Annotated in this window: 53 protein-coding genes, 1 rRNA gene and 1 pseudogene (1 of these 55 running past the window's edge); 15 read left to right on the forward strand and 40 right to left on the reverse strand. The window is 43.8% G+C overall.

The annotated features are described in order from the left end of the window. Positions 1-76, reverse strand: a 16S ribosomal RNA gene (locus C2M32_RS02355); the annotation flags it as partial. Between the two features lie 614 nt (positions 77-690). Between C2M32_RS02355 and C2M32_RS02360 the strand changes: the two genes are divergently transcribed. After that, positions 691-1,161, forward strand: a complete 471-nt coding sequence (locus C2M32_RS02360; RefSeq protein ID WP_105166928.1) for an RNA recognition motif domain-containing protein — start codon at positions 691-693, stop codon at positions 1,159-1,161. Here the strand turns inward: C2M32_RS02360 and murI are convergent. Together murI and C2M32_RS02370 are read right to left on the reverse strand one after the other, a co-directional pair. After that, complete coding sequence (murI, locus tag C2M32_RS02365) at positions 1,151-1,927, reverse strand: glutamate racemase (RefSeq protein ID WP_234401199.1); 777 nt, start codon at positions 1,925-1,927, stop codon at positions 1,151-1,153. The two genes, C2M32_RS02360 and murI, sit on opposite strands and share 11 nt — an antisense overlap. A gap of 66 nt (positions 1,928-1,993) precedes the next feature. Further along, positions 1,994-3,091: a DUF5610 domain-containing protein gene (locus C2M32_RS02370; protein ID WP_105166929.1), complete on the reverse strand. Its 1,098-nt coding sequence runs from the start codon at positions 3,089-3,091 to the stop codon at positions 1,994-1,996. 187 nt (positions 3,092-3,278) lie between these two features. Between C2M32_RS02370 and trmA the strand changes: the two genes are divergently transcribed. After that, positions 3,279-4,376 carry a tRNA (uridine(54)-C5)-methyltransferase TrmA gene (gene trmA / locus C2M32_RS02375; protein ID WP_105166930.1) on the forward strand — a complete coding sequence of 366 codons (1,098 nt, stop codon included), beginning with the start codon at positions 3,279-3,281 and terminating at the stop codon, positions 4,374-4,376. Between the two features lie 68 nt (positions 4,377-4,444). Here trmA and C2M32_RS02380 read toward each other — a convergent pair whose 3' ends face one another. The 4 genes from C2M32_RS02380 to ccoG all read right to left on the reverse strand — a co-directional run bounded on the left by C2M32_RS02380 (position 4,445) and on the right by ccoG (position 8,209). After that, entirely contained in the window at positions 4,445-5,074 is a 630-nt protein-coding gene (locus C2M32_RS02380; protein ID WP_105166931.1) for a thiol:disulfide interchange protein DsbA/DsbL, read from the reverse strand. A gap of 15 nt (positions 5,075-5,089) precedes the next feature. Continuing rightward, a complete protein-coding gene (locus C2M32_RS02385) occupies positions 5,090-5,722 on the reverse strand; it encodes a thiol:disulfide interchange protein DsbA/DsbL (protein ID WP_105166932.1) in 633 nt (210 codons plus the stop codon). An 18-nt stretch (positions 5,723-5,740) separates the two neighbouring features. Further along, positions 5,741-6,715, reverse strand: a complete 975-nt coding sequence (locus C2M32_RS02390; protein WP_105166933.1) for a serine/threonine protein kinase — start codon at positions 6,713-6,715, stop codon at positions 5,741-5,743. A 66-nt stretch (positions 6,716-6,781) separates the two neighbouring features. Then, the gene (ccoG, locus tag C2M32_RS02395) at positions 6,782-8,209 is read right to left on the reverse strand and encodes a cytochrome c oxidase accessory protein CcoG (protein ID WP_105166934.1); all 1,428 of its coding nucleotides are present in this window, start codon (positions 8,207-8,209) and stop codon (positions 6,782-6,784) included. Positions 8,210-8,469: 260 nt separating this feature from the next. Between ccoG and C2M32_RS02400 the strand changes: the two genes are divergently transcribed. Both C2M32_RS02400 and C2M32_RS02405 read left to right on the forward strand, forming a co-directional pair. Continuing rightward, positions 8,470-8,829: a hypothetical protein gene (locus tag C2M32_RS02400; RefSeq protein ID WP_158678080.1), complete on the forward strand. Its 360-nt coding sequence runs from the start codon at positions 8,470-8,472 to the stop codon at positions 8,827-8,829. After that, positions 8,829-9,032 carry a hypothetical protein gene (locus tag C2M32_RS02405; protein WP_105166936.1) on the forward strand — a complete coding sequence of 68 codons (204 nt, stop codon included), beginning with the start codon at positions 8,829-8,831 and terminating at the stop codon, positions 9,030-9,032. The genes C2M32_RS02400 and C2M32_RS02405 overlap by 1 nt, the downstream gene beginning before the upstream one ends. Here C2M32_RS02405 and C2M32_RS02410 read toward each other — a convergent pair. From C2M32_RS02410 to gspC, 13 genes are all read right to left on the reverse strand, one after another. Then, the gene (locus C2M32_RS02410; protein WP_105166937.1) at positions 9,029-9,616 is read right to left on the reverse strand and encodes a UPF0149 family protein; all 588 of its coding nucleotides are present in this window, start codon (positions 9,614-9,616) and stop codon (positions 9,029-9,031) included. The two genes, C2M32_RS02405 and C2M32_RS02410, sit on opposite strands and share 4 nt — an antisense overlap. A gap of 8 nt (positions 9,617-9,624) precedes the next feature. After that, positions 9,625-10,383, reverse strand: a complete 759-nt coding sequence (locus C2M32_RS02415) for a type II secretion system protein N (protein ID WP_105166938.1) — start codon at positions 10,381-10,383, stop codon at positions 9,625-9,627. A 2-nt stretch (positions 10,384-10,385) separates the two neighbouring features. Further along, complete coding sequence (gspM, locus tag C2M32_RS02420; protein ID WP_105166939.1) at positions 10,386-10,862, reverse strand: type II secretion system protein GspM; 477 nt, start codon at positions 10,860-10,862, stop codon at positions 10,386-10,388. Further along, the gene (gene gspL / locus C2M32_RS02425) at positions 10,859-12,067 is read right to left on the reverse strand and encodes a type II secretion system protein GspL (RefSeq protein ID WP_105166940.1); all 1,209 of its coding nucleotides are present in this window, start codon (positions 12,065-12,067) and stop codon (positions 10,859-10,861) included. The genes gspM and gspL overlap by 4 nt, the downstream gene beginning before the upstream one ends. Further along, positions 12,064-13,044, reverse strand: a complete 981-nt coding sequence (gene gspK / locus C2M32_RS02430; protein WP_105166941.1) for a type II secretion system minor pseudopilin GspK — start codon at positions 13,042-13,044, stop codon at positions 12,064-12,066. Before gspK ends, gspL begins: the two co-directional genes overlap by 4 nt. Then, positions 13,041-13,742 (reverse strand): type II secretion system minor pseudopilin GspJ, encoded by a 702-nt coding sequence (gene gspJ / locus C2M32_RS02435; RefSeq protein WP_105166981.1) that lies wholly within the window; start codon positions 13,740-13,742, stop codon positions 13,041-13,043. The genes gspK and gspJ overlap by 4 nt, the downstream gene beginning before the upstream one ends. Next, positions 13,742-14,134, reverse strand: a complete 393-nt coding sequence (gspI, locus tag C2M32_RS02440) for a type II secretion system minor pseudopilin GspI (protein ID WP_105166942.1) — start codon at positions 14,132-14,134, stop codon at positions 13,742-13,744. The genes gspJ and gspI overlap by 1 nt, the downstream gene beginning before the upstream one ends. Then, positions 14,134-14,727 (reverse strand): prepilin-type N-terminal cleavage/methylation domain-containing protein, encoded by a 594-nt coding sequence (locus C2M32_RS02445; RefSeq protein WP_234401200.1) that lies wholly within the window; start codon positions 14,725-14,727, stop codon positions 14,134-14,136. The genes gspI and C2M32_RS02445 overlap by 1 nt, the downstream gene beginning before the upstream one ends. Before the next feature lie 6 nt (positions 14,728-14,733). Beyond that, the gene (gene gspG, locus C2M32_RS02450; RefSeq protein WP_105166943.1) at positions 14,734-15,159 is read right to left on the reverse strand and encodes a type II secretion system major pseudopilin GspG; all 426 of its coding nucleotides are present in this window, start codon (positions 15,157-15,159) and stop codon (positions 14,734-14,736) included. A 68-nt stretch (positions 15,160-15,227) separates the two neighbouring features. Next, positions 15,228-16,457 carry a type II secretion system inner membrane protein GspF gene (gene gspF, locus C2M32_RS02455; RefSeq protein ID WP_105166944.1) on the reverse strand — a complete coding sequence of 410 codons (1,230 nt, stop codon included), beginning with the start codon at positions 16,455-16,457 and terminating at the stop codon, positions 15,228-15,230. A gap of 2 nt (positions 16,458-16,459) precedes the next feature. Next, positions 16,460-17,971 (reverse strand): type II secretion system ATPase GspE, encoded by a 1,512-nt coding sequence (gene gspE, locus C2M32_RS02460; RefSeq protein ID WP_199886102.1) that lies wholly within the window; start codon positions 17,969-17,971, stop codon positions 16,460-16,462. Between the two features lie 55 nt (positions 17,972-18,026). Then, a complete protein-coding gene (gene gspD / locus C2M32_RS02465; RefSeq protein ID WP_105166945.1) occupies positions 18,027-20,096 on the reverse strand; it encodes a type II secretion system secretin GspD in 2,070 nt (689 codons plus the stop codon). 27 nt (positions 20,097-20,123) lie between these two features. Further along, complete coding sequence (gspC, locus tag C2M32_RS02470) at positions 20,124-21,032, reverse strand: type II secretion system protein GspC (protein WP_105166946.1); 909 nt, start codon at positions 21,030-21,032, stop codon at positions 20,124-20,126. A gap of 210 nt (positions 21,033-21,242) precedes the next feature. On the opposite strand from gspC, the gene hslR reads away from it, so the two are divergent. From hslR to hemN, 5 genes are all read left to right on the forward strand, one after another. After that, positions 21,243-21,653 (forward strand): ribosome-associated heat shock protein Hsp15, encoded by a 411-nt coding sequence (gene hslR, locus C2M32_RS02475; protein WP_105166947.1) that lies wholly within the window; start codon positions 21,243-21,245, stop codon positions 21,651-21,653. A gap of 10 nt (positions 21,654-21,663) precedes the next feature. Beyond that, complete coding sequence (gene hslO / locus C2M32_RS02480) at positions 21,664-22,509, forward strand: Hsp33 family molecular chaperone HslO (protein ID WP_105166948.1); 846 nt, start codon at positions 21,664-21,666, stop codon at positions 22,507-22,509. Between the two features lie 252 nt (positions 22,510-22,761). Then, the gene (locus C2M32_RS02485) at positions 22,762-24,300 is read left to right on the forward strand and encodes a phosphoenolpyruvate carboxykinase (RefSeq protein ID WP_105166949.1); all 1,539 of its coding nucleotides are present in this window, start codon (positions 22,762-22,764) and stop codon (positions 24,298-24,300) included. A gap of 302 nt (positions 24,301-24,602) precedes the next feature. Next, on the forward strand, positions 24,603-26,633 hold the full coding sequence (locus C2M32_RS02490) for a methyl-accepting chemotaxis protein (protein WP_105166950.1): 2,031 nt from the start codon (positions 24,603-24,605) through the stop codon (positions 26,631-26,633). A 119-nt stretch (positions 26,634-26,752) separates the two neighbouring features. Continuing rightward, positions 26,753-28,123: an oxygen-independent coproporphyrinogen III oxidase gene (gene hemN, locus C2M32_RS02495; RefSeq protein WP_105166951.1), complete on the forward strand. Its 1,371-nt coding sequence runs from the start codon at positions 26,753-26,755 to the stop codon at positions 28,121-28,123. 47 nt (positions 28,124-28,170) lie between these two features. Here hemN and C2M32_RS02500 read toward each other — a convergent pair whose 3' ends face one another. Beyond that, complete coding sequence (locus C2M32_RS02500) at positions 28,171-28,623, reverse strand: tellurite resistance TerB family protein (protein WP_105166952.1); 453 nt, start codon at positions 28,621-28,623, stop codon at positions 28,171-28,173. A gap of 58 nt (positions 28,624-28,681) precedes the next feature. Here C2M32_RS02500 and C2M32_RS02505 point away from each other — a divergent pair, with 58 nt between their 5' ends. Then, complete coding sequence (locus tag C2M32_RS02505) at positions 28,682-29,062, forward strand: hypothetical protein (protein ID WP_105166953.1); 381 nt, start codon at positions 28,682-28,684, stop codon at positions 29,060-29,062. A 57-nt stretch (positions 29,063-29,119) separates the two neighbouring features. Here the strand turns inward: C2M32_RS02505 and C2M32_RS02510 are convergent, their stop codons facing one another. The 14 genes and pseudogenes from C2M32_RS02510 to fabR form a co-directional block, all read right to left on the reverse strand. Beyond that, complete coding sequence (locus C2M32_RS02510; RefSeq protein ID WP_105166954.1) at positions 29,120-29,536, reverse strand: globin family protein; 417 nt, start codon at positions 29,534-29,536, stop codon at positions 29,120-29,122. Positions 29,537-29,632: 96 nt separating this feature from the next. Further along, positions 29,633-30,229 (reverse strand): hypothetical protein, encoded by a 597-nt coding sequence (locus tag C2M32_RS02515; RefSeq protein ID WP_105166955.1) that lies wholly within the window; start codon positions 30,227-30,229, stop codon positions 29,633-29,635. Between the two features lie 94 nt (positions 30,230-30,323). Beyond that, entirely contained in the window at positions 30,324-30,923 is a 600-nt protein-coding gene (leuD, locus tag C2M32_RS02520; protein ID WP_105166956.1) for a 3-isopropylmalate dehydratase small subunit, read from the reverse strand. Beyond that, the gene (gene leuC, locus C2M32_RS02525; protein ID WP_105166957.1) at positions 30,923-32,323 is read right to left on the reverse strand and encodes a 3-isopropylmalate dehydratase large subunit; all 1,401 of its coding nucleotides are present in this window, start codon (positions 32,321-32,323) and stop codon (positions 30,923-30,925) included. Before leuC ends, leuD begins: the two co-directional genes overlap by 1 nt. A gap of 58 nt (positions 32,324-32,381) precedes the next feature. Then, positions 32,382-33,457 (reverse strand): annotated as a pseudogene (leuB, locus tag C2M32_RS02530) (3-isopropylmalate dehydrogenase). After that, a complete protein-coding gene (leuA, locus tag C2M32_RS02535) occupies positions 33,454-35,001 on the reverse strand; it encodes a 2-isopropylmalate synthase (RefSeq protein ID WP_105166958.1) in 1,548 nt (515 codons plus the stop codon). Before leuA ends, leuB begins: the two are co-directional and overlap by 4 nt. A gap of 337 nt (positions 35,002-35,338) precedes the next feature. Beyond that, the gene (locus C2M32_RS02540; RefSeq protein WP_158678081.1) at positions 35,339-35,986 is read right to left on the reverse strand and encodes a PKD domain-containing protein; all 648 of its coding nucleotides are present in this window, start codon (positions 35,984-35,986) and stop codon (positions 35,339-35,341) included. Between the two features lie 11 nt (positions 35,987-35,997). Beyond that, positions 35,998-37,059 (reverse strand): hypothetical protein, encoded by a 1,062-nt coding sequence (locus C2M32_RS02545; protein WP_105166984.1) that lies wholly within the window; start codon positions 37,057-37,059, stop codon positions 35,998-36,000. Positions 37,060-37,111: 52 nt separating this feature from the next. After that, positions 37,112-38,578, reverse strand: coding sequence for an internalin (locus C2M32_RS02550; protein ID WP_105166960.1), 1,467 nt, complete (start codon positions 38,576-38,578; stop codon positions 37,112-37,114). Positions 38,579-38,588: 10 nt separating this feature from the next. After that, positions 38,589-39,419, reverse strand: a complete 831-nt coding sequence (locus tag C2M32_RS02555) for a GEVED domain-containing protein (RefSeq protein ID WP_105166961.1) — start codon at positions 39,417-39,419, stop codon at positions 38,589-38,591. 10 nt (positions 39,420-39,429) lie between these two features. Further along, the gene (locus tag C2M32_RS02560) at positions 39,430-40,665 is read right to left on the reverse strand and encodes a hypothetical protein (RefSeq protein WP_234401201.1); all 1,236 of its coding nucleotides are present in this window, start codon (positions 40,663-40,665) and stop codon (positions 39,430-39,432) included. A gap of 67 nt (positions 40,666-40,732) precedes the next feature. Further along, complete coding sequence (locus C2M32_RS02565) at positions 40,733-42,751, reverse strand: Hint domain-containing protein (protein ID WP_105166963.1); 2,019 nt, start codon at positions 42,749-42,751, stop codon at positions 40,733-40,735. Positions 42,752-42,856: 105 nt separating this feature from the next. After that, positions 42,857-46,114: a M4 family metallopeptidase gene (locus C2M32_RS02570; protein WP_105166964.1), complete on the reverse strand. Its 3,258-nt coding sequence runs from the start codon at positions 46,112-46,114 to the stop codon at positions 42,857-42,859. A 292-nt stretch (positions 46,115-46,406) separates the two neighbouring features. After that, positions 46,407-47,012: an HTH-type transcriptional repressor FabR gene (gene fabR / locus C2M32_RS02575; protein WP_105166965.1), complete on the reverse strand. Its 606-nt coding sequence runs from the start codon at positions 47,010-47,012 to the stop codon at positions 46,407-46,409. A gap of 108 nt (positions 47,013-47,120) precedes the next feature. Here fabR and C2M32_RS02580 point away from each other — a divergent pair, with 108 nt between their 5' ends. Beyond that, positions 47,121-48,266: an acyl-CoA desaturase gene (locus C2M32_RS02580; protein WP_105166966.1), complete on the forward strand. Its 1,146-nt coding sequence runs from the start codon at positions 47,121-47,123 to the stop codon at positions 48,264-48,266. Between the two features lie 35 nt (positions 48,267-48,301). Further along, positions 48,302-49,747, forward strand: coding sequence for a Si-specific NAD(P)(+) transhydrogenase (gene sthA, locus C2M32_RS02585; protein ID WP_105166967.1), 1,446 nt, complete (start codon positions 48,302-48,304; stop codon positions 49,745-49,747). A gap of 33 nt (positions 49,748-49,780) precedes the next feature. Here the strand turns inward: sthA and C2M32_RS02590 are convergent, their stop codons facing one another. Beyond that, on the reverse strand, positions 49,781-51,028 hold the full coding sequence (locus C2M32_RS02590; RefSeq protein ID WP_158678082.1) for a hypothetical protein: 1,248 nt from the start codon (positions 51,026-51,028) through the stop codon (positions 49,781-49,783). Then, on the reverse strand, positions 51,006-51,644 hold the full coding sequence (locus tag C2M32_RS02595) for a methylamine utilization protein (RefSeq protein WP_105166969.1): 639 nt from the start codon (positions 51,642-51,644) through the stop codon (positions 51,006-51,008). The genes C2M32_RS02590 and C2M32_RS02595 overlap by 23 nt, the downstream gene beginning before the upstream one ends. 186 nt (positions 51,645-51,830) lie before the next feature. Here C2M32_RS02595 and C2M32_RS02600 point away from each other — a divergent pair, with 186 nt between their 5' ends. Together C2M32_RS02600 and C2M32_RS02605 are read left to right on the forward strand one after the other, a co-directional pair. Beyond that, positions 51,831-53,873 carry a glycoside hydrolase family 97 protein gene (locus C2M32_RS02600; RefSeq protein WP_105166970.1) on the forward strand — a complete coding sequence of 681 codons (2,043 nt, stop codon included), beginning with the start codon at positions 51,831-51,833 and terminating at the stop codon, positions 53,871-53,873. Positions 53,874-54,101: 228 nt separating this feature from the next. Beyond that, a complete protein-coding gene (locus C2M32_RS02605; RefSeq protein ID WP_105166971.1) occupies positions 54,102-54,773 on the forward strand; it encodes a DUF1707 SHOCT-like domain-containing protein in 672 nt (223 codons plus the stop codon). A 41-nt stretch (positions 54,774-54,814) separates the two neighbouring features. On the opposite strand, the gene C2M32_RS02610 is transcribed toward C2M32_RS02605, so the two are convergent. Beyond that, on the reverse strand, positions 54,815-55,339 hold the full coding sequence (locus tag C2M32_RS02610) for a GNAT family N-acetyltransferase (protein WP_105166972.1): 525 nt from the start codon (positions 55,337-55,339) through the stop codon (positions 54,815-54,817). Beyond that, positions 55,339-56,529: an MFS transporter gene (locus tag C2M32_RS02615; RefSeq protein ID WP_105166973.1), complete on the reverse strand. Its 1,191-nt coding sequence runs from the start codon at positions 56,527-56,529 to the stop codon at positions 55,339-55,341. The genes C2M32_RS02610 and C2M32_RS02615 overlap by 1 nt, the downstream gene beginning before the upstream one ends. Positions 56,530-56,630: 101 nt before the next feature. Here C2M32_RS02615 and C2M32_RS02620 point away from each other — a divergent pair, with 101 nt between their 5' ends. Further along, positions 56,631-57,521 carry a LysR family transcriptional regulator gene (locus C2M32_RS02620; protein WP_105166974.1) on the forward strand — a complete coding sequence of 297 codons (891 nt, stop codon included), beginning with the start codon at positions 56,631-56,633 and terminating at the stop codon, positions 57,519-57,521. A 27-nt stretch (positions 57,522-57,548) separates the two neighbouring features. Here C2M32_RS02620 and C2M32_RS02625 read toward each other — a convergent pair whose 3' ends face one another. Then, positions 57,549-57,671 carry the 3' portion of an MFS transporter gene (locus tag C2M32_RS02625; protein WP_105166975.1) on the reverse strand. Its footprint extends 1,062 nt past the window's final position, so only the last 123 of its 1,185 coding nucleotides appear in the window; the start codon falls outside the window, past its right edge; it ends in the stop codon at positions 57,549-57,551.

The following is a 57,671-nucleotide window of genomic DNA, read 5'->3' on the forward strand; positions in this document are numbered from 1 at the left end:
AATGTTACCGCTCGACTTGCATGTGTTAGGCCTGCCGCCAGCGTTCAATCTGAGCCATGATCAAACTCTTCAATTAAAAGTTTTTTTGTTCTCACTCAATAAAGAGTAAAGAACGGCGCTCATTGAATTCTGATTTTGATTTCCTAAGAAATCGAATTGACTGTGTTGCAACAAGTAAACTTGTCGCCGTTGGTCACTCAGTTCAATTGAGACTCTAAATTTGTTTGCGTCCCTACCGAGGTAGTTCTGCTGTTAGAACTCAATCTGTACGAGTGCCCACACAGATGATTGCTTCATATTTTTAAAGAACGTTTCGAAATGCTTTCGCGTTTCGAGGGATGTGCATTCTAAGCATTCCCTATTTTTTGTCAACACTTAATTTTAAGAAGTTTTAAAGTTAAGTTTTACTCAACCCTGACTCGTTGTTGCTTTGCTTATTCAGCGTAGCGCTCCGTGTCAGTGGGGTCGCATTATAGGGGGATCCTTTTTTTGATCAAGCTTTTTTTTAAAAACCCGAACCGTTTGGCGATTTTATAAGCAAAACCATCAAAAAGACGTTTTTTTGCTTATTTTTAATGCAATTTCCTGTGCTATATCTATTTTTATTATTGCGAAGTTTATTAATCTCGTTAAGATAGCTTCTTTATTTGTTAAATTAATGTATATCCTCTGTTTATTGGTAACTCTATTATGAAATCATCGTCCCAAAAGTCTTTTCTTATTACAGCAGTGTTCGCCGCTGTAGGGTTTGTCGTGATGCAATTTTTATTTTCTAGCATCCAGATCAACGCACCACTATTATTCGCTCTTGGTATTGTTATAGGTGGCTTAGCCGTTATCTTTACAAACCCAAAACAAATGCAAGATGACAAGCTCGAAGTAGCAACTAAAACGCTTTATGTTGGTAATTTGCCATATAAAGCAAATGAAGGCGTAGTCCGCGATCTTTTTGCAGAGCAAGGACAAGTTTTTAGCGTCAGACTATTAAAAGATAAAAATACAGGAAAGCGACGTGGCTTTGGCTTTGTCGAAATGGCAGAGAAAGATGCAGATCATGCCATTTCTCAGCTAAACGATAAGGAATTCCAACAACGTACTCTTAAAGTACGTGCCGCAAAGCAAAAACAGTTCGATAACGAAGAAGAAAGTACTAACAGCTAAGATCAATTGCGCTGGAGGCTATTCCCTCTTTGTTAGTTATGCCATTGGGTGCCGTTGCAAAAAATTGCAGCGGCATTTTTATGTCATTGCTATCGCCATTTTTGTCCTTGAGCAGATATTTAACTCGCTGGGCTATCGCATAACCCGAGTCAATCAACTCTACCTGCTGACCATAGTATTGTGCTAGATGTGTACTAAGAATTGGAAAATGGGTGCATCCTAAGACAATACAATCAACCTGTTTATCTATATTAATGTATTCCAGTTCATGGTTTAACTTTTCCAGATCCAATGTTTGCTGCCAATAATATTGCTCAGCCAAAGCGACCAGACGCGTCGATTGGTGTAAATCAACCCTGCATCCGTTAGCATGTTCTGCGATTAGTGCGTTGGTATAGGCGTTATTCGATGTAGCAGGCGTAGCAAGCAACGCTATATGTCTGTTCTTACTCTGTATCGCAGCGGGTTTGATCGCGGGAACCACACCAACGATCGGAATGGATGTCAATTTTCTCGTAGCAGCAAGCGCTTGGGTCGAAGCGGTGTTACATGCGATAACAATGAGATCAACCTTACGCTCAAAACCAGCTATCTTATTTATCAAGCATGCAAGGCGAGATTGAATCGTTTGTTCTGATTGCAAGCCATAAGGTAATAATGCGTTGTCCATGACATAGCTGTATTGAGCATTAGGAAGTAAAGACTGAATGTGGCCAAGTACACTTGTACCGCCTATCCCAGAATCAAAGACCAAAATGTGTGGCAAAACACCGCGACCCTTCTAGTTAATTTGAGTCGCAGTGTGCCATGGAGAATACGAAAAATAAATTACTTATTCGTTACCTTCATTACTATTTAGTTTGTTAAAGAATCCCTGAATATAATCCATAAACTCATTAAGACGGCTCTGACCTTCATTTATCCATGCCATAATGTCCGGTAACTGCTTCTCAATGCCCAGTTTTTTACCTTGCTCATGGATATTCTCCAACTGCTTATCTAATGGCTGTAGAGATTTTTCTAAATCTTTGAGAGGATTTGACTGTTGATATTGGCTAATCGCTGCCGACGTTTTTGTTTGACGCAAGTCCATCGTAAAATTAGCAATCTGGTCATTGTCTATATTTAGCTCTTTGGCTTTTTCAAAAGCATCATCATAAGCCCCGGCAAAGAAGTTATCACTTACATCGCGCACATCCTTCATCATTTCATTGATTGCTTGTTGCTCTTGTTGATTTAATTCACCATTTATAACAATAGAGAAGCTCACTTCATGCTGAGTGTGTTGACCTACAGCCAAGCCATGGTCATTGCCTTTTTGGCTGTAACTTGCCGCATTGGTTTGTGAACGAGCATCACTAAAGGTGATTTTCACTTCATCACCTTCTGCGGTCGTAAAGCTATATTCAGCCTGATTAGACAGGCTTGCAAACTGCGCTTCACTTACTTGAACTGATTCTGGTTTAGGATCAAACAGTGACTTTTCAAATTCGTCAAGCCCTTTGAAAATGCCTTCTTTGGCTTTTTCTATACCTTGCTCAATGTCATCATTGAAGGCATTTACACCTTTGAGTTCTTCAGTCGCCTCATCAATGCCCATTTGCACTCCCTTACGGGCAGCGCCGAGCATTTCACGCAAGGTATCATCATCCTTACCATTGACCTTAGCTTTGCTGACCGCGGCCGTAACGAAATCCAACACATTTTTAGTAATGGCCTCAAAATCAAACAGAGGTTTTTCCTTCTCCTGCTTTTTTTCTATCCCCAAAGCCTGTGCAAGTTTATCGTCAAGTACCATTGCAGCCAGCTTATTCTTGTCACCTGAGTAACTGTCTACATTAAATTTTGCACTTGGGAGTAACATCCCATGTTTATTCGCTTTGTTAATCAACCCTGGATTAAGTAGTTGATGTATCTGTCCAATTTTCATGATCTGGCTCCAAATATCGCGTTCAGCCGGCTGTCAATACAGCTATTCGTTCTTAGTTATCGGCTAAAATCCGCAAAGCTGTAGTATATGTAGTATAAAAAAGAAACAATTTTTATGCGATAAACTGGACAAATCCGCAACGCTCCCTAAAATAGCGCGTCTCTATTTTGTAAGGTACTTTCTAATTATGGCTGTCATTCAAATCGATACTTCCACTTATACACAGCAACTGAACGAAAAACAGCAACGCATCAGCGAGCAATTTGCCCGTTTTAATGCCCCTAAACTTGAAGTATATGATTCGCCAACCACACAGTACCGTCAAAGAGCTGAGTTTAGAGTATGGCATGAAGGGGAAGACCTCTTCCACATCATGTTTGATCAGCAAACCAAACAAAAGATCCGAGTTGACAGGTTTGATCCTGCCGCACCACTCATTTCAGAAATCATGCAAGTCATGATGGACAAATTACGCCATAACGAAGTATTACGTCGCAAACTATTCCAAATAGATTATCTCTCGACATTAAGCGGCGAGATTTTAGTAAGCCTGCTTTATCACAAAGCGCTTGACGATACTTGGCAAGAGGCTATGCAACAACTGCGCGCAGAATTACAACAGACATACAAAATAGATTTTATCGGCAGAGCACGTAAGCAAAAGGTCATTTTTGGTAATGACTTTGTCACAGAAGTCTTAAACGTCAATGGCAAAGAATACACCTATCAACAAGTGGAAAACAGTTTTACTCAGCCCAACGCGAAGGTTAATGAAAAAATGCTTGCTTGGGCACAATCAATTTGTGCACCGCTGAAAAATGACTTGCTTGAGCTTTATTGCGGTAATGGTAACTTCTCAATCGCTTTGGCTGGATCATTTGAGAAGGTGCTAGCGACTGAGATTTCAAAGTCGTCTGTACATTCTGCTCAATATAATATTGCCGCAAACAACATCAGTAATTTAGATATCATTCGCATGTCGAGCGAAGAGTTCACTCAGGCGATGAAAGGCGAGCGCAGTTTTTCAAGGCTCAACGGTATCAACTTACAAGATTACAACTGCCAAACTATTTTAGTCGACCCTCCCCGTGCAGGTATGGATGAGTTAACCTGTCGACTAGTCGCAAATTACGATAATGTAATCTATATCTCTTGTAACCCCGATACGCTAGAAAGAGACTTGGAATTACTATGTGAAACACACACCATTTCTCGCATCGCGATTTTCGATCAATTCCCATACACGCACCATGTCGAGTCTGGTGTGTTTTTACAGCGCAAGTAAATTAAGTATTGAGCAACAAAAAAGCCTCGACATATCGAGGCTTTTTTCATCTAGCGAAGTCTAAGTGATTACTTAGCTGCGAGATAATTAATTAACGCGCTGATCTGCTCAGGTGTTGTGGTATTCGATTCACGTAATAACAGTTGATATTTGCCATTGACGATAAATGTTGGCACCCCTGTTAATGCTCCCTTTTCTTGCATCTGTTCCTGCATACGCGACATTTTTGATGCTTTAGTACGTACAGAGAAGCTCTTATATAGCTTATCAAACTTTTCTGCATCCACACCTTGTGAAACAAAGATGTCTTTAACGTCAGCCAGTTCGTTGATTTTTCCACGTTTAGTGTGAATGTGCGTGAACAGCGCTGAAATGATCGCGTCTTTTTGTGGCAATACCTCAGCAGTTGCCAATGCATTGGCCATCATTTTTTGTATTTCAGGATCACGGGAACCCACGAAATCTACGTGGCTCTTTTTGAACTTAACCCCATCGTCTAACTTCGCTTTAAACTGCGCTATAAGCGGTTCAAACGCATTACATGCTGGGCAATAGAAAGAAAAGTACTCTGTCACCTCTGGCTTTTTAGTGCCTCTTTCAGATACCACTTTGTAATGAACACCTTCTTCAAACTGTGCCGCATTGGCAAGCATTGGCAACATCAAAGCAACCACTGCTGCCTTCACTAACTTCAACATAAAATTCTCCAATTCTTATTTTTGTAGCAGATACTTAACTAGCTCTTCCAGTTCAGCCTGGCTTTTGATTTCTTTCATATTCACTTTGTATTTGTCATTCACAATAAAAGTAGGAACACCTCTTAGTGCACCGAGATTGCTAAATAACTCTTGCTGGTCCTGCATTTCTTTTTCTCGTGCAATAACCAACATGCTGCTTAGGCTGTCATCAAACTGCTTCTCACTGATACCATTTAGTGCAAGCAACTGCTTTACATCTTTAATATCATGAAGATCAGCCTTTTTTATATGAATACTTTCAAAGATTTGTGCGGCAACTTCTTTTTCTTTGCCAGCTTGCTCAGCAATGATGTATGCATAGCTTAGATTACTTTGTACCTGTGCAGATGCACCACCTAAGAAATTTACGTGGCTTTTTTCAAACTCAGCGCCTTCTGGCAAGCTCTTTTCTAGAGACAATGCAACAGGCTCAAACTGGTAACAATGTGGACAGTAAAAAGAAAAGAATTCTGTGACTTTAGGTGTTTCACTTTTTTTGTTCTCTATCGTTTGATAGTGCTTACCATCAGAGAAATCTGCTGCATTGACAGCAAACGCCAGTAAAGGAAGACACATTATCAATAAAGATTGTTTTATCGTTTTAAACATGGATATCTCTCAATTTTTCTAAGGAATTAATCTAAGCGCAGGCTCATGTAATGTTGCGAACTGTTCTTTAAGTGCCAAAATCTGTTGTTCCCAGTATTTGTCAGTTGCAAACCACGAAAAGTTCCGTGGAAAAGCAGGATCTTGCCACCGCGTTGCTAACCAACCCATATAATGAACCATGCGCATCGCACGCAGCGGCTCAATTAAATTAAGCTGTCGCTGCTCGAACGAATTAAACTCTTCATAACCTGACAGTAAAGTATCAAGCTGTATCACCTGCTCCTGCCTATCGCCATTTAACATCATCCATAAGTCTTGGATCATAGGCCCTTGTCGACAATCATCTAAGTCAACAAGCATTAAGCTATCACCGGCCCACAGAATATTGCCAGCATGACAGTCTCCATGCAAACGGATCTGGTCAACTTGATGATATTCTTGCTCTGTTTTTGTTATCAGTTGCTCCAGAATCGTCATGAATGGAGTTTCCAGATGCATTGGCACCATTTCACTTTTTACCAATGCTGCTTTGGCATTATGCAGATAATCCTGACAATTAACACTTGGCCGATGGGTAAACGTGGTGGTACCAGCCACACGATGCATCCGACCAATATATCGCCCTAAAATTTCTAAGCTATCAAGGTTATCCATTTCAAACTGTCTTCCTCCTACACTTGGAAATAGTGCAAAACGGTAGCCTTGATAATGAAATAGACTTTCGCCATCTATCTTAATTGGTGCAACAACGGGCACTTCAGCTTCCTGCAAGCTAAATGCAAACTGATGCTCTTCAAGTATTTGCTCATCACTCCAACGCCCTGGACGATAAAATTTCACAACATATCGGCGATTGTCGTCAGCTATAAACTGATACACTCGATTTTCATAACTGTTCAAAGCCAATAAGCCTGACTCGGGGTATATCGAGATGCTCTCAATCGCATCCAAAATAAAGTCAGGCGTTAAATTAGCAAAACTGAATTCGCTCATAATTCTCTCTAGTTATAAAAAAAGCGGGAGAACCCGCTTTTAAGTAATGAACCTTAGTGTACTGGACTATTTGCCTTTAAAAAAGTTCGTCGTTTGTGTGATCCTAGATTGTGGCTGATCTATCGGATAAATCGCAAATTCAAACTCTGTGACCGGCTTTTTAAGGTCATATGGGTCAATGATTAAAGACAATGGCACATCTAATGAGTGGCCAGCCTCAACCGTGACTTGCTGCTTGCCTAAGTACTCAAAGCTGGTTAAACCAAGCACTTCAATATGAAATGTTTGTGCCTGTTGCGCCTTGTTAATCACCTTGAGGGTATAGGTATTCTCAACCAACCCTTCAAAGTTGACCCGATAAAGCTGATTTCTATCACGAATAATATCTAGCTCCATCGGTTTTCGCATCGCAACGTTTGCAACCAACGCGCCAGAGAGCACCAGTAAAATACACACATAGCCGACTAACTTACCGCGAATTGGCTTCGTTTTTTCAGCCGATGCTTCAAGATTGCGCTCCGTTGTATAAGAGATAAGGCCACGAGGATAATTCATTTTATCCATCACGCCATCACATGCATCGATACAAGCACCGCAGTTGATACATTCATATTGCAGGCCATTGCGAATATCAATACCTGTTGGGCAAACCTGTACACACAAATTACAGTCGATACAGTCACCCAATTCGAGTTCACTACGGTCCTGTTTGCGTGAACGTGGTCCACGCTCTTCGCCTCTTTTTGCATCGTAACTCACGGTAAACGTATCTTTATCGAACATGGCTGACTGAAAACGAGAATAAGGGCAAATATGCAAACACATGATTTCTCGCATCCACCCAGCATTTCCGTATGTACACACAGCGAAAACGAGAATACTCACCGTTGCATAACCACTGGCAGAAAAAGTGAATAGGTCGGGCAATAGTTCACGAATAGGGGTGAAATACCCCACAAAAGTGATGGCCGTATACAAAGAAAACAACATCCAGCTACTGTGTTTTGCTGTTTTTCGCCAGAACTTATCAAAGTCCATGGCGCGTTGATCTAGTTTCTTACGCTGATTTGCAGAGCCCTCAAACTTCTCTTCGAACCAGATAAAAATAAAAGTCCAAACCGTTTGTGGGCAGGTATATCCACACCAAACTCGGCCGTAGAAGGTGGTCACTAAGAATAGAGCGAAGGCGGCTATCATTAAAATAAACGCCAGAATCGTCAAGTCTTGCGGTAATAATGTTAATCCGAAAATATTGAATCGCTGCTCAAACAAGTCAAATAGTACCGCTTGTTGTCCATTAAAACTTAACCAAGGTAACAACATAAACGCCAGCATTCCGACGAAACCGATTCGCTTTCGCAACAATTGATGTAGCCCCTGAACCGCACGCACGTATATCCGATTACGCGGGTTAAACCTGTCCGGCTGTAGCTGATCAGGTGGTTGAATTTTTACCTCTGAAGGAATATTTTTGACTTTAATTTGTTTGTCCATCGAAGCTCCTTAGGCCGCTATGATCGACAGGTACTTGCTACAGTAACCTTAACCAGAATAGGGGTATTATACGCAAGCTTGCTAGTTGATTGATACCAACAAATGCCACATTTAGCTCATCAAACAACACGCTATTTTATAGATTTCTGACATTTGAAGTCGCTCACTACAGCAAAAAACCACCAAACTTGCATTTCACTGTGCTATTTTATTACACTCCAAGCGACATTGTATTTATTGAGATCAAAGTTGCTGCAATTATGAAAAAATTTCTAATTTTCGTGTTAGTTATTGTCGCACTATGCACAACAGACATTGAACTAATTAAACAGCCCAGAGAGCAGCTAATCAAAGACTTGATCTCAATGTTGAGTAAATCAACCAAGGTACAACGTCCAAGTGCTGCGTCCCTCGCTCGTGCAGATATAGATGCACAACTCACACTCAGCGAAGAACAAGCTGAGCATTTAAATGAAGAGTTAGCCGATGACACTGCGATGAGGAATTTTTTTAAACAATATTGTTTAGAAAGAGAAATGAGCTTATATTTTTTCACAGACAAGCTTGAAAATATTTGTGATATTGTAGAGAGTGCCATGCGCAAAACAGGAGCTTTGTAATGGACTTCAGCCAACTTAATAAGCAGCGCGCTGCTTCGTTTAACAAACAGAAACAGCTACTCAAAAAACTGAGTGCCGGACAAACTATTTTATGTGAGCAATGCCAAAAACCGCTAAAGCTCAATCTGGCTGTTGATGCAGCACAAAAAGGTCAAGTATGTTGTGATAAAGGTTGTACTCATATCGAACTAGAAATCGCTTAGAAAGCGTCCTCGTCATCGTACAACCCGCTCGCCACTGCAACCACTTCGATTAACTGCGCATAGCCTTTTGCAAACTCACATGCAAGATTGCTTTGCTGCGCAAGAAACTCACTTTCATCACGGTTAAGCTGATTACAATAATCATTCACCTGAGACTGTGACAACGAGAAAAAGGCAAGTTGCTCAGTTGCCACTTGCAACGCTTCTTTAAGTTCATTGCTCAGAGCATTCGCCATCAGGAGGGCTTCAAAATATGGCTGCGCGCCAGTGATAAAACCAATACTCCATTGATGACGCTGCTGATAGTCACTGAGCTCTGTCCAAGGTGGTTGATATTGACCAGCAAACACTTGCTCACTTATATGATGATGCAAAGCCATGAACGCAAATACCACTGACTCCTCTATCTTGTCATCACCAGCACTTATGTCATGCAGCCATTGCTCAACATCAACGGCATTTGGACCACAGATCAAGGCAAATAAATACCCTTGAGTCATCGCAAGCGACATGGCTTCGCTACGCGAAGCCAAATAGTCTGCTAATAATTTTTCATGTTCGGGGGTAAAACTAAAATCAAGCATAATTAACTTTATAAATTAACTGGGTAACGTCCATCCGCATCGGGACGACCAAGGAACTTGACCGCATCATGTACTTCTTTTGGTAATGACGCATCTGGTTTAATATTACCCGCGACACGGAACTGAAAGTTTTCAGCCAACACGGCATCCGCTTGCAAACCTAATCGGTTTTCAGGGTCAACTAGTACCGAAATATCACCTGACTTACAGCTCAAACCTCCAGCCAACTGACCGATATCAAACCACCCAGTCAGCCCTTCAACTGTGATGCTTGGACTGCGGATCTCCCCTTTCAAGGATTCACAATAAGGCATACCACTGTGATATTGGTCGATGTCGAGCAATACTCGCCCTTTCGCATTAACAGGTAATGGCAGAGTAACCTGCGATATCGCCTGCTCGACGCTAAAGCGAATAGACGCATCAGATAGACTCACAGTTTGATCAAATAATCCTAATGTGAAATCTCCTACGCCCGATATTTCTGATTTGTCGCGTGCATTACCAAACCGAACATTCCCTTGCATATCACCCATCAACAAAGCCGGAGCATCAATGCGCCAGCGTACATTATTCAATTGTACATTACTGACTCTAATTTCACTGACTTGACCCTGCCACAAGGTGCCCGCAACTGCACCTAACTGTATGCTTGGTGGGATTTGCTTATTCGCTAGTTGCAACGCAACTGAAGCCGGCATGTTATACACAGTAAATAGACCAAAAGCGACGACAAAAATGAGTATTAAACTAACTGTTCTTTTCATATTTAATTCTCCAACAACAAGCGGCTAACGCGCACATATCCTGGTGAACTATCTTGTGCCAAATCGATACCATCAATTTTCACGCCGTATTTATTGGTCAATTCATCTAACCAAGCGATTAGCTTATTAAACTCGACAGAATCGATAGTCAATCTTAGTGCCTGATCGCTCGGCTGCATTTTGCTGATATTAATCTGATATTGATTACGAGTACGATTCACTAACACGGATAGGTTGCCGGCGTGCATTGGTTTAGCACCGGACGCACTGCTTTTTAGCTTACCCACACTACTGCTCACCCACGCAGCAAGTTCTTGTTGGCGCAATTTATCACGTTCAGCTTGTTCAACTGCACCATTCAATGGCCTGAAAATCCCCATAACCAACACAAAAATAGCAAAGATAACCGCTGCAACAATCAGTAACTTCTGCTCTTGATCCTTAAGCGACTGCCAGTATTTTAATGCCTGTTGCTTCATGCATCACCTCTTAGTCGGATCTCGCCGATCACCACATCACCATCATTATTTAGGGAGCCTTGTTGTACATCCAAGCCTCTTTGTTCAAGAATTGCTTTCACTTGACCAAACACTTGGAAACCGTCAGCTCTTGCGCGGATCCTAAGTTCATTGCGGCGACGGTCATAACGCAGCGTTTCAGGCGTAAAGTTTTCCACCTCACTGTACACCGCCACAAGGTGGTTTGTTAGTTCCAAAAAGCCACCATGTTCGGAACCATTTAAGCTATCCAAGTCATTCTTAATTTGATTCCTCAACAGGTGTGGACGAACCACTTTTCCTGGGAATGCTTGTTGATAGGTTGCCACCGCTTGTGCTTTAAATTCATCAGCTTGTTTCTGTAGCATAATCAACTGAGTGCCCTTCACAATAACAAAGCAACCTACCGCAATACCCGCAGCAAGCAAGCCACTGCGCCAATCTTTCCACCACTGTGGCTGTTTCTTCTTCGCTGCAAACACGCCTTGCCGTAAGTTAAAAGAAACTTTATCTAGCTGTTTTGCAAACAGTGCCAACGGCAAATCATATTCTGCTTCTTTGGCCTCTTTTGGAGCGATTTCAGGTAACCCATCGGCAGGACTGTAATGGACGATTTTGCTCGGTTGCAAAGCATAGAGATAATCCGCGCCCCATGTTTTTTCAATGGCACTGATATGCCATTGCCCTAAACGACATAACCATTGCTGACCCAGTTCTATCATCGACAATGCTTGATCCTGTTGCTCTGGTAATAGCAGCGCATCTGGTAACACGCGGCTAGGTTCAATATCGTGCTCTTTGAACAAAGCAAGCCAGTCTTGCAGCCAGTCTTTATTACAGATAGCAACTTCAATACTGTGCTGTTCACCCTTTAATACTGGTTGGCCAATTGCGATAAACAACTCATCGATATCACAAGCGATTTGCTCTTCTAGCATAAAAGGCAAAGCTTGCTCCAGTTTACGATTCCATTTCGCTGGCAATGGCACACTCTTCAATTGCACTTGAGATGCACTCAGCAGAAGCGTCACTTCTCGATTCGCTGCCTTCTCAGATAACTGAGGCAGTTGCTCCGCGCTTTCTAATTCTCCACTAGCAATAATTTGCTCATCTATTGATGAGAAAATCAGCCAATGTATTGGGTTTTTATGTGACTGACCCACTCGGATCACTAATTTTTCTGTCACTGTACGCCTCCAAATTTTCGCGCCAGTATGGTTGCTTGACCTTGATTTATTTGAATAATTGAGGTCATTGAAAAGCGGCGTTCATCAAACACTGCTTTTGCGCGTAACTTAAAATAATTACTATCTATGGTAAATAATTCTTCACTTGCTTTATCTATTTGAGCACCTTGGTTTCTGGCCTCGGTGAAAAAATCTTCTACGCTATCAAAACCCTTTTCTGGGCGGGCAGAAATAATCGCTTCAGCGCCCGATGCACTCAGACCCCCTAACAAAGCGCTGAGCAACAGAGCTTGTTCTGGTTTTACAGTATTGACGTTAACCTTAAGTTCTGTGTTTCCTGGGATCACACATACATAAGGTTTAATTTTTTCCATAACCAGCGGATTGAAGCCTTTTATGACCCTTAATTCAGACTCTGAGGCCAGCAAGTTATTGGCGCTTAAATAAGGCGTGGTACGCGACATATACTCATCTTCTTCTGCACCTGAGCGAAAGGTAATACTGTCTTCATCCAACCAATCGTAAACGCTATCTGCGAGTACTTCTTCGCTTTCATCCAGCGGTAAGTCTTCAATATTTGTTAACAACGACAACAACGCTTGATGGGCAGGATTGGTGTCGGTGCTTGAAGCCCCTTGTTTCTTGGCTGCCCGTAACGCATTCAAATTTAAGCATGCTTGTAAGTCACTAACTTCACCGCTTAAAGTACCATGATCAACCGGATAAGGAACTTCACTCAATGCCCATGGTTGGCCAAGATGTACCTTCTCTGGCTCGTCTTTTTTGCTCTCTAGCAGGACTTTTTTCACCAATTCTTCCGCGCCATAGCTATACCATTTAGCCTGTTGGTGAGTTTGGATATTCTGCGCTCTTTGCACCTGCACCATTAAATTAACGGCCATCTCTGCCGCCACAGTCGCAGCCAATGCAACAATGAACAGAACGATAATAAGCGCTGCACCACGCTGTTGCTTCATCCTCTGCTCCCTCTATCCTGATCATCCTGAGGCTTGTCATCATTTCCTTGTTCATCTCGTCCCGTACCCGTGCTACTGCTACTAGGAGCTTGATGCTCCTTGCCATCACCCGGAGTTAAGAACAAGCGTCTGATCGGCGCGACACCTTCAAGTTGCAACGTCACCGCAACGGCCAGTGGTAAAGCCTTTTTATTCCATTCTTCCTGCCATTTCTGCTTATCATCAAGAAACTCAAATTTGAGATCTTCTACATTTTCTATCACTACTTGAGAGCGAGGTTCTGCACCATCTAACTCATCAACATGCACGCGGTAAATACGCTCTAGCTTGTCTTCAATAACTCGATAACCCACGGCTTGTAATTCTGAACGCGCTAGAAGACTAATCGGATTGGTCCACCCATCACGGACAAAAGCAATACCATCAAACTGACTTTGCAGTTCAAAGCGTCCATGTAGCACATAACTTGGATTGATATCTCCAGATTCATTGCGCACTTCTCGTTTCGTCATCTGACTGAAATCTTGATCCATCAGGCGAAACGTTGTTTGTAGCGCTTCCAACTCTGCAATTGTTTCTTCAGACGCTTCTTTTGCCTTTATGGTCGAATCTAGGATCTGATGCGTCGCCATCACCACAAAAGCCAAAATTCCCAGTGCAACCATTACTTCAAGTAATGTAAAACCACGCTGGCGCATCATGATTTGTCCTTGAGCATAAAGGTCGTTAAGTCATACACTGAATGCTTGAGCTCTTCGTCGCTAAATATTTCAATATTGACTTTCACAAAACTGGGGTCGGCAGTTGCAGTCACTTTTTGCTGCCAATACCACACTCGCTCGGCTAATTCTTCTTCGCCTTTTAGGCCATTTTTGCCTTTCCAGTCACTGCCGCCAGCGCGCATTTCTACCAACCGATTTTCCGCAACCCAAGAAGCATATGTTTGCTCTTCTAATGTAGAGATATGGGTAATGTGTTCACCCGTTGCCTGCATAGCTGCGATGCCCGCCATGGCGCATATACTCATTGCGACCATCACTTCCAGTAAGGTAAAACCTGTACTTTTTGCCAGTCTTGTTACGCGTCTCATTATTCAGGTTCCTTGCGCAGCATAACGGGCGCCATAAATTCGCCTTCGATGAAATAAACCGGCTCACTTTGTTGCGCTAACTCAACAGTTAATTGAAATGCGCTTACTTCGCCTGACGATAAAATCAGTACCTGCGGTACCTTGAGTTTTTTCAGTTCAAGCAAGCTTTCATCATCACTGGTTCCCATTAACTCACGCCAATTTGCTTGCTCAAGTAAATTATCTTGTGACCAAGACAAGTCCTCTATGTTCAAAGCAACGCGATACTGTTCATCGAATTCAATGGGCTTGTATAACTCTTCGGCTTCAAATGTTGCCCATTTATCACCATCAAACACCAGCATCTCGAGTACGTTCTTATCGAGATGAAAACCGAGTTCAACCTGATTTAATACTGCAAACTCAGATGCCATGTTTATCACGCTATGAGTCCGCAAAGCTTGCTTTTCTAGCTCTTCTTCTATGTCACCACCAAAGCTATAAGTCACCATTTTGGTAGCAAAAGCGATGATCACAATCACCACGAGGATCTCTATTAAGCTAAATCCTCGTGATTGTGTCTTGGCGGAGTATAAACGTGATAACGGCATCATATGGGCTTAACGTTGTGCCTCATCATCCCAGTTACCAATGTCATCATCGGTGCCAACTTCTCCATCAGGACCCATTGAGAAGATGTCTACTTTACCCATTTCTCCTGGGCTGACTAGCTGATAAGGATTACCCCATGGATCTTCTGGTAACTTAGAGATAAAGCCACCGTCAGGGAAACGCTTCGGAACTGGGTCAATTGTAGTCTGCGTGACTAGTGCTTCTAGACCTTGTTCAGTGGTTGGAAAAGCTTTGTTTTTTAACTTGTACATATTCATTGCATCTTCCAGTTGCTGAATATCTAACTTTGCTTTATCCAAAGCTGCTTCTTCTTGTTGACCCATGATGTTTGGTGCCACGATAGACATGATCATACCAATGATAACCAGTACTACCATTACTTCTAGTAATGAAAAACCTGCTTGCTTCTTCACGATATTTTCCCTCAAAAGTTAAACTCTGTGCAGCATGCGATGCACATGCTGAATTGTTTACTATGGACTTATAAGCCCACAGCTTTATTCATCGCCATTATTGGCTGCAATATTGCCATTACAATGAACAGCACGATCACCGCCATGCTGGCTATCATAGCGGGTTCCAGTAACTTTAACGATACATTGACCATGCTTTCAAATTCACGATCTTGGTTGTTAGCTGCGCGTTCCAGCATTTGCTCTAATTCACCCGATTTCTCACCACTGGCTATCATGTGCAGCATCATAGGTGGAAACAATTTAGTTTGATGTAGCGCCGCACGTAAGCTGGCACCTTCACTCACCCGTGTCGCCGCTTCTGCAACTGCGGCTTTGATTTTTTCATTCTCTAACACCTGCCCAGAGATTTTCATCCCTTCAAGCAAGGGGACAGAACTAGATGACAAAATACTTAGGGTTCGTGCGAATCGAGCAGTATTAATACCCCGACTCACTTTACCAATCCCGGGCATCATCAGCATTTTGCTGTCATACCAAAAGCGAAACTTTGGCTGTTGCAAAGCACGTTTAAATAACACAACGCTACCGACTAAGACCACAAGGCTGATAAGCCAGTAATTCTGAACGAAATTACTGGCTGCCATTACCCACTCAGTGGTCCATGGCAAAACCTGTTTTGATTTCTCAAATGTTTTCAGTATCTTCGGTACAACCGTACCGAGCAAAACCGACACTATTGCAATCGCAAATATTACCAAAATAGTGGGATACACCATGGCTTGGGTAATTTGACTACGCATATGCTGACGTTGCTCGGTATAATCGGCAAGACGGTTCAGTACTTGATCGAGGTGCCCGGATTTTTCACCCGCGGCAACCATTGAGCGATATAAATTATCAAACACGTGTGGAAACTCTGACATACCATCCGCTAGGGTGTAACCTTCTACAACCTTTGAGCGTACCGACATCAGCATGCGCTTTAGTCTGGGTTTTTCACACTGTTCAGCAACCGCCATAACCGCCGCTTCTACAGGTAATGAAGACTGGATCAAGGTCGCTAATTGGCGGGTGATTAGAGCAAGGTCTGCCACCGAAGGTTTATACCCTTGGAATAGCCTGAAGCCACCGCCGCCACTTTGCTGCTTGTCTCTCTCAGCAGCAGGGGAAACCTCAAGCGGCATCATCCCCTTTTCACGCAGCATTTGCCTAACTTGCTTGGCAGTATCAGCCTCTAAAATCCCTGATTTATCTTTGCCTTTTCCATCTAAGGCACGATACTCAAACGCCGCCATAACTAACCTTCCTCACGTGTTACACGTAATACTTCTTCCAGCGTTGTTTGGCCTTTAAGAACTCGTGCAAGACCATCTTGGCGGATACTTGGGCTGTTCTTGCGAATATACTTTTCTACGGCTTGTTCACCCTTACCGTTGTGAATAAGCTCACGAATGGTTTCATCCACAACGAGTAGCTCATGAATGCCGGTACGGCCTTTGTATCCATTGAAGTTACACTCTTCACATCCTACGGCGCGATAAATCATGGCAGGCTCACCTTGCGGTACGCCAAGTAGTTCACACTCTCGCGCATCGGCTTGATGTGCTTCTTTACAATTTGGACAGAGCGTTCTCACTAAGCGTTGTGATAATACGCCCAACAATGAAGATGACAGTAAGAAAGGTTCAACCCCCATATCTTCCATCCGAGTAATCGCGCCCGCTGCCGTGTTGGTGTGCAGCGTAGACATAACTAAGTGACCCGTCAGTGAAGCCTGCACAGCAATTTGCCCAGTTTCTAAATCTCGGATCTCACCCACCATTACCACATCTGGATCCTGACGTAGAATGGCACGTAATCCGCGCGCAAACGTCATATCGACTTTGGTGTTTACTTGAGTTTGACCAATGCCTGGGATCTCGTATTCGATGGGATCTTCAACGGTCAGAATATTGCGATCTTTGGAGTTGATCTGACTCATGCCCGCGTACAAAGTGGTACTCTTACCTGAGCCCGTTGGACCAGTGACAAGAATAATACCGTGTGGTTTACTGATAATATCAGCAAACAACTCACGGTTACGTTCTGTCATCCCCAAATCTTCGAGGTTTAGGCGGGCATTGTTCTTATCAAGTAAACGCAGTACCACACGCTCACCAAAGCTTGACGGCATGGTTGATACACGCACATCAACCGCACGGCCCGCTATACGCAAACTAATACGACCATCTTGTGGGATACGCTTTTCGGCGATATCTAGCTTCGCCATAACCTTGATACGCGATACCAACAGTGATGCCAGTTTGCGATTAGGCTTAAGGACTTCTTTTAGCACCCCATCGACACGGAAGCGGATCACCAAAGACTGCTCGAAGGTTTCGATATGAATATCCGACGCCCCTTCTTTGATAGCTTCGCTGAGCATGGCGTTGATAAGCTTAATGATTGGCGCATCATCATCCGCTGCCAGCAAGTCTTCGGTTTGTGGTAGCTCTTCGGCCAATGAGAATAAATCAACCTCATTGCCAATATCTTCCATCATTTGTTGTGTTTCTGAGCTATCTCTTTGATATGAGGCTTCTAGCAACAGCTCAAATTTATCATCGTCTAAGTGCTCAAGAGTAAATGCTTCACCCGCTACGCGGCGTACTTCTAGCAACACTTCAACATCAAGCTCACCACGGTAGTAAACAACCAAACCGGTGGGTTGTTTACTGATCAGCATTCCTTCTCGACGTGCATAAGCAAAGGGCAGTCGCAACGGCGACTGCGCCACATGCTCAGATTGCTCCAGCACGTCAGCTGGCATCTCTTGTGTAGATAACTCACTAACAGGCACTTCCGTAATCGCCTCTACCTTGTTATCAGTCATCATTGTTACGCTCATTATTATTTTGCTTATTCAGGTACTCTTCGTACGTTGGCGGTAACACCAATTCATCATTCCACTCAGGCAATACCGGCGTTTGCTCAAATGGCATCAAATCAATACCGTCATCTTGTTGAATTTGCTGCTCGGTACGAATGAAGTTGTATTTAGAATGGCTCAGCTTGTTCATGCTGTGGCTATCACGAATAATGGTCGGACGAATAAATACCAACAAGTTACGCTTACGTTTAGTAGTCCCCGTTGACTTAAACAGGTGTCCTAAAACTGGAATATCTCCCAATAATGGCACCTTAGACACACTTTCCTGTACGTCTTCATCAATCAAACCACCTAGAATAACCATACCGCCATCATCAGCAATAACCGTGGTGTTAATGGCACGTTTGTTCACCGCAATATCTACCGCCGTCGCGCCGCTGACACTTGATACTTCTTGTTCTATGGTCAGCTGTACCGCACTGCCATCGTTAATTTGTGGTGTCACTTTTAATTTAATACCCACTTCTTGACGGTCAACCGTTTGGAATGGGTTAGAGTTGTTATCACCCGATGTTGAACCGGTGATCACTGGCACTTCTTGACCGACAATCATGGACGCTTCTTCGTTGTCCATGGTTGTCACAGAGGGCGTGGCAAGAATATTCGACTTAGTATCGCTGGAAATGGCCTGCACAATGGCACCCCAGTCATTCTTAATAATCCCCATGGCCAAACCATTTACCCCACCTAATAACTGGCCAAGTGGTCCTAGGTCACCTTCAACGGTTTCCGTGTAAGACGTCGCTTTTCCACTTTCTTGTCCAATCACGTTTTTCGTGATCTCTTTGTCTCTTGCCTGCTCCGCAGCAACCGCCAGTGAACCGATTGGTACCGTACTGCCGTTATTAAACTGCAACATGCCACCTTGCTCTGAGATCCACTGTAAGCCGAAGTTAATACCATCGCTTTCGAATACCTCTACCACTATCGCTTCAACAAGTACCTGAGCGCGGCGAATATCTAGCTTTTCAATAACTTGTGACAGTGAACGCATGGTATCTGGCTGAGCGGTGATCACCAAAGAGTTTGAATCTTGGTGTGCTTCAATACTGGTTTCATTTTTGTTCGCACGACTACGAGCATTATTAGCGCCACCCTGTGCGTCTTCTTGTAAGGTTTTACTCACACCTTGTAGTACTTTTACCAAGTCTTCTGCTTTGGCGTAGTTAAGGTAAAACACTTTGGTGTTGCCTTGATTTTCCAATTCATTATCAAGGCGTTTAATTAAATCCGTGGCACGACTACGCGCCTGAGACTCACCACTGACGATAACGCTGTTAGTACGGCTATCAGCGACCACTTTTGGGATCAAAAAGTCAGGAATGGCGCCTTTGCCACTGTCTTTGTAGATATTGTCAACAACCGTGACCACATCATCGGCTGTCGCATGGTTAAGTTTAACGATATCAACACGTTTATCACCAGCTTGGTCAACTGATTTAATGATATCTACTAGACGGTTTACCGACGCGGCATGCCCCGTCAACATCATCACGTTTGCCGAGTTTAAGTTGGTAACATGTCCACCATCTTTTTGATCACTGAACTGGCGAATAAGTGGGCCAAGTTCTTGTACGCTAACGTTTTTAACACGTACCACACGGGTGACCATGACATCCCCGTTGCCCATTTCTTCACCTTCAACCAAAGGCACGTTGCCCTTCTTACCATCTGAGCTGCGTACCACCTTCAGTACACCACTTTCCATCTCAGTAACCGAGTAACCGTATACTTCAAGGACGTTTAAAAAGAACTGGTAATATAACGACTCATCCATCAACTCATAACTACGCACGTTGATATTACCGCGCACGTTCGGGTCAATAACGATGGTTTTATTCAAGTTCTTGCCAACGATATTAATAAACTCATTAATATCGGTTCCTTTGAAGTTGGCAGCATACTCGACAGCAGACACAGAAAGCGACAATCCAGCTGCTAACATTAGAGCCGCATATCTAGCTAACCCTTTTTTGATTTTTGTGAGGTGTAGCTTATTACCCATTATTTTTAAACTCCAAATTGACTATTGTTACAGGCTAAATTGCACGCTCATGACCTGGCCATCACGCTCTATGGTAATGGTCGCATCAGTGCTGTTTCTTAGCTCATTCATGGCTGACATAGCCTGTTTCATATCCGTGAGTTGATAGCCATTGATAGCAACAGCTAAATCATTGTTTTTGAGTCCCATCTTGCTAAACAAGTCAGGATCTTTGCCCGGGCTCAAGCGATAGCCTAATAACTGGCCTGCGCTGCGGTGCGGCGTAATGCGAATATAATCGAGTAGTTTGCCTGGGTCTTGCAAAAGTTCTTCTTTCTTCTGACCTAGCTCACTGGGCACCTCTTGACGCACTAGCTGAGGGCGATTGTTTTGCGATGGACGTTCACTGGCTGAGGACTTAGGTGCCACTGGCATAGCAACACTCGTTGAGTACTCAAGCCCATCCAGCATCAAGGTTTCAAAGCGACCGCTCACATCTAAGATTACTCTATCTGGTAACACTTGAGCCAACTTGGCTCGAGTTCCTTCAATGGCTTCTTGTACTTCGTAAGTCGTTTGTCTACCTTGAGATTCAATGATCGCAAGACCCGCTCTGTCATTTAAGCTCACGGCCACAATACCTGTAAGACGCACATTCAATGCCGTCTGAGGCGCATCGGAAACAATAGCTTGAGGTTGTTCTTCAGGCTTACTACCAGCATCACCAAATAAGTTCTGTTGAATGATTGATTGGCTGTTCACAGCTGAACTGGTTGTGGCATAAACCGACGACATAGAAGGTAGTGGCTGCGTGACAGGCTGAGGCCATACCAACCAAAATAGCTGGGACATTAAATAAGCGATATAAACAACAGCTAAGTAAACCACTAAACGACTGAGTTTTGCATGGGGCAGCCCGAGCAATACTTTCTGTAACTGTTGTATTTGTAATTCCATATCCGTCTTTTCTTATTCTATTTGAGCTTTCCAGTGTACCTTTTCAGTGTAAATTCAACAAGCGCACTAATATGACAGTTTGTCTTCACTGAATGGTCAATGGGCATCCCTTTGAACACAATACATCGCGAGAGTTCCACGACCTTTTTTTGAACATTGAAATATGCTAAATTTGTCGCATTATTCCACATTCTTTATGGTTAATAAATTGTGACTAAAAAATCCTCCGAACAACCACAGCAAAATGACGCCGTCAGGCTAGACAAATGGCTATGGGCTGCACGGTTTTACAAGACTCGAGCGATCGCTCGAGAAATGGTCCAAGGAGGTAAAGTACACTATAACGGGCAACGCTGTAAACCCAGTAAGTTAGTTGAACTCGGTGCCACCATTAAGCTGGCACAGGGGTTTGATGAGAAAGAAGTCACCGTTTTGGTACTACTCGACAAACGCCAAGCAGCGCCTATTGCACAACTATCTTACCGAGAATCGGAACAAAGTGTAGAGAAACGCGAGCAAAATGCAATAGCGCGCAAGAACAACAGCTTTTTTGCACCACATCCTGTTAACAAACCGGACAAAAAGCAAAGACGCGAACTACTCAAATTGAAATCAAGCTAGGATTTAATAAATGCAACCTGATTTACTCCACCGCTATATTTTCGAAAAACTCGATGTACGCGGCGAACTGGTACAAATTGATCATACCTTTAATGAGATCATTGCCGGACATAACTATCCACAAGCAGTGCAAGCATTACTCGGTGAGTTATTAGTTGCGACCAGTTTATTGACGGCCACTTTAAAGTTTGAAGGTGACATAGCAGTACAGTTACAAGGCGACGGCCCAGTAAAGTATGCAGTTATCAATGGTGATCATCAGCAAAACATGCGTGGTGTTGCAAGACTACAAGGTGACATTACTGGCACAACGGTTCCTGATCTGATGGGTAAAGGCTACATGGTTATTACCATTACACCTACGAAAGGGGAGCGTTACCAAGGGATTGTACCACTGACATCTGACTCATTAGCAGCATGCCTAGAAGATTACTTTACGCAATCAGAGCAGCTTAAAACGCGCTTATGGTTTGCCACCAGTACCGAAGGTGAACGCGTCAAAGCCGCGGGGCTGTTTTTGCAGGTACTGCCTGTGGATAAAGAAAAGTCACAAGAGGACTTTGTACATTTAGAAGCGCTGAGCAATACCATCAAAGATGAAGAGCTGTTGGACTTAGACGCACAAACCGTGCTGACACGTTTGTATCACGAAGACAACCCACAGCTGTTCGAGCCACAGGAAATTAACTTCGTGTGTGGTTGTAGCAGAGAAAAAACCATTAATGCGTTAGTTAATGTGGGGAAAGAAGCACTATTTGCTGATATTGAGAAGCAAGGCGAGATCAATATCAGCTGTCATTATTGTTTGAAAAACTACGTTTTCAACAAAGAAGACATTAAGGCAATTTTTAACTAAATTTACCTTAGCGATTGTTTCCAATATCAAGCCGTCAAAATGACGGCTTTTTTGTTGTCAAAAAATGACACCGGTATCACAAAATTAGTAATTTTCATGACACCGGTATCATTGAAATTATTTAAGTTTTTTGACGTTTTTATGCCTTTTTAGAGCCTCCAAAAGCTCGAATATCTCAAAACCATCTGGTACTATAAATTCAGCTTAAGAACTCAGAGCTATCCCGTTCAATTCTCACATTTAGGTAATAACATGACTTCAAGCGCTACTCGTTTTGTCGATTTAACTGCAGCCGAACTTGTCGAACACGCCATTAGCCGTGGTGAAGGCACTTTAGCCGCAAATGGGGCTTTCGTAGCTAACACTGGCCGTCGTACTGGCCGTTCACCTAGTGATCGTTTTATCGTAAAAGAGCCAAGCACTGAAAAAGACATCCAATGGGGTAACGTTAACCGCCCATTCGATGCTGAAAAATTTAATGCACTATGGGCTCGTGTTGAAGCACACGTACAAAGCAAAGACCACTTCGTCTCTCACCTTGAAGTGGGTGCAGATCCAGAACACTACTTACCAGTCGTAGTTACTACTGAAACTGCATGGCACCATATTTTTGCTAAAAACATGTTTATTAATCCTGAGCGTTACAATGCCTCTGATTTACCGCAATGGCAGGTAATGAATGTGCCTTCATTTGTTTGTGACCCAGAGCGCGATGGCACAAACAGCGATGGTACCGTGATCATTAACTTTGCAGAGCGCAAAGTACTACTAGCTGGCATGCACTACGCTGGCGAAATGAAAAAATCAATGTTCTCAGTACAGAACTTCCTGCTACCAGCTAAAGGTGTATTACCAATGCACTGTAGTGCAAACGTCGGTGAAGCAGGCGATACAGCATTATTCTTCGGATTATCTGGGACAGGTAAAACAACCCTATCAGCTGACCCTACTCGCTTCCTAATTGGTGACGACGAGCACGGCTGGGCGCCTGGCAGTGTATTCAACATTGAAGGTGGTTGTTACGCAAAATGTATCGACCTATCGCAAAAGAATGAGCCTGTGATCTGGAACGCGATTAAGTTCGGTACCATCCTAGAAAACGTGGTACTCGATGAAAACCGTGTACCTGATTTTAAAGATACTAGCCTAACGCAAAACACTCGTGCAGCTTACCCACTAGAGCACGTAGAAAAGCGTAAAGTAGAAAACCGTGCTGGTGAACCAAAGGCAGTGGTATTCTTAACTTGTGACGTAAGTGGTGTGCTACCTCCGGTATCTATTCTTTCTGAAGAAGCTGCGGCTTACCACTTCCTAAGTGGCTACACAGCGAAAGTTGGTTCAACTGAAATCGGTTCAACTGCAGATATCGAATCTACCTTCTCAACTTGTTTTGGCGCACCGTTCTTCCCACGTCCAGCGGGCGTTTACGCAGAGCTTCTAATGAAGCGTGTGCGTGAGTTTGGCGCGAAAGTTTACCTAGTAAATACAGGTTGGACAGGCGGTCCTTACGGTATCGGTAAGCGTTTTGATATTCCAACTACACGTGCGGTTGTCGATGCGATTGTGTCTGGCAAACTAGCGGATGTTGAAACCACTCATATTGAATCACTCAACCTAGATGTACCAGTTGCGGTACCAGGTGTAGACAGCGCCTTACTTAACCCAGTTAATACTTGGGAAGACAAAGGTAAATATGCTGAGTATGCGGCTAAACTGGCTGCGGACTTTAAAGAAAACTTCGCTAAATACGATGTTTCTGACGCCATCAAGCAGGCGGGTCCTCGTGGCTGATTAAGCCTGACTCGGTAAGCCTATTAGGTGAACCATTCGGTAAACCATTCGGTAAACCAGTTCCTTTATCAAAAGCGCCCCTCGTTGGGCGTTTTTTTGTTTTAGCCTGCCTGTTAATTCAGATAACCTAATCTCCTTTCACTGAATGCAAGCGCTAACTTAAGACCTTGTAGAGCACCCAGTGTGAAATAATGCTGACAATCAGCCATACTGAAATGATATCGCTCAGCGCAAATGGTAGCAAAGCAGTAACAGATATGGTTTGATTAAGGTTTGCGCATTACCAAGAAAAAGAACATACCATGCTTGAAAATTTATCTCTGAGGAAAAAAATCCTCCTACTCATAGGCGGCACGATTTCAGTGCTGTTGATTATTGCATCGAGCTATTTTGTGAATCACATTGCGACTTTGTCGCGACAAGGTGTGGAGCGCGAGGCTCAAAGCTATCTATATGGTGAAAAGCTCTCGATGGAGTCATTTTTTGCCCAGTACGGTAAGCTGGTTAAGTCATTTATTACCAGCCCGCATATGATCGCGTTTTTTGAACAATACGACACGCGAGAAAGCGATCTTTCCACGCTACAAGGTTATGAAAATATCAACAAGGATTTCATTCGTATCAGTAGTGGTGATGAGAACGTTTTATCTGCTTTCTTTGGTTCAGCAAAAACAGGCGAATATTTCAAAGAAAATGAACGCACTTCCAAATTCGCCGATGGTAACCCTTATTACGCCTACAAGCGAGGTTGGTGGCAAGACGCTTTAAATAACAATGATTTGTATGTTGGCACACCCACTGTTGATATCAATACCGGTGCGGTATCTGCAGTTGTACAACAACCCGTGCGCAACAGCCGCGGTGAATTGGTTGGGATTGGCGGGGTTGATCTACAAATTAATCGCATCAGTGCTTTGGTTGAAGACATTCGCTTTCATGATCAAGGTTATGGCTTCTTACTCGACAATAACTTTAAAGTTGTTCACTTATCAAAACAAACGGGTCATGACCTCTCCATTACCGATGAAGGCCCCAATGGTAAAGAAGGTTTAGAGGCACTGGAACAACGCTTTGCTGATACCCACGGGTTTAGCCAGCTTAATCAACAAATGCAAAGTAACAAATCTGGCACCTCTGTTGTTACATTAAAAGGTAAAGAATACTACGTCGTGTTCAACACGGTGGAGCTGGAAACGCCAATTTTAGATTGGCGCCTCGGTATTCTCATTCCGGTGAGTTTGATTGAAGAACCGGTAGAGCAGGCTGTTATGACCACCATCACCTCAGTGGTTGTCATTCTCGCAATTGTGGTTGCCATGATCTGGTGGGCAACACATATGATAGCCAAACCAATTACGACGTTGACCATGACCATGCGTGATATTGCCTCGGGTGATGGCGACTTAACACAGCGCATCGATATAAAAAGTAAAGACGAAGTGGGCCAGCTTGCCCATCATATGAATACTTTTATTGATAAACTGCGCGCCATGATGCTTGATACCGCAGCCCAAGCTTCACAACTGGGTAATGCAGCGGCGCAACTGAGTGATGTCTCATCCAATACCAACTCTGAAATTCAACAAGAAAAGGAGCAGGTAGATAGCGTGAGTGCTGCTGTGACTGAAATGGCTGCCACTGTAACGGAAATTTCCCGTAACGCACAGGAGACCAACCAAGCAGCGGAAACCGTACAACGTATGACACAAGACGGTGCCACCCGTTCAAACCAAGCACAACAAGTCATGACGGAACTCTCCGCCCACATTGGTGAAGCTGCGAAAGTGGTTTCAGGTTTAGAGCAGGAAACCAGTAATATTGGCGCAGTCATTGACGTGATCAATGGCATTGCTGAACAAACTAACCTGCTAGCACTGAATGCAGCAATTGAAGCAGCACGTGCAGGTGAGCAAGGACGTGGCTTTGCAGTGGTTGCAGACGAAGTACGCTCATTAGCAAGTCGCACCCAAGAATCCACCGATGACATTCGTAACATGATTTCGCGCTTACAGCAGATAGCTCAGCAAGCTTCCAGCATGATGCAAAAAGGTCAAGAGCAGGCACAAAGCACCGTGGAACAAACTCAAGGCGTACTTGACTCATTGCGGGAAATCGCCGATTCAGTGGTCACAGTACAAGATCAAAGCCACCAAATCGCCACATCAACCGAGGAGCAAACGGTGGTGGCCGAAGATATCAACAACAGTCTTAATACCATTAATGATTTGGTCAACAGCACAGCTCATCACGCACAAACGCTGGCAAGCGAAGCCAAGGATTTGAATGACCTCGCTAAAGCGCTTAATAGCACTGTTAATCAATTTAAGCTATAACTCCCCTGTGATGTGCTCCAAAGAGCACATCACATCCTTGCGACAGATCAATACTCAGCTTCACGCCTAGCCCTATACTAACACTCCCAAATTTATGCGTGAAAAAGTGAGTGCTTAACGTGATCAATCTACCAACATGGGATGAATCCCTGATCAAAAAGTATAATGTGTCTGGTCCTCGATATACTTCTTATCCAACCGCGCTGTCTCTACAGTCAGGCTATGATGTAACGGCACTGCGCACGGCAATTCAATCCTCAAGTAGTCACTCACTGTCACTGTATGTCCATATTCCGTTTTGTCATCAGCTTTGCTACTACTGTGGTTGCAATAAAATAGTGACGCGCCATCAGCACAAAGCTGATACGTATTTAGATAATCTAGAGTTAGAGATAAAAGCGCAAGCACCACTGTTTGCACATTACCAAGTTGAACAGTTGCACTTAGGTGGTGGTACCCCCACATTTTTGAGTCCAGCCCAAATGAGCCGCCTGCTTAGCATGTTGGAACAACATTTCACATTTACCCCACAGGCGCAGCGTAGCATTGAAATAGACCCTCGCTCATTGGCTGACAACATGCTTGAACACTTAAAGACTCTTGGCTTTAATCGCGTTTCATTTGGTGTTCAAGATTTTAATGATCAGGTACAAGCGGCGGTCAATCGCCCACAGCATATGGAAGATGTGATTGCGTTACTGACACAAGCTCGTGAACTGGGATTTAAATCCATAAACGCTGATATGATTTACGGACTCCCTCATCAGACTCCTGAAAGTTTTGCTCAAAGCATCGCCAAACTCATCGCGTTGAGTCCTGACCGAGTCTCTGTGTTCAATTATGCGCACCTGCCCGATAAATTTGCAGCTCAGCGCAAATTAAAAGAAGCGGATATGCCAACTCCAGAGCAAAAGTTGACCATGTTTAAAAATACCCTCGCGCAAATGACCGAGGCAGGCTATCAGTTTATTGGCATGGATCACTTTGCTAAAAAACAGGATGAATTAGCTATTGCACAGCAACACGGCCAGCTTCACCGCAATTTTCAGGGCTACACCACCCATGGGGAATGTGACTTACTGGGTCTAGGTGTCTCGTCAATTTCACAAATAGGCAATGCCATTTTGCAAAACGAAAAAGACCTCAAAGCCTATTATGACGCCGTAAATCAACACGGCTTTGCGGTCCATAAAGGCATGAAACTAGACGACGAAGATAAACTTAGAGCCGCCGTGATAAAGCAGCTTATCTGCCACTTTGAACTGAATATTTCGCAATTTGAGGCAACACACAACCTAGACTTTAATACACACTTTGCAGACGCTTTATGCGCCCTCGCACCGCTGGCTGAAGATGGGTTGGTAGAGATAACTGCAGAGAAAATTACAGTCACCAGCAAAGGTAACCTTTTCATCCGGATCATCTGTATGTGCTTTGATGCTTATTTGCAACAACAGTTGAAAACGTCACGCTTTTCGCGGGTCATATGATGGACCCGCTCGCCCAATTAAAATGCTTCAAGTATTGATAACGTTGACTATTCTTGTATGGCTTCTTGTGCCGCTATTTTTGCGGCTATGAAGTCAACGTGAGCAACATATAACAGCCCTGATATTTTGCGTATGATATGGTCCTCATGGGTGTCTAAATGACCATCGGCAAACGCCACATGCCAGAGCAATTCTATGATTTCAATACGCTCAATATCTGAGGTGTGTCGATTTATTTGCTTAACAAACGCATACAAATCTATCGCGTGATCAACATGCTGCTGTGCTTGATTTAGTAAGCACTCTGCCTGCTGAGCATCCAACTGACATCGACTCGTGAGTATGTTGCGGATTTTACTCAGTTCACTTGCCAACGTTTTACCGTCAGCACGCATAACTTCAACCAATAGTGCTGCAAGTGCAGTATTAAATTCTAGCTCTAACGGCTTTGGAGCCTGTGCAGTGGCGCTTTGTAATAACTTCTTCAGGTGATTTAACAACGAGATAACCCTCTCTATGTTAGACTTAATATGATTAAAACTTAAGGATCAAGCACGCATGCACTCAGATAGATTAAATAGCAATACGAACCATTACTTTACTCGGGCATGGGTTATATCAAGTATTCTGCTACTCAGTGCTTGCCAGCATACCAAAACCGAACAAGGTAAACCCGAAAAGCATTATGACTTTGATCATCAAGTTCACTATGAGCAAACCCAGTATAATAATGCGCACTATTTATTGCAGATAAAATCGGATAGCTATCAGCATTTTTTGCAACAAAGTGTGTTTCTACTGCGCCATAGCAAGCGCTTGTGCCAAGGAAGTACCGCACAGCTCACCTTGCAGCAAGGTGTACAAGGCTTTGAAAAATTACCGACCTCGCCAAGACCATATCAGCCAGATCTTGTTGTTGAGGTGCGCTGCGTCAAATAGCTCGCAATACGGCTGGTCATCGACAATAAGTACACTGCCAGCCGTTTCACACTATTATTACTCTTTAAAGGAGTGGGCTTTCATGACATCGGCTACAACATGTATGGTGTCTACCCAAGCCTGACGTAGCTCACTATCCCAATCATCACCTAAACCGACTTTCAGTGTATGTAATAAGGCATTGCCCACAGGTGTAAAGTCTTTTGCTTCTACCCCATAACCAACATGGCGTTCGGCTAGGCCCTGCAATACAGGAATCAACTTTTCCAAGTCATCCAACCCCGCTACAGCAAGTTTCAACGTTGCCATAAGCTTTTGTCCTTGAGACTTGATGCTATGTTTGAACAGAGGTTTTAACGCCGGATCGTATTCGAATAAAGTCGTATAGAAAATGTCAGCGGCTTGCTCAGAGATGGGCTCTACTTTAGCGAAGCTACTTTGTACCAATTGTTTTTGTCTTTCTGTTATTGCCATGGCGCTTCCTTATACATGTGACGTCGAACCAGACCGACGTTTTAGTGACCACATAAAAATAGCCATTAAAATTCAGAAGCGCGAATTTAATTCCGATTATTCGTCTTTATAGCCCCAAGGTGCCGCGGGTGGTTTAATCGGTTGGGTCAAGTCAAAGTCAACTCGAAACTCTCTGCCTTCACGGACCATACGATAGCTAAAGCTGTCTTCATAAATAAACATTTGCCATGTGTTGCCAGCAGATTGCGGGATACCTTGGCGAACGAATAACTCTTTGGAATACTGATCTGCGGGAAAAGACTGTACATTATTATATCCAGCATCAACAGTATGCCCTCCATACATGGTCGATGCGTCATCGCTACCATCTTGATGGCGGTGATCATGCTTTAAACTCAGGCCGCTTCCTGTTTTGCTGATTATCCAAGTTCGTGAAGCGTCATCACCCACGTGAAAAGGTACTTGTAATTGTTGCTCAGTACAATGACGAACATGCATGATCAGCTTTTTGTTCGCAAAGCTGCTGGGACCGGAGACATTATCCACCGACACCTCACCTTCAAATGCCTTACCGCAATGTTGGGCAATCTGATTGAAAAATGCGTCATGGGTTGCAATCGAAACTAAAGGGGCGGGGCGAGCAAAAACAGTCATACTGGTCAAAGCCAGCGTACTCAGAGCAATATATTTCATTATCTAACATGCCTAAAATAAAAAACCAAAGAGTAGCTAGCTCTTTGGTCTGTTGCAATCAAATACGTTTAAACTCGACAATACTCTCGTGTCGTTACTGCCATGGACGCTGTGCTTTGAGTTGCTGTTCGAAGGCGTCTATCTGCCCATTTAACTGCTCCGTTTCGCCGATAAAATCTAGACCACTCAGTAGCCGAGCTTTTATATCTGAGCGGACTTCAAAGTCAATATCATCAAAATACTGACTACGTAACTGCTGCTGCGCCAAATCCACTTCCACTTGAATATCTTCATGGCTTTGAGTCAAAGCAAACAGCTTATCCAAAGTACTGGCTGGCAGCGCGATGCAAAGCATCTGGTTGTTGCCACAGTTATTAAAGAAAATATCAGCAAAGCTTTGTGCCAATATAACGGTAAAACCATATTGTTTAAGCGCCCATGGTGCATGCTCTCGTGAAGAACCACAGCCAAAATTATCACGCGTAAGCAACACCGAAGCACCTTTATAGCATGCTCGATTCAATACAAAATCTGGATTTTCCTTACCACTATCTAGATAGCGCCAATCATAAAATAACGCTTTATCAAAACCGTCACGACTGGTCGAGGTTAAAAATTGCTTGGGTATGATCTGATCCGTATCCACATTGTTCTTGTCTAGTGGTGCCAATAGCCCCTGATGATAACAACTCATTAAACTTGCCCTCGAATATCGGTAAAATAACCCGCGATAGCAGCGGCGGCTGCCATGGCTGGACTAACCAGATGCGTTCGACCGCCACGCCCTTGACGCCCTTCGAAATTTCTATTCGATGTGGACGCACAACGTTTGCCCGCCTCTAAACGGTCATCATTCATTGCCAAACACATTGAACAGCCTGGTTCGCGCCATTCAAAGCCCGCGGCCTTAAAAATATCCGCCAATCCCTCTTGTTCAGCTTGTTGTTTCACCAAGCCAGACCCCGGTACAATCAGCGCTTCAACACCTTCAGCAACATGTTTACCTTTTACAATCTCGGCTGCTGCACGTAAATCTTCTATTCGACTGTTGGTACAAGAGCCGATAAACACAGTGTCGACTTTTGCATCCGATAGCTTTTGCCCAGCTTCGAGTCCCATATATTTTAACGCATTGCGAATAGCATCCGCTTTTATCAAATCAGATTCCACGTCTGGGTCTGGCACCAATTCATCAATGCCAATCACCTGCTCAGGGCTGGTTCCCCATGTCACTTGAGGTTGAATATCCGCAGCATTCATTTCGACCACTAAATCAAACGGCGCACCGTCGTCTGAGTGTAGCGTTTTCCAATACTCTACGGCCGCGATAAAGTCTTCTCCTTGCGGAGCAAAAGGACGCCCTTTCAAATATTGGAACGTAGTTTCGTCCGGTGCGATTAAACCCGCCTTGGCACCCATTTCTATGCTCATATTGCATAGCGTCATACGCGCTTCCATCGACAAGGCTTCTATCGCACTGCCACAAAACTCTGCAACATACCCCGTGCCACCAGCCGTACCCAATTTACCAATCACCGCCATGATAAGGTCTTTGGCGGTAACGGTGGGACGAAGTAAGCCGTTGATTTGAATTTTTAGAGACTTGGCTTTTTTCTGTTGCAGTGTTTGAGTCGCCAACACATGCTCAACTTCAGACGTGCCAATACCATGTGCCAATGCGCCAAAAGCACCATGGGTTGAAGTATGACTATCGCCGCAAACAATCGTTGTGCCAGGCAAAGTTATACCCTGCTCAGGCCCCATTACATGAACTATCCCCTGATTGATCGAGTTTAGGTCATACAAAACGATACCAAACTCTTCACAATTTTTTGCCAACGCCATCAGCTGATTCTTAGACACATCACTGGCGGCGTCTAGCGAACGACTTTTAGTCGATACGTTGTGATCCATCGTTGCAAAGGTTTTTTCCGGGCAACGTACCACGCGGTTTTTCTCTCGCAACCCAGCAAAAGCCTGAGGTGAGGTCACCTCATGTACTAAGTGCCTGTCGATATAAAGTAAATCTGTTTGTTCATTAATTTGTGCAACCACATGTGATTGCCAAATTTTGTCGTATAAGGTTTGTGCCACTTGCTACATCCTCAACTTCGCTGACCGCCTGACGAAAGGCTGTCAGCTCAAATTAACATTAAATTCTTGCAACGATTGCCTGAGCCACATCTTGTGTGGTGTAGCCAGCGCTTGGGAAAATATCTGGTGTACCGATGCCAGACGCCACCGCCTCTGCGACCGCTTTTTCAATACTACGTGCTGCTTCATCCTGACCAAGCGAATATCGTAGCATCAACGCCGCGCTAAGAATTTGAGCGATAGGATTAGCAATGCCCTTGCCTGCAATATCTGGAGCCGAACCACCAGCGGGTTCATACAGGCCAAAACCTGACTGGTTCAAACTCGCAGAAGGCAATAGCCCCATAGAGCCTGTGATCATGGCGCATTCATCAGATAAAATGTCACCAAATAAATTGTCACATAACAACACATCAAATTGCTGCGGCTGCTTAACAACTGCATCGCAGCATTATCAACATAAATGTAGTCGAGCTTTACTTCGGGGTAGTCTTTGCTAACTTCGGTGACCACTTCGCGCCACAAGACGCTAGAGGCCAACACATTCGCCTTGTCTACCGATGTCACATGATTACTACGTAACTTCGCCGCTTCAAAAGCAAAACGTGCAATACGCTCTATTTCAGCGCGTGAATAACGCTGCGTGTCATAAGCCGACTCTTCCAATCCCACACCCTCTCGGCCTTTTTCACCGAAATAGATACCTCCTGTCAGCTCACGGACACATAAAATATCGAAGCCTCGCTCGCTAATGTCTGCACGTAATGGCGACGCTTTGCTTAAAGCAGGAAGCAACTGTGCTGGGCGTAGATTACAAAACAGCCCAAAATGCTTTCTAAGAGGTAAAAGTGACGCTCTTTCTGGCTGTTGATCCGGTGGTAAGCGCTCCCATTTTGGACCGCCTACCGAGCCAAATAAAATCGCATCAGCAGCTTCGCATGCAGCTAATGTAGAAGGGGGCAATGCCTGACCAAACTCATCAATAGCAGCGCCACCAATGGCATGATGTTCACGCGACAGCGTGAAATTAAACTTGTCACTTACCGCATCGAGTACACTCAGCGCCGCCGACATTACTTCAGGGCCTATGCCATCTCCTGCGAGTACGGCAACTTGGTAACTTGCTTGGCTCATCCTGCTTTCCTTTGTTGTTTTAAACTTGAGACTTTTTGTGCTCTATCAATTAGATTGTAAACGCGGATCATCGCCCGCACAGATGCTTCAACAATATCTGCGGCAAGACCCGCACCGTGGTATTGTCGACCGTTATATTTGGCAATAATGTCAACTTGGCCAAGTGAACTTGCCCCCTGACCCGTTGCATCTAAGTTATATTCAATCACTTCCACGGCCATGCCGGTGATACGCTCAATCGCCAAAAAGGACGCTTCAACAGGACCGTTACCAGTTGCAGCTTCTTGTTTTGATTGCTCACCAACCGTCATGCCAATTGTCGAGCTGGCCACAGACTGTGAATTAGAAGTGGAATTGACGAACTCCAACTTATAGTGGTCTTCTTCATCATTGATCTGATTGAAGTAGATCATGGCTTCTAAGTCATAGTCATACACAGTTCCTTTTTGATCTGCCAACGCCAAAAAGCTTTCATACAGGCTATCCATATCATAATCCGATTTTTGGTAGCCCAACTCAGTTAAACGGTGCTCTATCACATGGCGCCCCGAACGCGAGGTCATATTTAATTGATTGTTCGGCACCCCTACGCTTTCAGGTGACATGATTTCATAGGTATTTTGCGCTTTTAAAACACCGTCTTGGTGGATACCAGAACTATGTGCAAAAGCATTTTCACCGACAATCGCTTTGTTCGGCTGGACGGCCATATTGCAAATCTTTGCAACCTGACGAGAGGCGCGATAGATTTCTTCACTGTGTATGTCTGTATGTACTTTTAAATGGTCTTGACGCATTTTCATGATCATCGCCACTTCTTCTAGTGAACAGTTACCTGCCCGCTCACCGATACCATTGACGGTACATTCTATTTGTCTCGCCCCCGCCTGCACCGCAGCAATAGAGTTGGCTACAGCCAAACCCAAGTCATTGTGGCAATGTACGCTTAAGCGCGCCTTATCGATATTAGGCACGTTATTCATCAAGTGATGGATCATCGCAGCGTATTCATCGGGCGTTACATACCCCACCGTGTCAGGTAAATTGATAGTCGATGCACCTGCATTGATTGCAGACTCCACGATACGACACAAATCACTATGCGGTGTACGACCCGCATCTTCACAAGAAAACTCAACATCATCAGTGTATTGTCGCGCCAACTTGATAGATTTCACCGCCATGGCAGTGGCATCATCCAAGCTCATTCTCAATTTATGTTCAAGATGCAGTGGACTAGTGGCAATAAAAGTATGAATTCTGCCTCGCTCTGCAGGTTTAAGTGCTTCACCGCAAGCTTCAATATCCTTGCTCACTGCACGTGCTAAGCCACAAATGATTGGGTTACGTACTTCTGTGGCGATGCGCTGTACCGCTCTGAAATCAGCAGGACTTGAGACTGGAAAGCCAACCTCCATTACGTCAACATTTAAACGGCTTATGGCATGTGCTAACTGCAACTTATCATCTTCGGTTAGGCTTGCTTTTAATGCTTGCTCGCCATCACGCAACGTAGTATCAAAAATCCAGACTTTATCCTGCATTACTTATTCCTCATCCCCAAAAATAAAAAAACCCCGCTATGTGCGGGGTTCAAAGTAGTTGCTCAATTTACGCGCACTACACCCCACTCTCACAGTTAATCAGTAAGAGGTTAAGCAGTAGTGACAAAAGCGTGATGTTATTCATTGAGCATAATCGTCCTGTTGATGGATTGGCTATGTTTTAACATGGTAAACAAACCAAGATCAAGCATAAAAATTTCACAAAACCATCTAAATAGAGATACGAAAAGAAAATGCAAGTCATAAAAACACAAAAACAAAGATAATCAATCCAACATTACATGTCAGACGCAGAAATTAACTAGTGCTTTTGGTATTACTGAGTAAATTTGTTAAATGAAGTTTTTCTCAAAATCCCACTAAACAACCACAGGAGCAGGATAAAGGAAAGCGACCCGCCACTGCTGCCCGTATCGTCGGCAGGTTTATCTGGGTCTGGAGTATTATCACTGTCGTCTTGTGCTGTAACAGTAACTTGCATACTTTGCTCTGAAATAAGCGTTTGCTCAAACTTGGCTTGCAAAGTGATTTGGTATGAGCCAGTTTGCTCTGGCGTAAAAACGAACTGGCTACCTTGATGGCTTTCACCATTGGATGAGAGCCAGAAATACTGTAGATCCAGTTCTGTTTTAGCCTTTAGGTCAACGAGATAAGTCAAATCTTGTTGAGTCTCTCCAGTGTTTGGTCCAAGGATGTTCAGCGAAGTAACATTCGGAGAGATCAGGTCAACGAGTTTGTTTTGTTCAGCAACTTGCTTACCATTTTTGTAGGTCAGCTTCCGTACCTGGTAAATTCCTGGCTTTTGATATTGATGTAATGGCTGTGCCTCATGAGAATAGCTTCCATCGCCAAAGTCCCAAAAATATTGTTCTGAGGAGTTTCCCTGTGGATTCCCCTCGGCACTGACATGCCATGACAACAACATAAATAACGGAACTACTATCATCCTTAATTGCTTTAACACTTCATTACTCCTTATCGACATTGAGGCTGGTTAGGATCCGCAAAACAGCTCAAACGTAACGCTTCCATTTCCTCTAAATTAACCTTCGCCGCATCTAATTGTGCTTGTGCATTCGGCTGCTCATCCTCGGTTGCCACGGCTAAAAATGCTTCTGCTCGCTGAACATCTCGTACAGCTTTTCCATAGCGCTCATCAACACTGCGCCATACATCCGCATAGTCTTCGCTATTTTGCACACTTTGTAGCGATGACAGTTCATAATGACCCGAGTCTTGATATGATTCTACCATGATGCTGCGGGTTATTTTTGGTAAATTATTCAGCTCCGTACTCAACGGTCCACCGAAGGTATAATCCGCCAACTTTTGTAATGTATCCAAACATGGCGTGATATTGTTCCCTCGACAATGCTTCGGGTTATTGGCCATTATTTGCTGTAATCCAGCGGGTAATGCGCCGTTAGAGTTAGCATCTATCGACAATACCGCGTTAGCAGCAAACTTTTCGATTTCTTTTATCTTGGTCTTGGTTTTTTTGAAAAACAACACGCGAATTTTAATCTTGGTCACAAACTTTTTGTAATCTTCCTCTGTACGAAAATGTAATCGCGCATTGAGAAATAAGTCTCGACCGTACCTAACCTGATAAACAAAATCGTCCCCACATGATAAATCTTCGTATCCAGCAACCACTTGCCGGTTTTCCAGCGCGCTGTACCCTTGCTCCAACTTCAAATGCAGTTGTGATGTTAAGCTCAAGGTATCGGTTGCATTACGATGCGTCATGGATGTCGATACACTCCCTGCAATAATGAATAGATTGACTCCACCATGCAGTTCTCCGAATGTACGTCTGCGAATTTGCGTTTCATTTTGACGCTGTAAATAATCTAACTGCCCCGAACTTACCGGTGTATGAACAACCGTTCCAGTTAAACATTTATCGCCAACTTTATGAGTTTGCACAGCAAATGATTTTCCCAAGTCCTGCTCTGAAAACAATTCGCTGTAGTATCGCTGCGCCGATGCACCAACACTGAAACAGACTAACGCCCCATACAGTATCGCTCTCATATTCACTCCTTGAATGAGCCAAAACGTATATACGTTTTGGCTCACGATGGTATTAACCTGCGTTAAACGCACTGCCATAGGTACTCAAAGCAGCTTCACATAAACGCCAGTTTAAAACGCCTCTGGCTGGTGCAGTTGCATCAATAAATGTGGGTGCCCATCTCATGTTACGATACTTCACACTTTCATCCTCAATCACTGCGCCTGAACGTACCGCTTCTTGGCGAGCAATTTCACACTGTTTCCAGTCTAGGCGATCTGATTGTGGTAACTGTAACTGGGTTGCGTCGTAATTTGCAGGACACGTTTTTCCACGGCGAGTACAGTCATCTTTCATTTTCTGAAGTTCATCTTCACATGATGTACCAAATGGATTGTCTCTACAGAACTTGGCAGCGTTATAAAGGAACCAAGCATTGTCATAGGCAAGATCTTTGATTTGTTCCACTGAAGTGCGCTGCTCTTCTGGTAAGTACGCGTAATAACTCGTTAGTAAGTTAGTCGCGCGCTGTTCATCAAGTACCGCCTGTTTGAATTCATCTTCAAGTTCAGTGATCAACCATTTCGTTGCGTTACGAATCGTTAGATACTCAGGTACTAGTGGACGTAATGCCAACGAAGCGCTGTCATAACGTGTGGTATAATAACGCACAACATTGTAGTCACTTAACGTATTCAGCTGGCTTCTAAAGCCATCTTTGGCGTATTTAACAGCTTCGTAAAACATGTCGAAACATGGCGTAGGATTATCTAAAGAACAAGTAATAATGTTGTTTGGAATAATCGTTAATAGCTGCTTAGGATCACCGCCATGCTGAATCGCACGCACAGTAATTTTTACCGATGACTTAGTATCATCTTGTAAATACTTCAGCTGACCACCGACATTAAACACCCCGCCGTATAGGTCGACATCCAAGTAACCACCGATCTCAGATTTATCACGGTTGCTACCGTAATCAATCTTTAGGTTTACCATGATGTTAGCGCCATATTCAATCGCCGATACAAACTCATCGCCCGCTAACTGCTGTAATTTAGCCTGATGATTAGTGGCAATATCACTACCCGCTTGTGACAGGGTATAACCTACATTGCTATCTTGTGGTAAAAAGAGTCGCTTCTTCGGAGTGCTACTTGCACTGAAAGTATATGAACTTGAATAAGTGCTAGAGGCCATTTCCTTCGCCAAGCTCGCGCCAGCTGAAACGCGCACAACTGGGAAGTTTACATCAATATCAACACTACCATTTAACGTACTTAGTAGGTCGTCATAGCTCATATCAATACCAGTTTTAAATTTCAGTTCCGTGTTACCAAACGTCTCATCAATGCGTCCGGCTACAGGCTGTACATTTAAAAATCGTTTTAACTGGCTGTCATATGCAGTACCAATCGCAACATGATCATTGATTAAACCAGAGATTGTTGAGCCGGTAGTTGCTGTTTTAATATCATTCGCTACTGCCGCTGAGCTGCTAAGTCCAAGCAGTAACATGTATGAGTAAATAGGTTTCATTGCTTTGTCCTTAACGAATTGTCACCAAATAATCTTCCACTTCACCGTACAAGGTGCGCTTACAGGCGTCATCTGATCCACCACCAGCATCGCTGGCGACACGCATCAGAGTCACCCCATCTACAGCATCTGTTGGTACATCAAAAGTGAACTGAAACGGCGCATCAGAAGCCGACTTGTAGACGATTTCATTTGCGGCCAGTTGGCCATCTTGGTTCCAATCAATCCACACTCGAAGAGCAACATAAGATGGATATTCAGGCTCTTTGTTACCTGGTGTTACTGACATTTTCACTGTGCGACCAGCAGGTAAGGTAATGACTTTACCAGACACTGCGGTGTAATCATGACTAAGTGACTCGTGTACAAAGTCCTCTACTGTGACTTTCTCAATCCACTCCCACTCATTATCAAAGCTCTTGTTGGCGCAATATTCATGCGTAAGCTGAGTCGTTTGTAATGCAACAGGAACATATTCTGGTGGCATAGTGCTACACGCTTCAGTGTCACTATTACCCGCCTGCCAACCATATGGGTTGCTAAAGTCACTATTTGCGAATGTTAAATATTGCGCTTTGTTTGGTGTTAACCACAGCGCCTTAAGCTGATTAAGTTTTTGGTCTTTAGGAACAATCTCTGTGGTGTTGTACATTTGTTCCCAAATTTCGACCAACAAGCCATCATAACATTTCGCCAGCCACGCAAAGCGTCCTTCGGCTTGAGATACGGTGAGTAAATCACCCAATTCATTATAATTTGCTTGCTGCGCTATATCTTCGTTAGCGTGTCCATGCATTGCAACCCCCATCATTGAGGCCGCGACGAATACGAATTTATTCATTGTTCTATCCTTACTTTAATACATCACTGTAAACGCTGTAGTCACGGTAATAAGCCATGTTGGCAGCTTCATAATCTATACAGTAGTTCCCTTCTGGGTTAGCCTCGCAGTAATCCACCATGTCAGCAAACAGGTTGGCATTATTACGGCTGAAAGATTCGATCTCGCTTAACTGATCTAACTGCTGTGTGGTAAATTGTGCGGCATAATAACGCTGTAGATTTTTCGCTCTACGATACGTTAAACGCTCTTCAATCCACCGTGCGGTCAGCTCTTTTACCACTAGCTTGGTTAAATAATTTGCCTGTACGTAGCCCGTGTCTGGTACTAATTGTTGAAGGCCTGGACCTGCGTCGGTGTAATCACTGATGTAGGTTTCGGTGACGTTGTAGTCATCCAGAGAATCAAACTGATTGATGTAGTCTTGTTTGAGGTAATTAACCGCGGCTTCAAACAGGTTGAAACATGGCTCTGGGTTGAGCAATGTACACTGCATAATACCGTTTGGAATAATGCTCAATAAACGATTTGGATCACCGCCGCTTTGGTAACCACTGATGGTAATTTTGACCGATTGACGTTTTTCCTCATCAATCTTCTGCAATTGACCATCGACTTTAACTTTACCTATCCAATCAACGCTTAGGTAGCCACCAATTGCGCGTTTGTCTTGCTCATCTCGATAATCAATTTTCATATTGATCACCACGTTTGAGCCATACGCGAAACCAGCAACAAAGCCTTCACCTAAGTTATTTGCCTTGTTACCAGGCTGAGCCGTTGCTAAGTCAATTGCAGCTTGAGTGGGCTGAAAACCAGCAGCTGATGACGGCATCAGTATTCTCGATTTAGGCTTAACAGACGAATACACCGTATAAGTACCTGTGTATTTGTCAGCACTAATATCTTTGGCATAGTTTGCACCAGCATCAACACGCACCGCGGGAAATTTGAAGCCAATATCCACTTTACCATCGATCAGTTTCAACGCCTGTTCGTATGCCAAATCAACGCCAACACGAAAGTCGATATTGGTGTTTCCCAAATGCTCAGCTTCCGTACCTACCACAGATTGTAAACCTAGATATGAATCTCCAGCTCGTTTGTAGGCAGTCCCTAAAGGAACAGCATCAATGATCTCCGCCATTTGGGCGTTATTCTGCTTACTTTGCGAACCATCTTGCTTGTCCAGAAAGTCGTATGGATTCTGTGCTGCATGACTTGATGTCGCTAGTAATGCGCTCATAATGCCGCTATAAATAAAAATTTTCATATTTTCACTCCGTGATATGGCCCCGAAGGGCCAGTCCAACTTATCGTTTACTATTTAGGTAATCTTTGTGCCAACTCTCAGGCAGACGGATAAGCACATCTTGTTCAGTTTCAACAATTTCTTTGAACTCATTAGCACTTTGAGTCGCTAAGTCACCCACTTGAACACTGTTTGCGAACATACTGAACGTTTCGTTCACGCGATGCTTAGGATCATCTTTCGTACGACCAAGCTTCAGGTTGTATACCGCGTCATTGTATTTCACACGCTCAACCTTGGTGATAAAACCAAATCCGCCATGCATCTGAATTTGATCCGCAACTTTGATGTCCTTCGCCCATACTGGCTGACCCGCTTGTGTGATCACTGGGTGAGACTCAGTTAACAGCAACGTTTTGCCTTCACGCGTGGTTAACTTAACCATTGGGATCGCTTCCACACCAATAGAGATATCTTTGATTTCAAGTGGTAAGCGGATATTAGGACTGTACTGGCTAGCTCCTAATACCGTGTCGCCCACACTGAGTTTCTCGATTGGCATTTCAGAACCATCTGGTAGCAAGATCATGCTGCCTTTCGCCAAACAGCTATAAACGATTTGCATTGGTGGGTGGTCCAAATCTTCCCAAGTTCCCATACCAGTTGAGCCCACAACAATGGTCTCGATTCTTGGCGCTGAGCCTGGACGAGGTTCGTTAGCCACCGCAATATTCATGATCCAGTTTGCATCTTGATAACGGCCATAAAGTGTTGCGTCACCAAATACACCTTCATTACGGGTAATGTTCCAGTGTAGTCTGGTCAATGTACGGGTACGATATGGGATATACTCAACTTCGATACGATCGGCGAAGAAGTTAGCTATTTCGCTGTAAGGGTGGCCCGCAATTTCTGTTGCGCCACCACCTTCTTTGGTTTGAATGAAGATATTTGAACCACGCTCAGCTTCGGCTGGTTTTACTATCTTCTCACCAACTTCTAGCGACAAAGATCCATCGGTATTTTCAACAACATTTAATGCTGTCCAGTCTGGGCGGTAAATCGTCTTCACTTTACCCATGATCACGTATTCACCAATGAATGGAACCTTTAACTTCATATCACCATTTGGTGTATTGGACGGATAAATATTTTCATAGTCACAGTCACCATAGTTTCTGTTCAAACATACGATGATTTTTGCCTCTTCCTCTGCACCTGTGGCAATATCCGCTGGGTGAGTGACGTTTGAACCAATTGGAATGCTAGGAGTTGGCATTTCAGCAAATGTACCAATGCTTTGCGTTGACTGTAGCTCTGATTGAGTCATGAGCGTTTCATCAGGCTCAATGTAGCCTAGTATCGCTAGCAACGTTTCGCGTGGATATTCTACTTTTGAGTTTCTATCTTCAATGACTTCATTACCGTTTGCATCTTCGTATACCACAGTAACCCAAGCGTCGGCATAGATGCGCTCAGCTTTTTTAATAGACTCAATGGCACTTTCAACTTTAACAGCCGAGTAGATAGATTTACGCTTTTGCTCAGGGCCATCACCAAAGAACTCCTCATAACGAGGTAAAGTGATTGAGCGACCATTTTGATCGACCAGTGTGATATCAATAAAAGTATAGTTTGTAGGTACTCGCTCACTATTAAGTGCAGATACAACTAGGTACTTTTCAGTTGTGCCAGGTAGTGTGGCAATTTCAAAACCCATATGCTTGAAGAAAGAGCACACATTTGACGGGTGAGTATCACAGTTTTCTACACTCGCAGTGCTAACATTTTGCGCCGCAACACTTGATGCGACATTTTTGTTATCTTGATACAGCTGATTATCAATCAGATTATATAAATGCGGGCGGTTCTTTTTAGTCAAACCATATTTTGCCAAGCGAGCCTTTAAACGGTCGTTTTGCGATTTTTTCATTAAGTTTGATCGCACGAAAGAAGAAGGTTCGACTTGTAAATTAGGTTGCTCAACACTAATCGGGTTAAGTGGATGAGTTGCAGAGTTCCCAGCCAGCGCGGAACTTGCTCCCAGCGCCAACGCTATTGATAAGCTTAAGATTTTCATCGGTATTCCTTTTGTTTATATTTGTTGATCATATTTTTTGAGCGCGCGCTCAGGAGTCCCATGTATCCTGTACATGGGAACCCTTACTGCGATTTATAAAAATGATTACTGAATAAACAGTTTTAGATCGGTAACTTCGCCATATCGGAAGTCCTTACATCCATCAGAGCCCAATGCATAACTAGGTAGCTCTTCCAGTTTCGCCCTGAGTACCGTGTCGCCCTTATCTATTTCACTAGCATTCAGCGCAATGGACTGACTGGCTTTGATGCGACATGTCCACGTTCGATATGAGCAGGTTTTTGTGTAGTTCCAAGTAGGGTTAGACGTGTTGTGCTCACCCGATTCGAATATGCCATTTTGATTTTTGTCTAACCAGATTGTGAAACGCAAATTTTTGCTGACGTCGTCTAGGTACCAATCTGCAGTGCTCCACGCTATTGAGTTGCTATGAATATCTATATTCAGCTCATTACCCGTATTGAATCTCAAATTAGTATCAATTTCGTCGAAGCCGTCTGCGTTATAGCCTGACGCAGGATTATCAAAGCTATAACTTAAACCACCAGCACGAATCGAAAGCTTATCAACATAAAACGCCGAAGGGTCTCCCTGTGACATCACTTTTGATGTACAACTAGGCACTGGAACAGCAACCGTTTTAGTGATTTCATCTGAGGTATTAGTCCCGTCGTTATAAGTGACCTTTAGGGTGACATCATAGCTTTTACCTGCTTGTGAATAAGTGATCACTCCTGGGTTCTCATCGGTAGATGTTTTACCTGCCTCACCAAATTGCCAGAAATAGGTTGGTAGACGCGAACGATTAACCGTAGAGGTGTTAGTGAACTTAACCTGATTCCCTTCCAATACTTCGTAGCTGAAATCAGTTGCTAAAGGCAGCTCTGGCGTTTCAATATTAACTTTAATATCGAATGCCTGCGCACCTCTTGCGTATCCACATGTATCATAGAATGCATAATCAGTCCCCACGGCCACACGGATCAGGCTTACGCCATCTGAAATACTCTCTGGTACAGAGAAAGTGACAGTACCGCTAGTCAGCGTCTGGTTATCTATCAACATTTCTTCCGAACTGAAAACACCATTGCGGTCAACATCGACTAAAACAGTCACTTTTTTATTGATGACGCTATCACCTAACTCTATGCTGTGCTGGTTATTTCTGTTCAGTGTGACAGTATTGTCCAACAAGCTTTGGTAGGCCTGTTCTGCCAACGTAAACTGCTGCTCATTGAGGGCTACTGATGTTGTATGAACACTGGCTGGACTAAACTGCGGACCACAAGATGCCTTGACCTCACGGCTATAGAAGTGGTTAAAGCCATGTAACACATCACCATTGGTTTTCTGAACTTGTAGATTCAAACGCAGTAGCTTTCCTGGTTGAACTTGTAACTCTCTTTGCAAGAATGGATATATCGCTGTGCCACTGCTGCGCAACCATGTTTCAGGACTGATATCTGCATCACCCCAATTAACGGTTATCGCTTCAATGCTATCAGCTGGTGTGGCACTTAAATCATAACGAATCGTGTCATACTTAATTTCGCTGCCAAATTCTAATGTTGTTAAACCAGAAGTTTGCGCGACAATGCCCACTGAGTGCAGAGTTTCATCAATTTGCTTACGTACTTGTTGGGCGCTACTCAAATGTGCAAAACTGTCCGCTTGCTCTAACAAGCAATAGCCCGCATCTTCAATCGAGGCCCCCGTGAAGAAACAGTTTACATTTGCTTTGAGAAACAATTTGAAAGCATCTTGAATAGACCAACCCTGCCTTTTTACCAACTCATAAAATGCTTTTCTCAGCACACCTGCTGTTGCATAGACTGACTGACCGGCTTGGTAATCCTTGAAATGGTCAATACTTTTTCCATCCCAAGAAGGCATCTCAAAGAACCTAGTACCAGAACTTTGATAAAGCACATCCCAGCCATACCACCACTTACGATTTGCACCATGGCCACTGTTATCATCACGCGTCCAATCTAAATAAGGTGTCGTTGTAGTAAAGTTGCCCGAAGCATTTAGAGATAAATAGTCTAATAATGCCACGCTGGCCATATCAGAGAATGCTTCGTTAATTGCCCCATCCTGACCATTGCCACCCAAACCACTGTTCCAGTATGTAATTGCATGACTAGCTTCATGAGCAACAATACTCAATGTAGTGTGGTAGTAGTGCGTAGCACCGTAGTTGCCTGTGCCATAGTTTACAAATTCATTGTCCCAACTGGCCTGAATATTACCGAAACTATTGTTACCGACTTTTTGCTTTAACTGGCGTAAACAATAGTTACCCGACTGACAGTCAGGGTCTTGGTTAAATAGCTCTTTGAGTAACGTATGGTAATACTGCATGACCAAGCCGCCGTTAAAGTGCGCGTCGTTCACACCCGAATAGCTAAAATAATTCAGATACGAGTCATCTATGGTATTTTTATCGAAATTCTCATGGTTTGAGGAACAAGTATAGCTGGCAGCTTCAGTTTGATTACTCATGTAATCAATGGTTTGTACATATGGATTTTCCAAATAGCACGTTTCGTTGCTCTTGGTCACAACAAACGGATAACCCGAGAATTCACTAAAAATAGCCGCGTTCGCATCATTGAAAACCAACTCTTGTGGCTTATCTGTATAGCTATCAAACTGATACTGCAAGCAGCTTGTCATGCTATTTGGTGAAGGTGAATAACATATACCGCCTAGCTTTTCGTTACCACCGATGCCACCACCAGAGACCAGCGTATCATTGGCGAGTCCATTGAGGCCATTTTCTCTTTTTAATGTTTTTAACGTGGCAGCATCCAATACGTATAGATGTATCTTGTCCGCATGTCTAGCCCGAACTTGTAACACTGGTTTAAGTTCGTCGAACACCAATTGATATGCTCTATCAACGTGGACACTTGCATCATCCAGTTGCAATGCAGTGATGATTTGCTGTTTAAGTACAGTATCATTTAAGTGAAAGCGCTTCGGAACGGTTATTTGTTCATGTTGATCAGCCACGATTATTTTACCCAAACCTTGAGTAACTTTACCTTGCTCGTCCTTGACCACTACAAAGCGACTATCCAGCACGGGCCATTGGCCAACATACACTTGGTAGTGTAAAAAGCGTTGTTGTATACCCTTAGTATTTAGCAGCTCGTACCGTAGCTTTGGTGTGTTAAAGCGTGAATTGGTTATTTGCAAGCCCTCACTTGTTGAGGATTGGAACTTAAGCAAAGGCCAATTCTGACTTTGATTTGCCAGTGGATACTGCTGGGCGGCTTGAGCGCTGCCTACTGCACAGACAACACCACTTACAAATAAAGCTGTAAGCTTGTTCATATCTACTCCTTGAGACGAAATGTTGTGATTTCCTTAATCACACCATTCATTGAATTATTGTCGGGTTTAGAGTAATACATCAAACTTTACAATTAAATAACAATAAAGTGCGAAGTTATTTACTTTATTTCCACGACTTTGAAATGAATGGAATTTTTAATTCCTTTGAATTTGAGCCACACGTAAAAGCCCTAATTAAGGAACATTAAGTTGGTTAATAAGTATGAGTTGTTTGCCACACTAATGTGAAGAACCGAGTGATTTTATTATACCGCCAGTCGGTATTAATTCGTTACTGAGCGCCGTAATGGTTGGCACCACGGGCGATGTAACGTAATTGCCAAATCAGTCTTTCGGTCAGTTCTGCGCGTTGTTGAGCATCTTGATCCAGTGCCTCAGCGCCGGCGTTAAATACCAAAGTAACCATCGCCTCAGACTGCATATAGGCATGATGCTTATCGCAGGGAGTTTCTGTTTCAAGATAGTGCGCAAGCTCTAAAATGAAGTGTTTGATCTCACGTGCTACTGCGGCGCGAAATGCTTTTGAAGTGCCAGAGCGTTCTCGCAATAGCAATCGGAATTGGTTACTAGAGGTGTCTATAAACTCCATAAAAGTTTCAACTGAGGTGATGATCACACTCCCCCCACTGGCAATACGTCTACGAGCTTGGCGCATGAGCTGTCGTAAAGTTAGTCCTGCTTCATCAACCATCGTCAAGCCCAGCTCATTCATATCTTTGAAATGTCTATAAAATGACGTTGGTGCAATCCCAGCCTCACGCGCAACTTCACGCAAGCTAAGATTAGAAAAGCTGTGTTCTGCACTAAGTTGATTAAAGGCAGCTTCAATTAATGCTTGCCTAGTTTTTTGTTTTTGTTGTGCGCGAACACCCGACATTCTGAACTCCAATCGCGATTTTTTTAAAACGATATCAAGTCTAATACTTGACGGCGATAGAATGAAATATTATTTTAGCGTACAACTGTACGCTGAAATTAACGAATCATGAAGAAACCACCCTTAATTTGGACCAACGTAATATTCTTTAGTCTGTCATTTCTGGCAGCAATTACTTTAGTACCTTGGTATGGTATTACCTTTGGCTATACCACTTCTCATTGGATTGCCTTTGTTGCTTGTATGTTCTACGCAGGTTTATCTATCACCGCAGGTTATCACCGTCTATGGGCACACAAAGCCTATGATGCTCACCCTGCAATACAGTGGATTTTTGCATTAGGGGGGGCCTTTGCGTTGCAAAATAGCGCTCTACACTGGAGTAGTGATCACCGTGTTCACCACGGACAGGTTGACGACCCTGTGAAGGACCCTTATGCCGCAACCAACGGTTTCTGGTACAGTCACATTGGCTGGATGCTCAGAGATTATCAAGGCGACAGCTATGGCGACTATGCCAACGCTCGAGACTTACAACGTAATAAAATAGTGATGTTCCAGCACCGCCATTATCTTACACTGGTGTTGCTCACTAACATAGGTATTCCTTTGATATTAGGCGCTATTTTTTCAGATAGTTGGTTGGAAATATTAGGTATGCTGCTATTGACGGGGGTATTACGACTGGTATTGAGTCAACATTTTACTTTCTTCATAAACTCACTGGCACATATTTGGGGCACCCGTCCGTACACGGAGAAAAATACCGCGCGTGACAACGGTTTCTTAGCGTTATTCACCTACGGTGAGGGATATCATAATTTTCATCATATTTTTGCCAGTGACTATCGCAATGGCGTTCGTTGGTACCACTACGACCCAACTAAGTGGATGATACGTACTTTAGCCGCGCTAGGACTCGCTACTAAGCTAAAGCGCACACCCATTGAGCGAATCGAGAAAGCCAAGGCCGAAACTTTACTTTTGAAAACTAAAGTCCGTCTAGCAAAATTGCCTTTAGCGCAAGATAAGCTTACATTGTTACATCAAGAGTATGAATTGCTTCTAAAAAAACTTCAGACCTTTTGCTCTGTACAGAAACAGTTAATTGAAGCAAAAAAAGACTCCATGCTTGAACACTGTGACAAGTCCGCCCTCATGAAGCAATATCAAGAGTTAGAGGCGGCTTGGCAAACACAAAAGCAAGCGTGGTTAGCATTAAATGCGAGGCTGCTAAAACCTTCTTTTAGCTAGAAGTTAGCGGCCTCTTAGAAGAATGAGGAGAGGCCGTGGCTAAGCCAAAAAGTAAATCTGCAAGTAGTACAGAAACAGCCGCAGATACATTTCAATACGATGCGATCATAATTGGTACAGGCCCCGGAGGTGAAGGGGCCGCAATGAACTTATCAAAAAGCCACAAAAAAGTGGCTGTGATTGAGCGCCAACAGGCTGTAGGTGGGGGATGTGTTCACTGGGGAACGATCCCATCCAAAGCACTGCGTCACTCCGTCAGCCGCCTCATTGAGTACAAAGCAAACCCACTTTACCGATTTACTGAAAAGCCACAGCGCCATACTTTTCAGGATATACTCAATCACGCCAGTGCCGTCATCTCGAAACAATCAAATTTGCGTAGCAGCTTTTATGAACGTAACCGCATTCACCTGTATCAAGGTGACGCTAGTTTTGTAGATAAGCATACTATCAAAGTACAGCATATTGATGGTTCACAAGACATACTGACTGCCCGCACCATAGTGATCGCAACAGGCTCTCGCCCTTATCGCCCACCCAGTGTTGACTTCTCACATCCGAGAATTTACGACAGTGACACAATTTTAAGCTTGCAACATAACCCACAGCGCGTGTTGATTTACGGTGCAGGGGTAATTGGTTGTGAGTACGCTTCTATTTTTAAAGGCTTGGGCGCAAAAGTAGACTTAATCAATACCCGTGACAGATTACTGGCGTTTATGGATGCGGAAATTTCTGACGCATTAAGCTATCACTTTTGGAACAGTGGTATTGTGATCCGCCACAATGAAGATTTTGCTAAGGTTGAAACCCGTGATGATGGCGTGATCCTACATCTTAAATCAGGCAAGCGTGTAAAAGCAGACTGCATCTTGTTCGCCAATGGTCGCACTGGTAATACTGATGGCCTCAACCTAGACGCTATCGGACTACAAGCGGATGGTCGCGGCCAATTAAAGGTTAACGAAAATTACCAAACTTCTGTTGAGAATGTATACGCAGTAGGTGATGTCATTGGCTACCCAAGTCTTGCTAGCGCAGCATTTGACCAAGGCCGAATTGCTGCTGATGCGATTGCTCATGGCGAATGTGCCGCCAAGCTAATCATCGATATTCCGGCAGGCATATACACCATTCCTGAGATGAGTTCAGTAGGTAAAACAGAGCAGCAATTGACCGCCGCAAAAATCCCTTATGAGGTTGGCCGAGCACAATTTAAACATTTGGCTCGCGCACAGATCACGGGGACTGAAGTGGGTAGTTTAAAACTGTTATTCCATGCTGAAACCAAAGAGTTACTTGGTGTGCATTGCTTTGGAGAGCGCGCTTCTGAAATCGTACATATCGGTCAGGCCATCATGGAACAAAAAGGCCCCGGCAACAACGTCGAGTACTTTGTGAATACCACCTTTAATTACCCAACCATGGCTGAAGCATACCGAGTCGCAGCGCTAAACGGCCTTAATCGTTTATGTGATTAAACAAAAGATAAAAAGCGCCTACTGGCGCTTTTTTTAAAACTGGTACTGGGCACTGAACCGCCAGAGCTGTTCGTGCAAACCTAATGGCAGATAGGCTACCGGCCGAGATTCAGCTTCGTAGCCAATAAATTGAAATTCAGCGCCCACCTGCCAAGCCTCAGAGATAGTTTTGCTTAGATTTAGGGTGATTCCTTGTGTCAAGCTGGCGTTTGGGTCAAATGTCCAACTGTCCTTGTCCATCACTTTTGACTGCTCGACTCTACCGCTGATACGGTAATCACCAAATGTATGACTTAACATCATATACCAGCTGTAAAAGTCGTTGTCGACGCCACGTCTTGGCCCCATCGCGGTGTTTCCATACAAAGCCTGTGCGATAAACTGAGTCTCAGCAGACACTTTTGAACGCCAAGCCAAAGACCAAAATTTACTATCCCAAGCGTACTGCTTAGTAACGTAATTAAGGGCTCCTGGGTCTCCGTTATTATCATACCAATAGACTCTTAAGCTATGACGTTTAAGATAACTCCAGTGCACCCCAACATAATGTCCAAATCGGCCATCTATTTCACTAAATGGTTCGACATACTGACCTTGAAATCTAAGCTGCCGTGCATAAAGCGCTTTAACCCGTGCAAATGCAATACGCTCGTTGAACACCGTTTGTCTGTCATGCGGCACAAAGCCTCGCCACGCTAGCAGTGTCCCAGCAGGATCGTTACCTTTAAATAAAGCGCCTATCAAACTTACATCATGTTTAGAGCGAAATCGCCTCGCTGCTCGTTTTAACTCAAATTCTGCACCAAATGTACGAACTTCCTCTCCCAACCATGCATTGAGACCTGAGTAGCTAAAAGTATACGGAGATGACCAACCAAGCGCGGGGTTTTCCAACGACATACGAGGATAGAAGCCCCCTACTCGTGAGCTAAACTGATAGCCTTGAGCCAATGGTTGGTACTGTATAAAGGCTTCAGTGAAACCTATTTTATGATCAGGGTCGGGCACATAGTGTGCCACGGCATGCGCCGACCAAGCTGAACTGAAGTCCATTCTGCCACTTAACACCGCTCGACTGATACCAAATGTATCGCTGTCAGTATCAAATCTCGCTACTCCCCAACCTTTGCGTAACCATGCACGCTCTTCACTGTGGGTGGTCGCCGTAAATTCAACTAATCCATGCAGTTTAGCTGTCACCTGCTGAGCCTGTGCGAATTGACTTAGCTGCACCAATGCAACGGCTATGACCACACTTTTACTCATATTCGTCTGTATCATCCGTTAAGAACTCCATTTTATCGAGCAGTGGTTGTTGAATTTGATAGTGTACAATTTGGGATGTTTGGGTGATCGTGATTGATTTGCTTTCTGGACTATCTAAGTTTTCAAAGCGCTCATGCCACACATTTAACTGCACATTTCCTAACTGTGAGCTGTCCAGTGTCAGTTGCACCTTCCCTTGTTCGTCACTGACTCCATAAACACCTGAATTGACGACTAAAATATACCCTAACATCCAATCATGAATATTACAGCCTAGTTCTACCACACCTGGCTGCGTAAAACTCACTGGTGCCAAAGGTTTGTCTCTATATAGTTTTAGTTCAAACGACTTGGCCTTTGAAAATGAATAAACGTGATGCAATATTGAGTCGAAATTTGGAAAGTCCACCAGCGTGCCACTGGGAACGACGAGCGTATGAGGTAAAAAAGAACGATCTTTTTGGCCCATACTATATACGATGGCTTTTTGCTGATCTGTCGCCTGCCATTTAGAGCCTACCAGCCATACCGCTGCACCTGCGATAGCATTGCCTTGTTCATCAGTGACTCTCACTTCAAGTGCCTGACTAGAGAAACAGATAAAACCTAACCAAATTAATATTTTTTTCATGTGCAGTCCGTACGCATTCTTTGTTGTTCAGTATAGAGCATGGTCAAAAATAACCGCAGTCAATCAATGAGACCGATGATAACGACCATCACTTTCAAATGAATACGTATGCAGATATTCCGCGTTCTGTGATCATCACAGTATGCTAGTAACGCACCATTCACCGACACTAAATTAGGGAACCCCATGCGCTTACTTAGCTATCTTACACTTTCCAGTGCTCTGTTTTGCTCTGTCATACACGCGGCAAGCTATTCGGTTGACTCTCCTGATGGCGCTATCAAGTTTACCATTGCTGATAGTCAATCTCAGCCTCAGTATCAGGTCACATTTAATGACAAACCACTGTTAAATGCGTCTAAATTGGGCTTTGAATTCAAACACGCAGCTGCCATGAAAGAAAACCTCGAGATAAGCTCTAGTACCACTAGTGCTTACCAACAAACTTGGCAACAGCCATGGGGAGAAGCTCGATTAGTCACCGATCATCACAACGAGCTCGCAGTTAAGTTTCGTGATAAAGACACTAAGCAAACAGCTTTTACGCTGAGGGTACGAGTCTTTAATGATGGCTTGGGGTTTCGCTATGAAGTCAATCAAAGCAATACTCTGTATATCACTAAAGAGTTAACAGAATTCAATTTTGCCGACAGCCAAAACAGCACCGCTTGGTGGATCCCAGCACGCGGCTGGAACCGCTATGAATACACGTACAATACCACTCCATTACAACAAGCTGCACACGTGCATACACCGTTCACACTAAAAAATGCTGATGGTGTGCATGTGAGTGTACATGAAGCTGCTTTGCTTGATTACGCTGCCATGACTCTAAATCAGCGCCGCCCAGGAACATTTGTGGCAGATCTCACCCCTTGGTCTGATGGCATTCGAGTCAAAACGAATGGTCAGTTTAAAACACCCTGGCGCACGCTACAAATTGGTGATGAAGCCATTGATTTGTTGAATTCTCATTTAATCCTGAACTTAAATGAACCCAATAAGTTGGGTGATGTCTCGTGGGTCGAACCGGGGAAATATTTGGGGATTTGGTGGGGGATGCACATTGGTAAGAATACTTGGGGAAGCGGTGAAAAACATGGCGCGACAACGGAGCAAACCAAAGCCTATTTGAGCTTTGCAGGCGAACATGGCTTTGATGGTGTACTCGTTGAAGGCTGGAATACTGGCTGGGATGGAGATTGGTTCTTCAACGGCGATGTATTTAGTTTTACTGAGGCTTACCCCGATTTTGATATGAAAGCCATTAGCGAACATGGCAAACAGGTAGGTGCCCGCTTGATAGGACATCATGAGACTTCAGGAAATGTCAGCAACTATAGAAAACAAATGCAAGATGCGTTTGCTCTATATCAAACCGCAGGCGTGCGTCAGGTGAAAACAGGCTACGTGGCTGACGGCGGCAATATAAAGCGTATTGATGAACGTGGTCTCGCCCGTTATGAATGGCACGATGGTCAGTTTATGGTGAACGAATACCTTGATAATGTAAAACTGGCAGCACAGTATCAGATCAGTATTAATACCCATGAGCCGATTAAAGATACCGGACTACGTCGCACCTATCCAAACTGGTTAAGCCGAGAAGGAGCCAGAGGTCAGGAATTTAATGCTTGGGGGACACCTCCTAACCCACCAGAACATACACCTATGCTGGCCTTTACTCGTATGTTGGCAGGCCCTATGGACTTCACCCCTGGTATTTTTGACATGAGCTTTAATGGCTTGGGAGAGAAAACCAACCGGCCACAAACCACGCTTGCTAAACAGCTAGCCCTGTATGTCGTGCTCTACAGCCCAATCCAAATGGCGGCAGATTTACCAGAAAATTACCTCGCGAGACCTGATGCATTTCAGTTTATAAAAGATGTTCCTACAGATTGGGAAACCAGCATTGCTTTGGCCGGAGAAGTCGGTGATTACGTTGTATTTGCCCGTAAAGAAAGAAAGCGTGGTCAATATACAGGTAATGATTGGTACTTAGGGGCTATCACCGATGAACAAGCGCGCAGTATTGATATCAAACTAGATTTTCTTGATACTAAGCAAAAATTTGAAGCGCAAATTTATCAAGATGGCGAAAAGGCAGAATGGCAACATAACCCTTATGACCTGTCGATTAGCAAACATATTGTCACCGCCAAAGATACATTAACTCTAAAACTTGCGACCAGTGGCGGTACTGCTATTCGTTTTAAAGCCATTTAAATTCCCTTTGAAAGGTAGCGCAGCTGTGCTGCCTTTCTTTGTTTCTCCCCCCAAGCGATTGTTTCGACTGCACATTAATTAGCACAATTACCTAACAGTTGGTTAATATCACGCATTCTGGCTCCCAGCATAGAACCTAAACGACTGAAATTTATAACATTAATAATTGGTTCAGTAATTGCTTCCGAAATAGTACTCTGTTACTCAATATGCTTTAAGGAAAATACAATGCCAGTACCAATCAATGACAGACCGCTAGAAACGGTACGTGAAGAAGTTATCGATCAGCTTATTCTCAATTACAGCCATGGTGAGCTCTCTGCTGATGCTTTTGAGCGACGCTTAGACAAAGCTTACCAAGTAGATGAACAAAGCCAGTTACAACAACTCGTTGCAGATTTACCGCTACAGTCAGATCCTCGCTACTACAGCGAAAAACAAGCGCGTATGCAGCCTAAATTTACAGCGTCACACCCACATCAAGACTCTCTTACTATCACGTCAATTCTAAGTTCAGACCATCGCAGCGGTGAATGGGTTGTGCCTAAACATATGCGCTTAAACAACTACCTTGGCAGCATCGAGTTGGATTTTAGAAATGCGATCTTTACCCACCCCGAGGTTATCATCGACGTCAACTGTATCATGGGCAGCGATGAGATCATCATCCCTGAAAATATTGATGTTATAACCAGTACAACTAACATCATGGGTCATGTCAGTAACAATCGCTCACAATTATCCACCAATATCGTCACTCAACAGCGTCCTAAGTTATATATCCAAGGTAGGGTGATTTTAGGCAGTGTCGACATTTTCGTGAAAAAAACCATGCAAGAGAAAATGAAGCAGTTTGCCACTAACTTAAAATCCATGTTTGACGAAAGTAAGCTGAGATAATTTGCCCATCCATAAGTTTTGGGGGAACACTCCCCCGCAATTTATTCATCACGACACAGGCCGTAATAATACGCATCTGAGCGCTGCGTACTCAATTGAAAATGACGACGTAAATGCCCTTCCCTTTGCATACCTAGCTTTTCCATTAGCTTCCAAGACGCGATGTTTTCAATGGCACATAAGGCAGTTATTTTCATTACCTCCTGCTCCACAAATAGACGTTCAACAAACAAAGACACCGCTTCAAACGCATATCCTTGGCCGATAAAATCTTTATGTAATCGATACCCTATTTCACCGATGAGACTGGCCTTGTTTACGTACTTAAACATTAGCTCGCCAATTAAGCGACCATTACTTTGCAACGTAATGGCTAAAGCCAAGCGTTCATTTTCCTGTGCCTGCCATGGCTGACATCCCTCTAGCAGACGAGTTTTAGCCTGCTCATAAGTAGCTGGTTCACCGATATAGCGAGAGGTCAGCGCACAGCTTCGGTGCTCAAAGCTTGCTGATAGATCATCTGGGGTCATAGGTCTTATCGCCAACCGCTTGGTATTAAATCGCATTAAATATTCCTCACTCGTCTAACTAGTAAAAATCGATGCCATAACCGCTTATCGGAAAATAAAGTCAGCCATGCCCACCCAAGCAACATTGCCATGACCCAAGTCACCCACGCCATATCCTCAGGAACATCGATAAAATAACTGTTACACGCTACCGCTAATAAAGAAAACAGCAGTAACTCACACGCACCTATCAGAGCATTGGCACTACCTGCATGTTTGGGAAAGTGCTCACTGAGCATTTGAATGTAGATGGCAAAATACCCGCCAAACATTACCATCACCAGCCCGTAAGCAAGTAACGCATTCGATAACGTAAATGGCATAAACATATAACAAGCACCACTTAGCACAAGTAAGGGCCAAAACAGACCCGTCACCCACGCCATATTCAAATGACGGTGTAACTTACTGCTGAGCAAACTGCCCAACAGCAAGCCCGCCATGGGTAACATCATGACACTGCCAAATTGTGCTTCGTTCAACGCGAATTGCCGTTGTAATACAAAAGGGAAATACAGCTGTGTGGTCATGTAGATAAATGTCGGTGTCCATTTAAATAAAGCAATTGCTACAAACTTAGGCGCACTAAAAAGCACTTGATATTGCCTAAACAAATGGTGTGGATACAACGAGATACTAGCACTGAGACTTGCCTCAGAGGGTAATAACCAGTACCCGATCAACGCCACAATTAACAGATATATGCTCAATATCCACGCCACAAACTGCCAATCAGCCCAACTCGCCAGTACCCCACCAAGCCATGGCGCGACAATCGCCACACAACTTGCAACCATCGCTAGACTACCTAGTGCCTCACGCAATTGTGAACCACGATATACCGCCCCTAAAATGGTACGACTAATAAGCAACGGTGCGGCTGCGCCCAACCCTTGAAATAATCGCCCAAGCGCAAACCACTCTGTACTTGTGGCCAATGCACAACAAACACTACCTAGCACAAATATCACTTGCCCCGCTAAAAAAACTTGTCTGTCACCGTACTTATCTCTTAGTGGACCAACCATTAACTGTGACAAACCAAGACAGATGAAATAGCCGGTGATCATCATTTGGCTGAGTCCTTGGCTCATCTCAAGATCTGCCGCAATATGGGGCAATACAGGAAAAAATATTTGGCTTGCAAGCTGTGAGCAAGACAGCAGTAACATCGCAATGATCAACATGGGTTATTTACCTGTGTAAACTATGTGCTTGACTATATGCTTTACTTTGCTGACAAAAAACCCTGTAATTGGAATAACATTATGTCCTAGTAGGAATTAATATGGATTGGCTTAGCGCAGCAAAAAGCTTCATACTAATCGCGGAATACGGCAGTTTTACTAAAGCGGCAGAGAAACTAAATATTTCTTCATCTGCGATGAGCAAACGCATCGACTGGTTAGAAAAACAAGTGGGTCTGAGCTTACTGATCCGCTCAACAAGACACGTTAAACTGAGCGAAGCTGGTCATTTATTACTCCCCAAAGCACAGGCTCTCATCGCGCAATTTGACCACATTTTAGAACACTCTCAGGAAGTCAATAAAACCCCATCTGGGACGCTCAAAATCGCCGCAACATTAGCGGTTGGTAATAGCATTCTCATGCCTAGTATCCAGACTTTTCTCGCTCAATATCCGGATATAACAATCCAACTTAACGTACTCGCTCCGGGTGCCCTACCTGATTTACACCATGATTTAGTGATCACTCGTCACTATGATGATTTTGATTCAGCAGCTCACAAAGGCACCTGTTTACTGGATTATCAAATGAAGCTATTTGCTGCCCCAAGCTATCTACGGCGCCACAGCGCTATCAACAATGTGGCTGATTTGGCAGGCCATAAGATGTTGTTAAGTAATTACTATCACAATAAAGGCTACATTTCCTTAAGTGACGAGTCTATTTTCACCTTCGACCATTATAACTTTGTCTCTGATCACCTTGATGCCATGTTGGAGGCTGCGGTACAAGGTATGGGACTGATGTTTATTTCTGACAGCTATATCCATAAACAACTTCAGGAGGGAACACTGGTTCCCGTTCTTCCCGAGGTAAAGTCTGCCAACAAACAGTTATGGGCTTACTACCCAAGCAGTGCATTTGTTCCCATCAAAACCAGATTGTTTATTGATCACCTAAAGCAGCAATTAGCCACACAGCAGACTTGATAGCCTTAGCTGTGTGGACCTATTCAATCAGAGTGAAGCACTCACTTGCAGCTGACGACGGCGTAAATGCCAACCAATAAATTGACTTAAAATCAGGGAGCAAGCCGCTAAACCAGCCCCAAAATAGAATACCAACGCACTGTCATAAAG

The organism is Pseudoalteromonas sp. T1lg23B (assembly GCF_002964665.1).
Classification (GTDB): domain Bacteria; phylum Pseudomonadota; class Gammaproteobacteria; order Enterobacterales; family Alteromonadaceae; genus Pseudoalteromonas.

Excerpts from the sequence above, each read along its gene's own strand:
- fabR (WP_105166965.1), bottom strand. The coding sequence starts at position 47,012 with ATGTCGGGTGTTCGCGCACAACAAAAACAAAAAACTAGGCAAGCATTA.
- C2M32_RS02555 (WP_105166961.1), bottom strand. The coding sequence starts at position 39,419 with ATGAATAAATTCGTATTCGTCGCGGCCTCAATGATGGGGGTTGCAATG.
- C2M32_RS02400 (WP_158678080.1), top strand. The coding sequence starts at position 8,470 with ATGAAAAAATTTCTAATTTTCGTGTTAGTTATTGTCGCACTATGCACA.
- C2M32_RS02505 (WP_105166953.1), top strand. The coding sequence starts at position 28,682 with ATGCACTCAGATAGATTAAATAGCAATACGAACCATTACTTTACTCGG.
- C2M32_RS02510 (WP_105166954.1), bottom strand. The coding sequence starts at position 29,536 with ATGGCAATAACAGAAAGACAAAAACAATTGGTACAAAGTAGCTTCGCT.
- C2M32_RS02610 (WP_105166972.1), bottom strand. The coding sequence starts at position 55,339 with ATGCGATTTAATACCAAGCGGTTGGCGATAAGACCTATGACCCCAGAT.
- C2M32_RS02620 (WP_105166974.1), top strand. The coding sequence starts at position 56,631 with ATGGATTGGCTTAGCGCAGCAAAAAGCTTCATACTAATCGCGGAATAC.
- gspC (WP_105166946.1), bottom strand. The coding sequence starts at position 21,032 with ATGGAATTACAAATACAACAGTTACAGAAAGTATTGCTCGGGCTGCCC.
- leuA (WP_105166958.1), bottom strand. The coding sequence starts at position 35,001 with ATGCAGGATAAAGTCTGGATTTTTGATACTACGTTGCGTGATGGCGAG.
- trmA (WP_105166930.1), top strand. The coding sequence starts at position 3,279 with ATGGCTGTCATTCAAATCGATACTTCCACTTATACACAGCAACTGAAC.
- C2M32_RS02405 (WP_105166936.1), top strand. The coding sequence starts at position 8,829 with ATGGACTTCAGCCAACTTAATAAGCAGCGCGCTGCTTCGTTTAACAAA.
- hslO (WP_105166948.1), top strand. The coding sequence starts at position 21,664 with ATGCAACCTGATTTACTCCACCGCTATATTTTCGAAAAACTCGATGTA.
- C2M32_RS02380 (WP_105166931.1), bottom strand. The coding sequence starts at position 5,074 with ATGTTGAAGTTAGTGAAGGCAGCAGTGGTTGCTTTGATGTTGCCAATG.
- gspF (WP_105166944.1), bottom strand. The coding sequence starts at position 16,457 with ATGGCGGCGTTTGAGTATCGTGCCTTAGATGGAAAAGGCAAAGATAAA.
- gspD (WP_105166945.1), bottom strand. The coding sequence starts at position 20,096 with ATGGGTAATAAGCTACACCTCACAAAAATCAAAAAAGGGTTAGCTAGA.
- gspK (WP_105166941.1), bottom strand. The coding sequence starts at position 13,044 with ATGAAGCAACAGCGTGGTGCAGCGCTTATTATCGTTCTGTTCATTGTT.
- C2M32_RS02605 (WP_105166971.1), top strand. The coding sequence starts at position 54,102 with ATGCCAGTACCAATCAATGACAGACCGCTAGAAACGGTACGTGAAGAA.
- C2M32_RS02615 (WP_105166973.1), bottom strand. The coding sequence starts at position 56,529 with ATGTTGATCATTGCGATGTTACTGCTGTCTTGCTCACAGCTTGCAAGC.
- C2M32_RS02600 (WP_105166970.1), top strand. The coding sequence starts at position 51,831 with ATGCGCTTACTTAGCTATCTTACACTTTCCAGTGCTCTGTTTTGCTCT.
- C2M32_RS02385 (WP_105166932.1), bottom strand. The coding sequence starts at position 5,722 with ATGTTTAAAACGATAAAACAATCTTTATTGATAATGTGTCTTCCTTTA.
- C2M32_RS02485 (WP_105166949.1), top strand. The coding sequence starts at position 22,762 with ATGACTTCAAGCGCTACTCGTTTTGTCGATTTAACTGCAGCCGAACTT.
- C2M32_RS02390 (WP_105166933.1), bottom strand. The coding sequence starts at position 6,715 with ATGAGCGAATTCAGTTTTGCTAATTTAACGCCTGACTTTATTTTGGAT.
- gspE (WP_199886102.1), bottom strand. The coding sequence starts at position 17,971 with ATGCCAGCTGACGTGCTGGAGCAATCTGAGCATGTGGCGCAGTCGCCG.
- gspJ (WP_105166981.1), bottom strand. The coding sequence starts at position 13,742 with ATGCGCCAGCGTGGTTTTACATTACTTGAAGTAATGGTTGCACTGGGA.
- C2M32_RS02410 (WP_105166937.1), bottom strand. The coding sequence starts at position 9,616 with ATGCTTGATTTTAGTTTTACCCCCGAACATGAAAAATTATTAGCAGAC.
- leuD (WP_105166956.1), bottom strand. The coding sequence starts at position 30,923 with ATGAGTTGTTATCATCAGGGGCTATTGGCACCACTAGACAAGAACAAT.
- C2M32_RS02515 (WP_105166955.1), bottom strand. The coding sequence starts at position 30,229 with ATGAAATATATTGCTCTGAGTACGCTGGCTTTGACCAGTATGACTGTT.
- C2M32_RS02570 (WP_105166964.1), bottom strand. The coding sequence starts at position 46,114 with ATGAACAAGCTTACAGCTTTATTTGTAAGTGGTGTTGTCTGTGCAGTA.
- C2M32_RS02360 (WP_105166928.1), top strand. The coding sequence starts at position 691 with ATGAAATCATCGTCCCAAAAGTCTTTTCTTATTACAGCAGTGTTCGCC.
- C2M32_RS02580 (WP_105166966.1), top strand. The coding sequence starts at position 47,121 with ATGAAGAAACCACCCTTAATTTGGACCAACGTAATATTCTTTAGTCTG.
- gspM (WP_105166939.1), bottom strand. The coding sequence starts at position 10,862 with ATGAAGCAACAGGCATTAAAATACTGGCAGTCGCTTAAGGATCAAGAG.
- C2M32_RS02595 (WP_105166969.1), bottom strand. The coding sequence starts at position 51,644 with ATGAAAAAAATATTAATTTGGTTAGGTTTTATCTGTTTCTCTAGTCAG.
- C2M32_RS02415 (WP_105166938.1), bottom strand. The coding sequence starts at position 10,383 with ATGAAAAGAACAGTTAGTTTAATACTCATTTTTGTCGTCGCTTTTGGT.
- C2M32_RS02545 (WP_105166984.1), bottom strand. The coding sequence starts at position 37,059 with ATGAGAGCGATACTGTATGGGGCGTTAGTCTGTTTCAGTGTTGGTGCA.
- C2M32_RS02560 (WP_234401201.1), bottom strand. The coding sequence starts at position 40,665 with ATGAGCGCATTACTAGCGACATCAAGTCATGCAGCACAGAATCCATAC.
- C2M32_RS02565 (WP_105166963.1), bottom strand. The coding sequence starts at position 42,751 with ATGAAAATCTTAAGCTTATCAATAGCGTTGGCGCTGGGAGCAAGTTCC.
- C2M32_RS02550 (WP_105166960.1), bottom strand. The coding sequence starts at position 38,578 with ATGAAACCTATTTACTCATACATGTTACTGCTTGGACTTAGCAGCTCA.
- C2M32_RS02590 (WP_158678082.1), bottom strand. The coding sequence starts at position 51,028 with ATGATACAGACGAATATGAGTAAAAGTGTGGTCATAGCCGTTGCATTG.
- C2M32_RS02490 (WP_105166950.1), top strand. The coding sequence starts at position 24,603 with ATGCTTGAAAATTTATCTCTGAGGAAAAAAATCCTCCTACTCATAGGC.
- C2M32_RS02370 (WP_105166929.1), bottom strand. The coding sequence starts at position 3,091 with ATGAAAATTGGACAGATACATCAACTACTTAATCCAGGGTTGATTAAC.
- gspI (WP_105166942.1), bottom strand. The coding sequence starts at position 14,134 with ATGAGACGCGTAACAAGACTGGCAAAAAGTACAGGTTTTACCTTACTG.
- C2M32_RS02445 (WP_234401200.1), bottom strand. The coding sequence starts at position 14,727 with ATGATGCCGTTATCACGTTTATACTCCGCCAAGACACAATCACGAGGA.
- ccoG (WP_105166934.1), bottom strand. The coding sequence starts at position 8,209 with ATGGACAAACAAATTAAAGTCAAAAATATTCCTTCAGAGGTAAAAATT.